A 55,321-nucleotide genomic window follows, 5' to 3' on the forward strand; every position below is an offset into this window, starting at 1 on the left:
GGGCAATGCCCGGCGGCTTCGGATCGATGAGAAGAGGGACCTCGAAACTATGCGGCGAGATCTTCGGCTTCGTTGCCCTTGAACATCTTGGCGAGATTCAGGAAGCAGATCATGCCGGCTTCGCTGGCGATGACCCCCTCGCAGAAGGACTTGTCGAAAGATGCGGAGATTTCCGGAACCGGCTGAACTTGGCTGGAGGGGATCGTCAGGATATCGGAGACGCGATCCACCAGCATGCCGATCACCATGTTGTGGACCTCCGCCACCACGATGGCGCTGCGCTCGTTGGCAACGGTGCTATGCATTCCGAGCTTGTAGGCGAGATCGATGATCGGAATAACCGAGCCGCGCAGGTTCATGACGCCGATCACATCGGCGGGCGCGTGTGGGATCGGCGTCGAAGGCGCCCAACCGCGAATTTCCCGGATCGTCGTCGTCTTTACGCAGAACTCCTGATCGTGAAGCCGGAAAGCGATGATCTCCAGCATCTCGTTGCCGTAATTCGTGGAGTTGGCGGTCGCCATCGATATTTCTCCCAATGATCCAAGGCTGGACGGGAGCACCGCGCTGGCGCGACCGTTGCCGTAAAGTTCGCGTGCCATATGCCTCTCGAGCCCCGGTCGCGCTTGGGGTGATCCTATGGGAAGAGTGTTGCACAAAGCTGAATGGGCAAAGGCATTGTGCAGCATTGCGGCTTGGCTTGCCGCGGGAGATCAAGCCGCACGGGTCGGGCGGTCGAGCACGCGTTTGCCGAACAGGCTTGCGGTGAGTTCCACCATGATGCGGGCGCTCTTGCCGCGATCATCCAGGAACGGATTCAGCTCCACCAGATCGAGTGAGCGCACGAGGCCGCTGTCGTGCAGCATTTCCATGATGAGATGCGCTTCACGGAAAGTCGCACCTCCCGGCACGGTGGTGCCGACGCCGGGGGCGATGTCGGGATCGAGAAAGTCCACATCGAGACTGACATGGAGCAATCCGTTCACCTTCTCGACGGCGGCGATGACCTGCCGCATGATCGCGGCCATCCCGTGCTCGTCGATGGCGCGCATGTCGAAGACATTGACGCCGTGCCTGGCGATTAGCGCCCGCTCCTCCTCGTCGACCGAGCGGATGCCGACCTGGAAGACATTCCTCGGGTCCACGAAGGGCCGTTTTGGATCGAGGATCGGCGCGAACTCCGCCTGGCCGGTAAAAAAGGCCACCGGCATGCCGTGGATGTTTCCGGAGGGCGAGGTTTCCGGTGTGTTGAAATCGGCATGGGCATCGAGCCAGAGCACGAAGAGCGGCCGGCCGGCCTCCCATGCGTAACGTGCCATGCCGGAGACGCTGCCCATGGAAAGGCTGTGATCGCCGCCGAGAATAACCGGGACGGCGCCGGCGGCAGCGCTTTCATAGGTTTGTTCGGCGAGCTGCCGGGTGAAGGCGCCGACGATCGGCAGGTTTTTCGCACTGGGCCGGTCATCCAGATCGGCGGCGGGGGAGGGGCGCAGATCGCCATTGTCGACAATGGTATAGCCGAGCCCGGCCAATGTACTGGCAATGCCCGCCAGCCGGAATGCGGACGGCCCCATGGCGCAGCCGCCACGCCCCGAGCCTTCCTCAAGCGGTACGCCGATCAGTGTGATCTCTCTGGATGCCATCGATTTTCCCTGGAGTCGCGGTCAGTATTCGCGTTCGTAGAATATGCCGGCAGTGCCCCCTTCGGTGCCCGCCCCAGCCTTCAGCTTGACGCCGCGGCCGACGTCGAGATTGATGGTGGCTCTTGCCCCGGCGCTACCGCCCTGCTCGACCTGAAGGTAGGTGCGATTGTTGATGTAGCGGCCGACAGAAACGGTCGTCTGGCCGGTATCGTCGGTGTTGATGTCGATATCGTCGACGCCGAGATTGCTTCGCAGCGTTTCCAGCAGCGAGTTAGAGCCGCCACCGGCCAACTGACTGACTGCATCGGCAAGCTGGGCGATCTGCACCGGCGAGAGGCGCGACATGGACTGACCGAAGATCAATCGCGCCAGAACCTCATCCTGCGGAAGGGCAGGAGAAGAGGAGAAGGATATCTGCGGGTCGTTGGCAATGCCCGTCACGTTGACCGTAATCGTCGTCTGGGCGGATGTCGTGCTGGCTTCCATGTTGAGCACGGGAATCAGCCCGCCGCCGAACGTGATGTCGCCTTCGGTGAAATCCAGGCGTTTCGTGAGAATGACGATGCGCCCGCGGCGCATCTCGAAACCGCCGGAAACCTCCGGTGCCACGGCCGTACCGCGCACGGTTAGTTCACCGCCCAATTCGGCATCGATGCCCCGGCCACGCACGAAGATACCGTTCGGCGCGCTGATGATGAGATCGAGGGCGATCGGGCGGGAATTGCCCTGCGCTTCCTTCGGACGTAATTCCTCCATCTGGCGCAGCACGTCGGCAGGGGCGTTGCGGTGGCGTATGTCGATCTCGGTCAGCGAGGTCGGCAGCTTGGCCGGTACGGTGATCGCGGCCTTGGTCAATGTCAGCCGGCCGCCGAGCGCCGGACCTGACACCAGTGGACCGGTCAGGGTCAGCGTGCCGTCCGCGGTCGCGGCGACAAGCGTGCCGTCGGCATAAGTCGCCTGCGCCAGATTGATCCGGAGATCGGCGGGAAAGCCGGAGCCGGGCGTGATGCCGACTGTACCATCCACGGTGACGCGGCCGCCGGTCGAAAGCGCGCCGCCAAGATTCGAGATCGTAGCCCGATTACCGTCGAAGGTGACGTTCGCGGCGAGATTGTTGATCGCGAGATTGCGTCGTACGTCGATGAGCCGCGCGCCGGAAGCGGATGCCGTCCCGGTGATCGCGGGAGCGGCGGCCGTGCCGCGAATTGCAAGGTCGAGATTGGCGTTTCCTTCCAGCACGAAGCCTTGGGCGGCCAATTGGCCCGAGAGAATGGAGAAGGGGAGCTGACCATCGAAGTTCAGGTCGAGCGCTTTTTCCCCCGATAGCGAGACGGAGCCGCCGCCGGAAAGGGAGAGGCCGCCCTGGCCGGTGAGGCGGGTATCGAGCGTGACCCTACCGTTGCCGAAAGTTCCGCCGGCCGTCACCTGCAGCGCGGAAAGTCCCGCATCCACCGTCTGCCGCACGCCGGCATTCGCCCAGGTCAGGTCATAGCGGATAGCCGGGGCGTTCGGTGTTCCGGTCGCGGTTACCTTGCCGCTGATCGTGCCTCGAGTGCCGAGGTCGGGTACGAAGGCGTTGACGAGGCTTGCCGGGACGGATCGCGCGTCGGCGTTGACGTCGAGCGCGGGAGCGCCGTTCTGATCGAGGATCACTCGTCCGGTGGCGGAAAGATCGAGGCCATCCGCGCCGGAGAGGCGGGTGGCATCGAGCGCTACCGTCCCATTCTCGAATTTGCCGCTGGCCCTGAGTTGAAACGGCGCGACGCCGGCATCCCGCGTTTGGCGGAACTGCGCGTCGCTCCATTCCAGATCGTAGCGTATCGACGGTGACGTGGCGGGGCCGGTGGCGTCGACCGTTCCGGAAATCGTCCCGGCGGCGTTGAGGGCTGGGACGAAGGTGTTGATCAGATTGGCCGGCAGAGCGGCGATGCGCGCGTTGAGCGTGAGCGTCGAACCGGCCGTGCCGTTGACCGTGACGCTGCCGTTGCCTGTCGCGATGGTGAGATCGGAGAGCCGCGCGTTGCCATCCACGACGGCGATCCGCGTCGGGTTGGCAAGCCGGACCGGAATGTTGCGCGGGGCGGCGGAGAAGCTGTCGAGGGAGATTACGATCTCCTCGCCCGTGCGAAGATTGCCGGCGGCGGTCAAGGGGGCATTGTCGTAGCCGGCAGTGAGATTGAAGGTGGTAGTGCCCTCGCCGTGAGTAAGTCCGAGATCGACATTCGTCACGCCGAAGGCGCCGCTTCCGATGCGGGCCGCGCGGATCGTGCCTTCCGCGGCAAGCGCCTTGATATCGGGTATTGTAAGGTCGATGGCGGGGCCGGCGATCGTGAGATTGCCGCGCGTGAGCCCCGAGCCGTTGGCGCGGATAACGGCGCCGGCCCGTCCGTCGGCATTGCTCAGCGTTACCGTGCCTTTCAGGTCGCCCTGCGCCTGCTGGGCCGCAAGCGCTGCGAGAAGCGATACATCCGGAAATTCGAAGGAGATCATGCCTTCCGGCAGCATGTCCGGCGAGAAGTTCAGGGAACCGGTCAGCCGGTTGGGGCCGATCTCGGCGCTGATATCGGGAGCGGAGGTCTGTCCATTGGCGGAGGTCACGTCCGCATTCACGCGGATCGGCTGACCGTCCAGCGATCCGGTCGCCGCGACGTGTCCCGTCGGAGCGGACGGGTTGGCGGTTCCGTTCACCGTGAGGCTCAGGTCCTCCAGCAACCGGCCGGCAAGGCGCGCTTCGGCGGAGTTGACGACCGCCTTGACCGCCGGAGCGTTCAGCGGCCCCTCGGCGGAGATGTCGAAGCCTGCCGCTCCCTCGGCATCGGCAAGCCAGCGCTTGAGTTCCGGCACTCGGCCTGCGAGGCGGCCGGATATGGCCTCCTTTTCGATGAGAACATTCCCGTGGGCTTCGACCGCATTCGATTTGAGGACGATGTTCTCGAGGCTCACGCGGCCACCGGATACCGCGTCGACATATCCTTCGGCCGCGACCTTGCCTTCAAACTTCGGCGCTAGCGCCGGGGGCAGCACGGAAGGATCGGCGAAAACGCGGAAGTTGCCGGTCACACCCTGTTTGGAAAGGTCGTAGGCGCCGCTGACCGTGCCGCTGAGCCCGGCGCTTTCAAAAGTTGCCGCATCGAGGCCAACCGCAGGCGGTGCAAGTCGGATCGGGGCATCCAGGGTCACCGGCGCACGGATCACCCGGTTGATCTCTGCATTCTCGAAATGTGTCTGCCCCAAGGTGAGCCGGCTTCTCACGCTGCCGCTCCGCTCGATCAGGTTCAGATCCTCGCTTTCCGCCTGAAGGCGGATCTGCTCGAAACGACCCTGCGGCACCTCCGCGGAGCTGAGGGCTGCGGTCGCGTTGAAGCGGGCTGCGGTCGCAGCACCGTTCAGGGTAAAGTTGATCGTCTCGAAGGAGAAGCGGCTCTCCTGTCCATTGATCGGCCAGACGACATCCACCGGGCCGTTGGTGCCGGCAAGGCTCGCGGTCAGGCTGTTATCGCCGGCCGGATCCCATGCGCCCTTGGCCGTAATGCGCACCGCGCCGGATGTGAGGTCTCCGCGCTCTATGTCGACGCGGCCCGATTTGCCGTATCTGGCGGAAATGTCGATGTCCGTCGTACCGTCGAAAAGCGGCCGGAAGGCAGGTGGGAGCAGGGTCGCGAGCTGGCCGCCACCCGTCACCTCTATGCGATGGGCGTCCCTCTCTTCGAGCACATGCGTGCCGTTGACGGCGATGACCGGAACGCCCCCGACGCTGCCGTCGAGCTTGCCGGCCCAGTTGGAAAGCGGACCTGCGCCGTCCAGCGCCAGATCGACGGCCGGAGCGCCAGGCAGGCGGAGGAGGCGGGCAAGCAGACCGCCTTGCGGCTCCGATATGGAAGCTTTCAACGTGAGCCGGTTTTCGGCCGGAGCGTAGAGGACATCGGCGAGCGCGCGGGCGTTGGGCTCGTCCTTGCGGGTCGCTTCGAGATCAAGCGCGATGTTCGGTCCGGCGGCGTTGATGGAGCCCCGAAGCGACAGGGAGAAATCGCGGCCCGAAAGTGCTGGAGAAAGATTGATGTCCGGCAGATCGATCTCTTTAACCTCTATCCCAACCGGAAGCGAAAAGCCCGATTGAGAAGCCGGTTGCGGCTGGGCAGGTGGGCTGGGGACCGGAGGGCGCAGGAAGTCGATGCTTTCGGCGGAAATGCGATCCGCACGGAAGACGCCGTTGACGAGGGCGGCCGGAGACCAGTCGACCGTGATGCCGTCGATCTCGGCATAGGTGCCCGCTTCGTCGGCAAGGGTCAGGGCGCCGATGCGCAGGTTGCCCGTCAGCAAGCCCTCTGGCGGCGAGATGGTGACGATGCGATCAGGGGTCGAGACGATCGCAGAGATACGGTCTGCCGCGATCCGTCCGCCGACCGGCGTGAATGCGACGAACAGTGCAATGCCCACCGCCATGACGAGCAGGATCGCAGTCGCACCAAGCGCCAGCGCCACAACCCATTTCAGCAGGCGAATCATCAGCATCATGCCCGAGATCATACCTTTCAGCCGGCTCGCAAGCCCCTATTAGAATGCCTGGCCTATACCTGCATAGATACCGTATTGGCTGCCGCCGTCATAGCGCTTCAACGGGACGGCGACGTCCAATCGCAGCGGGCCGAAAGGCGTGGCGTACCGTATGCCGATCCCGGCGCCCGCGCGTATATCAGAGAAATCAGGCACTATTTCGGTGGAAACGGTGCCGACGTCAATAAACGGCACGATACCAATCGAATCGGTCAGCTTCATCCGCACTTCGAAGGAGGCAAGCGTGTAGGAGCGGCCGCCGAGCGCCTCGTCGTCATCATTGTAAGGCGAGATTTCCCGATAGCCGTAACCGCGCACCGAACCGCCGCCCCCGGCAAAGAAGCGCCGCGTCACGGGGATGCTGACGAGATCATCGCCACCGGCGAGAATCCCGCCGGCAATCTTTGCCGCAAGCACGGTCCTGTTTTCCTCGCCGAGCCCGAGATAGCCGGAGAGCGACCCCTCGAAGGAGGAGAAGAAACTGCTGCCGAGAGCTTCATAGCTCGGTTTGGCGGCAAGGGTCGCATAATAGCCCTCGGTCGGCTCCAGCTTGTTGTCGCGCTTATCTCGCTCGAAACCCACCGGCACGCTGAAGGTCAGGTATTCGTTTTCTCCGAAAGCATCGTCCGCTCTGATCCAGGCGATTTCTCCGCCCGCCGTCAGCTTGTCCGTCTCATTGAGTTCATAGGCGAAGCCGGCGGATGCCGTCACGGACTGGGCTTTATAGATATCGTCGGGGTTCTCGCTTTTTGCCTCAAGTCGCGATTCGAAGGTCGCTTCGGGCACGAAGGCGCCCGGCTTGGTAAAGATGATGCCGGCCGAATAGTTGAGACCGTCGAGGTCGGTATTGGTTCCAAGCCCCGAAACCTTGCCTTCGATCCGGAGCGACTCCGCCTGTCCGAACAGGTTTCGATGTCCCCAATAGCCCTGGATGCCCGTGCCGTCGATCGAGGAATATTCCGCTCCGAAACCGAAATAGCGATGCTTGCCTTCCGATATCTCGATGGTCAGCGGCAGCGAACCATCGGGAGCCAGTGCATTCGCCTCGCGGATGTTGACGCTGGAAAACACGCCGAGTTCCCTCAGCCGCTCTGAGGCCTTTTTCAGCTGTTCCGGCGAATAGCGGCCGCCCTTGTCGAGCCGCGAATAGCGACTGATGAAATTGGCGTCGACCGTGCGCGCTCCCTTTACGGCAACCTGGCCGAAAGGAGCGACCGGCCCCGAAACGGCACCCATGACCACGTCCACGGTTTGGGTCGCGTGATCGGCCGTTACCTGGCGTTCGGTCAGCCGTGCGAGCGGGCGGCCCTCTTCCTTCAGATCGGCAAGCATTCTTTCTCCCGCCTTGATGATCAGCAGCGAGCCTGCCTCTCCACCGGGAGTGAGATCGTAGGCGGAAGGATCACGCCCTGCTGCATCGCCTTCGAGACGCACCGTGCCAAGGCGGAAAACCGGGCCGGGATTGACGGTGACTGTAACCGGCACCGGTCCCGAATGATCGAAGGTCGGGTTTGGAGGCAGTTGGTCGATATCGGTGCCGGCGATCGAGATGTCGACCGTGCCGCCGTAGCGCGCCTCCTCGTAAAGGACCGCCACGAGCCGGTCTCGATCCTCGCGGGCTTTGATGACGATGCCGAGGTCGCCGGAAACCGGCTCTTCCTCGTCGGCTACCAGCGATGCAGCGTTTTCCAGCCGTTTCGTTAGATCTTTATCGGCATCGCCTGCTGAAAGCGTCGCGTCATATCGTACCGGGTTGATGACCTCGATGGTCTCTTCGTCCTCGCCGAAAAGCGTGATCCCGAAGATCTTCAGGGCGTAGGCATTGTCGGCGAGCCCGGGCCAAGACAGGAGAGCGAGGGCAAGCGCGACACTACCTGCTCCGCGAAACGTCCTCTCGTTTTTCCACCCGGCGTCTTCGTTTCGCATACTCAACTAACTAATATTGACCCCTCCGGGCCTTACGACCCTCGTCAGGGCTACGTATCTAACCGCAAATGAGTAAACGGGGTACCCCTTTCCGGTTGTCCTTCTTGTTTTTGCGACGAAAAAGCCCCGGAGCGTGCTCCGGGGCCACAATCCTCGGTGTGTTGTCCGAGCAATGTGTCAGTAGCGACGCGGGCAATCGTCGATATACCGGCGACCGTACCGGTCGCGGTAGTAGCATTGGCCGGGCTGTTCGGAAACAGAGCCGATGAGCGCGCCGGAGACCCCGCCGATCGCAGCACCTACGGCGGCGCCTCGTACGTTACCGCTGACCAATCCGCCGATCACGGCGCCGGAAGCGGCACCGATGCCGGCTCCCTTCTCGGTCTGCGTGCAGCTTGCGAGCGTCAAGCTGGCCAAAAGAAGCACCAGGGCTTTCTTCATGAAAATCCTCCAGGATTGAGACTAATGTCGGTGTCCGACCCAAGCCCGCGACCTCGCCCTGATCGCTACTTTTGTAGGCTACCTAACGGGCGGGAACAATAACCGCTGAAATGTGGAAGTCTAGAACCAATCGACAATCAGATTTCGGCCAGGTTTCGGGCGCTGCGCGAGCCGGTTCAGGAAGGGATTTCTGCTTCCCTTGCCTGTGCTGACGTGCGTTCAATGATGCGTCATCGGCCCGGTAAAAGCGCTTTGCGTGGAAACTAGCTGTTGATCCCCTGGGCAAAAAAGCAAATGATACCCGAGTGCTTGAGGAGGCACTGGGAGGAATAAGATGGCGAAAGTGACGCTGGTGGTGAATGGCCGCACGGTGAGCGGCGAATGCGAAGACCGCATGCTTCTCGTGCATTTCATTCGCGAGAAACTCGGGCTGACGGGTACGCATGTCGGCTGCGACACGACACAATGCGGTGCCTGTGTCGTCCATATGGACGGGCGCTCGGTAAAGAGCTGTTCCATCCTGGCGGTCCAGGCCTCGGGCTCGACCGTCACGACCATCGAAGGCCTGGCGCCGCAGGGCGAACTGCATCCCGTACAAGCGGCCTTCAAGGAACATCACGGCCTCCAATGCGGGTTCTGCACGCCGGGCATGGTGATGACCGCCGTCGACATGATCAACCACCATGGTGGAAATCTCGACGAAGCGAGCATTCGAGCCGGGCTCGAAGGCAATATCTGTCGATGCACCGGCTATCATAACATCGTCAAAGCCGTTCTTGCCGCCGATGCCGAAATGGCCGGTGCTGGCAGGAGGCAGGCAGCGGAGTAAGTGAGTAGTGAGCAGTCGTTAGTGATTAGCGGTTCAGGCGGGACCTCGTAGTCTAGCTTCTACACTACTCACTACCGACTAGTTCCTACTCACTATTCACTCGTTTCTGGAGGAGATCGAAAATGGGTGTTGAAGGAATCGGTGCCCGCGTTGCTCGCAAGGAAGACAAGCGTTTCCTGACCGGCAAAGGCCGCTATACGGACGACATGGTCGTTCCCGGCATGAAGCATGCCTGCTTCGTGCGAAGCCCGCATGCACACGCGAAAATCAGGGGCATCGACGCTTCCGCCGCCAAGGCCATGCCCGGCGTCATCGATGTGCTGGACGGCAAGCAGCTCCAGGCGGATGGCATCGGCAATCTGATCTGCGGCTGGATGATCCATTCGAAAGACGGCTCGCCGATGAAGATGGGCGCCTGGCGTCCGCTCGCGGTCGATACCGTCCGCTATGTGGGAGACGCGGTGGCGATCGTCGTTGCCGATTCGGCTGTGGAGGCGCGGGATGCGGCCGAAGCCGTCGAGGTGGACTACGAGGAGTTGCCGGCCGTGACGGAGGTGCTTGCGACGCTGGAGCCGGGCGCCCCGCAGCTCCATCCGGAAGCACCCGGAAACCTGATTTTCGATTGGCAGCTAGGCGATCCCGAAGCAACCGATCGGGCGATTGCGTCGGCCGCGCATGTGACCGAGGTCGATATCGTCAACAACCGCCTTTCCCCGAACGCGATGGAGCCGAGAGCGACGCTCGGCATCTATGATGCGGCCGAGGATCACTATACGTGCTACACGACGAGCCAGAACCCGCATGTCGCGCGTCTCGTTATGAGCGCCTTCTACAATGTCGCGCCCGAAAACAAGTTGCGCGTCATCGCGCCGGATGTCGGCGGCGGGTTCGGCTCCAAGATCTTCATTTATCCGGAAGAAATCGTCTGTCTCTGGGCTTCCAAGAAGACCGGTGTCCCGGTCAAATGGACGAGCGACCGCACGGAGGCTTTCCTCACGGATGCGCATGGGCGCGATCATGTCTCCAAGGTGAAGATGGCTTTTGACGCCGATCATCGCATTATCGGTCTCAAGGTGGATACGATCGCCAATCTCGGCGCATACATGTCGCTCTTCTCATCCTGCGTGCCGACCTATCTCTATGCCACGCTGCTTTCGGGCCAGTACGATATCCCGGCGATCCACGCGAATGTCCGCACCGTCTATACCAACACGGCGCCGGTGGATGCCTACCGCGGCGCCGGGCGTCCGGAAGCGACCTACCTGCTGGAGCGGACGATGGAAATCGCCGCGCGGGAACTCGGCATGTCGCCGGCGGAGCTTCGGCGAAAGAATTTCATCCGGTCCTTCCCGCACCAGACGCCAGTCATCATGAATTATGACGCGGGCGATTACGAAGCCTCGCTGAATGCAGCGATGCAGGCCGCCGATTGGAGCGGATTTGCTGAACGGCGGGCGCAATCGGAAGCGCGCGGCAGAAAACGCGGCATCGGCATGAGCTGCTATATTGAAGCCTGCGGCCTTGCTCCCTCTTCGGCGGTCGGCTCGCTCGGTGCCGGTGTCGGCCTTTGGGAATCGGCGGAAGTGCGGGTGAACGCCGTCGGCACCATCGAGGTCTTCACCGGTTCGCACAGCCACGGCCAGGGGCACGAAACCACGTTCGCCCAAGTCGTCGCTGATCGTCTCGGCGTGCCGATCGACAGCATCAACATCGTGCATGGCGATACCGACAAGGTGCAGATGGGAATGGGTACCTACGGGTCCCGGTCGGGCGCGGTCGGCATGTCGGCAGTCGTCAAGGCGCTCGACAAGGTCGAGGCCAAGGCGAAGAAGATCGCCGCGCATCTGATGGAAGCCGACGAGAGCGACATCGTCGTCGAAAACGGCGAGCTGAAGGTTGCCGGCACGGATAAGACCCTGCCCTGGCCTCAGGTGGCGCTGGCCGCCTATACCGCTCACAACCTGCCGTCCGGCATGGAGCCCGGTTTGAAGGAAAGCGCCTTCTACGACCCCTCCAACTTCACCTTCCCGGCCGGCTGTTACATCGCCGAAGTCGAGGTGGACCCGGAAACTGGCGAGACCGACATCGTCCAGTTCGTCGCGGCAGACGACTTCGGAAACATCATCAATCCCATGATCGTCGAGGGCCAGGTGCATGGCGGCCTTGCGCAAGGCATCGGTCAGGCGCTGCTCGAAGGGGTTCACTACGATCCCGAGACAGGCCAGCTTCTGACGGCGAGCTACATGGATTATACCATGCCGCGCGCCGACGACCTGCCCTCGTTCAAGCTGTCGCATCAGAACACGCCGTGCCCCAACAATCCGCTCGGCGTCAAAGGTTGCGGCGAAGCCGGCGCTATCGGCTCGCCTCCGGCGCTGATCAACGCCATCACGGACGCGATCGGCCACGACCGGCTCGCCATGCCGGCGACACCGATGAAGGTCTGGCACGCACTGCACGCTGCCCATTGAGGAGGAAGGGACATGTACGCAACCGACTATCATCGCGCTTCCTCCGTCCAGGAAGCGGTCAATCTTCTCTCCTCGCGGCCCGTAGGAAAGTATCTTGCCGGCGGAATGACGTTGATCGCCACCATGAAACAGCGGCTTGCCGCCCCGAGCGATCTCGTCGATCTTCGTCATATTCCCGATCTCAAGGGAATTGCGGTCGAGGGCCGTAAGGTCAGGATCGGCGCGGCAACCCCGCATTCGGATGTGGCAGGCTCGGCGGCGCTGCAGGCGGTCTGTCCGGCGATCTGCCATCTGGCCGGCCGGATCGGCGATCCCCACGTTCGGCACATGGGCACGATCGGGGGCTCCATCGCCAACAACGATCCCGCCGCGGACTATCCGGCCGTGGTCCTTGGTCTTGGTGCAACCGTCGTTACCGATCGTCGCTCGATCCCGGCGGACGACTTCTTTACCGGCCTCTTCGAGACTGCGCTGGAAGAAGGGGAGATGATAACCGCGGTGACTTTCGAGGCGCCGGAAAAGGCGGGTTATGCCAAGTTCGACAACCCAGCCTCCCGGTTCGCGATGGCTGGTGTCTTCGTTTCTCGCGGTGCCGATGGGGTGCGTGTTGCCGTGACCGGGGCAGGCGCCGATGGCGTTTTCCGCCATAACGGCATGGAGGCGGCACTCGCTTCATCCTGGTCGTCCGACGCTCTGGCAAACATAGCGGTCGATTCAGCCGGCATGTTGTCTGACTTGCACGCCGATGCCGAATACCGGGCCAATCTCGTGAAGGTAATGGCGAAGCGAGCTATGGCCGCGGCGGGATGAGCCTTGGTTCACGCCGCATTCTGAACAGGGCGGCTTTAGGGCCGCCTTTTTCGTGCCGGCTTGACGCAAATCAAATAATCAGTTTCAGATTTTCGCTAGCTGTTCATTGGAATAATTCAAAAAAGTCGGGCCAAATGCCGCAGGCGGCTTTTATTCTCTCGCAGCAGGGTTGACGAAAAGCGGCCTACAAACCAAAACCAAGCAAGGTTCTGGAGTGTGACATGGATTTCGAGGCGTTTTTCAAGAGCGAGCTGGACGGGCTTCATCAGGAAGGCCGTTATCGGGTGTTCGCCGATCTTGAGCGGCATCGCGGCAATTTTCCGCGTGCCACGCGTCACACCCCCGATGGTCCGAAGGAAGTGACCGTCTGGTGTTCCAACGACTATCTCGGCATGGGCCAGCATCCGGCTGTGATCGCGGCCATGAAGGAAGCCATAGATCACTGTGGCGCGGGTGCGGGAGGCACCCGGAATATCTCTGGCACCACCCACCACCATGTTCTGCTCGAGCGCGAGCTTGCCGATCTGCACGGCAAGGAAGCCGCGCTCGTCTTCACCTCCGGGTACATCTCCAACTGGGCGACGCTCGGCACGCTGGGCGCCAAGATCCCCGGCCTGATCATCTTCTCCGATGCGCTGAACCACGCCTCGATGATCGAAGGCATCCGCTATGCCAAGTGCGAGCGGGTGATCTGGAAGCACAACGATCTGGCCGATCTCGAAGCCAGGCTCGCGGCGGCCGATCTGAACGCGCCGAAGCTGATCGCCTTCGAATCCGTCTATTCCATGGATGGTGATATTGCGCCGATCAAGGAGATCTGCGATCTCGCCGACAAATACGGCGCCATGACCTATCTCGACGAAGTCCACGCGGTCGGTATGTACGGCCCGCGCGGCGGTGGTATTGCCGAACGGGAAGGCCTGATGGACCGCCTGACGGTCATCGAAGGCACGCTCGGCAAGGCATTCGGCGTCATGGGTGGCTATATCGCCGCCTCGGCCGCGCTCTGCGACTTCATTCGCTCCTTCGCTTCCGGCTTCATCTTCACCACGGCGCTGCCGCCGGCGCTTGCCGCGGGCGCGGTCGCCTCGATCCAGCATCTGAAGGCAAGCCCCTTCGAGCGCGTCCGCCATCAGGACCGGGTGCGCAAGCTGCGCGCCATGCTCGACCAGCGCGGCATTCCGCACATGAACAATCCGAGCCATATCGTTCCGGTCTTGGTCGGTGATGCTGCGAAGTGCAAGTGGATCTCGGATATCCTGCTCGATACCTGCAATATCTATGTGCAGCCGATCAACTACCCGACCGTGCCGCGCAAGACGGAACGCCTGCGCATCACACCGACGCCGCTGCATTCGGATGCCGATCTCGAGCATCTCGTCGGCTCGCTGCATCAGCTCTGGTCGCGCTGCGCGCTGGCGCGCCACGTGGCGTGATTAGTCTGAAGGCTCGCCGCCGCCTTCGTCATCCTCGGGCTTGTCCCGAGGATCTAAGCCATTTCAGCACCATCGACGTGGATAGATGCTCCGGACAAGCCCGAGCATGACGGCGGAGTGTTGAATGACGCTCGCAGTTGGAATAGCCGCTTAAGCCACCATCTCTCCCCGCGCGATAACCTCTCTGGCCCGCCGGCGTGCTTCGGCATCGGCGGCAAAGACCTCCTCCATGGTCGAGGCGGCGCTGAACTGCACCATGTCTTCCATCACCCGTTCGACGACATCAGCCATCGAGAGAAAACCGATGCGTCCATCGCAGAAGGCATGGAAAGCGGTTTCTTCCGCTCCGTTCATCACCGCGCCCTGCACGCCCCCGCGCTCGAGTGCCGTCCGCGCAAGTCTGAGCGCCGGAAAGCGGATTTCATCGGGTGCCTCGAAGTCCAGTCGGGCGAGCTTGGCGAAATCGAGCCGTTCCACGTCAAGCTTCGGCCGGTTCGGATAGGTCAGCGCATAGCCGATCGCGGTGCGCATGTCGGGACAGCCGAGTTGGGCCAGCACCGAGCCGTCCGTGTAGCCGACCATGGAATGGATGATCGATTGGGGATGGACGATCACCTCGATCTGTTCGGGACGGAGATCGAAGAGATGTTTCGCCTCGATCATCTCCAGCGCCTTGTTGAACATGGAGGCGCTGCCGATCGAAATCTTCAACCCCATCGACCAATTGGGGTGCGCCCGAGCAATATCGGCCGTCACGCCCGCCATCCGTTCCCGCGTCCAGGTGCGGAACGGCCCGCCGGAAGCGGTCAATACGATACGCTCCACCGCGTGGTGCTGGTCATCCTCGAGCGACTGGAAGATCGCGCTATGCTCGCTGTCGACCGGGATCAGCCGCCCGCCGCCTTCGGCCACCGCCTTCACGAAGAGTTCGCCTGCCGAGACAAGGCATTCCTTGTTGGCAAGCGCGATATCCGCACCGCGTCTTGCTGCGGCCAGCGTGGGAGCAAGGCCGGCGGTGCCGACGATCGCCGCCATCACCCAGTCAGCCTCCATGGAGGCTGCCTCGATCAGCGCTTCGCGCCCCGCCGCAACCTCCGTTCCGCTGCCGGCGAGCGCCTCCTTCAATTCGGCGTAGCGGCTCTCGTCCGCCGTCACCGCCAGCCGGGCGCCTGAGCTGCGAGCCTGCTCGGCAAGCAGCGTGATATTGCTGCTGCCGGTGATCGCGACGACGTCGTAGGCATCGCGCCCGCCGAGCTGGTTGACGACGTCGAGGGTGTTGACGCCGATCGAGCCGGTGGAGCCGAGAATGCTGATGCGACGTTTGTCAGCGGCCATGAAATTCCTCGTTCATGAAACTGCCGCTGGTCTACAAGCGAAAGCGGCGGCTCACAAGAGCAGCCTTGAATTCGATCCGGCTGCGACCATGTGCTGCTTGATCGGCGATCGGGATCGAAGCCAAATAGAGCCATGAGCGAAAAAACGGAAATCAGCGCTACTTGCGCCATTGCTGGAGCCGGGCCGGCTGGGCTGATGCTCGGCTTATTGCTGGCGCGCGCTGGCGTGGATGTCGTCGTGGTGGAAAAGCACGGCGATTTCCTGAGGGATTTTCGTGGCGATACGATCCATCCTTCCACCTTGGAGGTGATGCGCGAACTGGGCCTGATCGAGGAATTCCTGAAGTTGCCGCATACTCGCGCGCCGAAACTCTCGGCCGAAATGGGTGGCCGGACGGTGACGATCGCCGATTTCTCCCGCCTGCCGGTCGGCAATCGTTTCATCGCCTTCATGCCGCAATGGGATTTCCTGAGCTTCCTTGCCGGACAGGCGAAGCTTTATCCGAATTTTCGGCTGGTGATGCAGGCAAGGGTGGATGGGCTCTTGGAGGAAGAGGGGAGAGTTGCCGGCCTTGTCGCCGAGACGCCGGATGGGCCGCTTTCCATCCGCTCCAAGCTGCTCATCGGTGCCGATGGCCGCAATTCCGTCGTGCGCGAAAAGGCCGGGCTTGAAGTTGAAAGCTTCGGAGCTCCGAGCGAAGTCGTCTGGATGCGGCTGTCGAAACAATCGGGTGATCCGCAGGAAGCGATGGGCCATGCCGGCCCGCGCCAGGGTTTCGTGCTGATCGATCGCGGCGATTACTGGCAATGCGGCTATGTCATTCGCCGAAGCACCTTCGCCGAAATCCGCGGGAAGGGGATCGAAGCGTTTCGGCAAATGGTGATCGAGGTTTCGCCCTTGCCGGCGGATCGCGTACAGGAAATCCGCAGCTTCGACGATACGAGCCTTCTGACGGTGCGCATCGATCGATTGAAGCAATGGTGGCGGCCAGGCCTGATCTGCATAGGCGATGCTGCGCATGCCATGTCGCCGATCGGCGGCGTCGGCGTGAATCTCGCGATCCAGGATGCAGTCGCGGCCGCCAATATCCTGTCACGGCCGCTTCGTGAGGGGAGGCTTTCCGATGCGGACCTTGCCGCCGTGGAGAAGCGCCGCGGTTTTCCCACCAGAGCCACGCAGAAGCTGCAATTGATGATGCGGAGCAGCCGTCGCGCCGATCAGGTGGATGAGCGGAAACGCCAAGGGCCGCCGGCTTTCGTCCGCGGCATCGCCCGCTGGCCGTTGCTCGCCCATCTCGCCGGCCGCCTGATCGGCCTCGGCTTTCGCATGGAGCACGTCAGGCCGCGCTGACCATTTTTTTTGCCCAAGCGACCGGTGGCTTTACTGCAGCGTATTGGTCCCGGAGCGAAGTGGCCCCGTGCCGGTATTTACCGCTGCAACTTCCGCGGCCGACGCGCCGGGCAGTTCAGGCCGTCGGATTGGAACTGGAACTATCGACGGCAGGATAGGATCCTCAACCGAAATCGATGTCTCCGCAGGAGATGCAGCAGCCGCAATTGCAGATGTATCGGCCTGTACGGGAGATGATGCCACATCCGTTGCCGGTGAAGCGGTTGGCGCGGTTGCCTGCGCCAGGTCGGTAATCTCCGTCAGGCCCTGGGAGGCCGGTGAGGGCTGAGCAAAGCTCAGAACGTATTCGCCGGATTGTCTTGGGGCGGGGGTTTGCAGATCGCCGTCCCGGCCACGCTTTTCGTAGAAGGCGTTGCCGCCGGCAACGGTCACGTAGTGCATGTTCCGATAGGGAAACTTCAATCCGCTCTGATGAAAGAACATGGCATTCTTCACCTGCGGGTGCCGCTCGCCCCGAAGGATGGCGTCGGCGGCTAGTTCGAGTTCAGGGGCCGTTTCCTCTTCCATTTTCCGCGTCATCACGCCCGGGGCGAATTGTTTCTCCTGGGAAACCACGCCGCAAATCGTGCCGGGATAGGCGCCGGAGGTCAGCCTGTTCATCACCACGCTGCCGACGGCCATGAAGCCGTTCTTGCTCGATCGCTCGGATTCGAAATACATTGCCCTTTTCAGGCATTCGCGGTCGGCGGACGTGTAGTTGTAGACCCGTTTCTTCGAAGCTCCTGCCGGAACGGCGCTTGCCTTGATCGCGTCGGCGTCGATGGAGGAAGTTGTCTGGGATGACGTGCAGCCTGCCAGAAGCAGCAGGCCAGTCAGCAAAGTCAGCCCGCGAATCCGGGCGCAGCGAATCGCCGTCATGAGAATCGTCCCCGCGATAAAATTCCACAAATCACTTCGGCGGGGAAATAATTACTCCACGGTGGAACTTAGATCAAGCCCGCATCCAGTAAGTCGGCGGGGAGGGTGAATTGCGGCGAAAAATCGTTTCTGGAGTGGTGGAAAAGCGGAAGTGCTGCTGTGCTGCGAAGTAGTCACGGGCAAGAGCAGAGGGGCTTTGCAGGTCAGTGATTCACAGGTATTCTGACGGCCTAGGACGTGATTGAGGACCATTCATTTAGGCTGAAGATTTCTCGTGACTCCGTGAGCCGATCCCCGCGATTCGGTGGGAGCCCTCTAGAGACAGCTTGCATCCTGGTCGAAATCAAGGAGCTCATCATGAGCAAATCGGTCCTTTTCTGGCGAGGCGCGGATACCGAAGGCTTGGAGCGCCTGGAGCTTGTTGTGGAGCCCGAGGGAATAAAGGCCACGTCAACCGTCATTTGCCTTCAATCCGGCGGTTGCCGGGTGGATCATCGTTGGCGGCTCGACCCCGATTGGCATGCGCAGTCCGTCGTTGTCGAACGCTGGAACGCGGAGGGCCACGGGATGCTGAGGCTGGAGCGAGCTGGAGCCGGCTGGCAGGTAGACGGCAAGCCGCGGGCCGATCTCGAAGGCGCTGCAGAGCCGGATCTGTCGATCACCCCTTTCTGCAACACTTTACCTATCCGTGAGATGGCGAAGACCGGAAGTGAGAGCTTCACGCTTGACGTCGCCTTCATCGATGGGCCGGCGCTGACTGTTGCGCGTTCAAGGCAGCGCTACGACCGGCAAGGTCCCGGGAAGCTCCGCTATGTCGACCTGGGGCTGTCTTCGGGTTTTGAGGCGGATCTGGTGGTCGACGAAGAGGGATTGATACTGCGATACGAGCATCTCTTCGAGCGGGTGTCGGCATCTGCCTGACATTGCCCGAAGGTTCGCTCGTCAAGGTGAGATAAGATAGCGCCGCAATCGACCAGGGCTTGATGGTGATCCCGGCGCGATTCGAACGCGCGACCCCCAGATTAGGAATCTGGTGCTCTATCCTGCTGAGCTACGGGACCACTTGGCACATCCATACAAAAGGCGTCTGCCGAAGCCAAGTCTTTTCCTCGGCGGATGCCGGGATCACTCGCTCAGCCGCTGTTCGGCCAACCTCACCCAGTAGGAAATGCCAAAGGCGATCGCTTCGTCGTTGAAGTCGTAGCCGGGATTGTGGAGAGGGGCGCTATCGCCGTTGCCGATGAAGATGAAGGCGCCCGGCCGGGCTTTCAGCATATAGGCGAAGTCCTCGCCCGCCATGCTCGGGTCGACGTCGGTGTCGACGTTTGCCGTTCCGGCCACTTCCTGCGCGATACCGGCTGCATGGAGCGTTTCCCGATCGTGGTTCACGGTCACGGGGCAGTTCCGCTCGTATTCGATCGCGGCTTCCGCGCCATGAGCGCCGGCGATACCCGCGACGATCTGGCGGATACGGTTCTCGGCAAGATCACGGATCTCTTCGCTGAGCGTGCGCACCGTGCCGCCGAGCATCGCCTCGTCCGGAATGATGTTGTGGGTGGTGCCGGCATCGAAACGCGTAACCGAGATAACGACAGAGCGCAGCGGATCGGCATTGCGGGCGGCGATCGCCTGCAGGCTGCCGACGATCTGCGACCCGATGAAGATGGGGTCGATCGTCCGGTGCGGCTGAGCGGCATGGCCGCCGCGTCCCTTGACGGTAATGGTGAAGCGGTCGGGGGCGGCCATGATGCCGCCCTTGCGGATCGCGAAACGGCCGACGGGAATTCCGGGCATGTTGTGCATGCCGTAGACTTCCTCGATGCCGAAGCGTTCCATCATGCCGTCCTCGATCATCGCGAGCGCGCCGGCCCCGCCTTCTTCGGCGGGCTGGAAGATCAGCGCCACGGCGCCGTTGAACCGGCGGGTTTCGGAAAGATATCTGGCCGCACCCAGGAGCATGGCCGTGTGCCCGTCATGGCCGCAGGCATGCATCCTGCCGGCCGTATTGGAAGTCCAGGGTTTGCCGGTGATCTCGGTCAGCGGCAAGGCATCCATGTCGGCACGCAGGCCGATGGTGCGGCCGGCCCCTTGTCCGCGGATGATGCCCACGACGCCGGTGCGGCCGATGCCCGTCACGATTTCGTCGATACCGAATTCCTTCAGTTTCGCTGCCACGAAGGCGGCGGTATTTTCGACGTCATAAAGAATTTCAGGGTTTTCATGAAGATATCGTCGCCAGCCGCTGACTTCGTCCTGCAGTTCGGCGGCCCGGTTCAAAATCGGCATATTGTTCCCTTATTTTTCGCTCACGCGGTTATGACTCGTCCTCCCCAGACGATACTGCCCCTCACGATTGACGCAATCAATCTTCTTTGCCATTGCTTGGCCACATAGGCCAACTATCCGCCCTACTCGTTAATCCAGGAACAACGAGGAACTATCTTGCCTCTATCGAAGCCCCGTCTGCCGTCCGCCACTCGGCTGATCTCAGCCTTGACGGCTCTGGCACTCCTTGGCTCCGCCGGCCATGCAGCCGCCAATCCGAAGATCGTGATCGATGTCAGGACAGGCCGTGTTCTTGAACACGAGGATGCCTTCCGGAAATGGTATCCGGCCTCGCTCACCAAGCTGATGACGGCTTATGTGACCTTCAAGGCGCTGAAGAGCGGCCGGCTTTCGCTCGATAGCGAGGTAGTGATGAGCAAGAGGGCGGCCGATCAGCCGCCGAGCAAGATGTATTTCAAGCCCGGCTCCAGGCTCACCATGGACAGCGCGCTGAAGATCCTCCTCGTCAAATCGGCGAATGACGTCGCGGTCGCCGTCGGCGAAACCGTGGGCGGCTCGCTCGACCAGTTCGTGGCGATGATGAATTCTGAGGCTCAGCGCCTCGGCATGACGTCCACGCATTTCATCAATCCGCATGGCTTGCCGGGGCAGGGGCAGTATACGACGGCGCGCGATCTTGCCATCCTGGCGCTGCAGTTGAAGCGCGAATTTCCTGAATTCGCGGGTTATTTCTCGCTCGAAGGCATCAATACCGGCAAGAAGAACTATCCTAATTTCAACATGCTGATCGGCCGTTTCGAGGGTGCGGACGGAATGAAGACCGGCTTCATCTGCGCAGCCGGCTTCAATCAGGTTTCTTCGGCGACCCGCAACGGACGAACAGTGATTTCAGTCGTGCTCGGCTCCGACAGCCTTGCCGGCCGCGCCGACGATTCCGCCGATTTGCTTCAGAAGGGGCTGACGATCGCGGCAAACCGCGGCGTGCCACTTGCCTCGCTTGCTCCCTATGGCGATACCGCCACGATCAACGATCTCAGCGACCAAATCTGCAATCGGGAAGCTGCCAAGGTCCGCAGCGAAGGGCGGGACGATGCCGGTCGCATGGTCGTGCATTCGCCCTATATCAAGGAAATGGCCCGCCCGCCGGTCTATAGCTTCGCCGGGCTCATCCCGGGTCCCGAGACTGTTGCAGGCAACAAGGGCGGGGAAGAGATCGCTAACGTGCCGATCCCCTTGCCACGTCCCACTTTTTGAACGGGAAAGTCCCATGTCTCACCCGCGCGGTCGCATTCCGGTCTCCATTCTCACCGGTTTTCTCGGTGCGGGGAAATCGACCCTGCTCAACCGCATTCTCAGGGACCCGGATACGAGCGACACGGCCGTCATCATCAACGAGTTCGGCGAGGTCGGCATCGACAATTTCCTGGTCGAGACCTCGGGCGACACGCTGGTCGAGCTTTCGAACGGCTGCCTTTGCTGCACCGTGCGCGGCGAATTGGTGGAAACGCTCGCGGGGCTTATGGATAGCATCCAGACCGGCCGGCTGAAGCCGATCCGCCGCGTGGTGATCGAGACGACCGGCCTTGCCGATCCCGCGCCTGTCATGCAGTCGGTCATGGGCAATCCGGTCGTCGCACAGAATTTCGAGCTGGACGGCGTCGTCACCCTCGTGGATGCGGTCAATGGACTTGCCACGCTCGACCGGCACCAGGAAGCCGTGAAGCAGGTCGCGGTTGCCGACCGGCTGGTGATCTCGAAGCAGGCGATGGCGGAAGCCGCGGAAGTTGCCGCCCTGAAATCACGCCTTGCCGCGCTCAATCCCCGCGCACCAATGGTGGATGGCGACCGCGCGGAAGCAGGCACTGCCGCGATCCTCGAAAACGGCCTCTATGATCCGGCCACGAAGATCGCCGATGTCGATCGCTGGCTGCGCGATGAAATCGCGCACGATCACGAGCATCATCATGATGAGGTGCATCACCATGACCACCATCATGAGCATGCTCACGGCCATCACCATCATCACCACGCTCACCATCACCATGACATCAGCCGTCATGGCGAGAACATCCGTTCCTTCTCGATCATCCACGACGAACCGATCGATCCGATGGCGCTGGAAATGTTCGTGGATCTGCTGCGCTCGGCCCATGGAGAGAAGCTGCTGCGCATGAAGGCGGTGGTGGCGCTTGCCGATAATCCCGAGCGGCCGCTCATCCTGCACGGGGTCCAGAGCATCTTTCATCCGCCACAGCGCCTGCCGAAGTGGCCGGAGGGTTCCGACCGGCGCACGCGCATGGTGCTCATCACGCAGGACCTGCCGGAAAGCTTCGTTGCGGATCTCTTCGCCGCCTTTACCGGCCAGCCGCAGGTGGATCGCCCTGACCGGGCGGCGCTGGAGGATAATCCGCTCGCCGTGCCCGGCATGAAGATGTAACTGGATCAGCCTTTCCGGATCAGGAAAAGGTGGCCGGTTTCGGTCTTTTCAGAACGCAAGAGCTCGTGCCCTTCCTGCCGGCAGAAATGCGGGATGTCGATCGCTGCCATCGGATCGCTGGTTTCGATCGCGAGTTCCGTCCCGCTCGGCAGAGTCGTCAGCCGCTTGCGGGTTTTCAAAACCGGCAGCGGGCACTTCAAGCCTCTGAGGTCATAGAGGCTGTCGGCGGGAAAAGTCATTCCTTGGCCCAGAACTTCCAGAAAGGCTTCTTCCTGTCGTCTGGAATCTGCGGCGCGGCATAGGCGAGCGGATTTTGCGCCGGGATCGGTACCGTGGTGGCCGTTCCTTCCGTGTTCGCCACCTGCGTTTCGGCGGGAGCCGGAGCCTGTGCCGGCGCCGGGCTGCCTGCAGCCTGAGGCAGGCGATCCTGCTTCATGCGTTCGGCGGCGGTGCCTGGACGTGAGGATACGGCGGCGACGGCGGTTTGAGCGGATTTGTTGGGAGTTGCCGTGCGCTTCTGCATCAGGGCGGCGAACTCTTCTTCCTTCATCAGCTTACCGGCGGCGAGCGAGGTGCCGGTCGGCGCATAGGCAAGGTCGCGGCCCTTGCGCTTGTCGGCGACGATCGCCTTGCGTTCGGCTTCGCTCGGCTCGTACCAGACCATGCCGTCGAGTTTCTTCACAGCCTTTTCGTAGGCGACGTCGTAGGTTTTTTCATAGGAGGCAAGGGCCATTGCCAGCGCCGGCGGGGTCGACATCGGCGGGCAGGCTTCGGCCGATCCCAGCTTGCCGCTGGCGTCCGTCTGCTGGTTGAAGACATATTTCTTCTCGCAGACATTCACCTCCGGCGGCCGCTTGGTGACCTCGAAGTTATCGTAGCCGACCTTCAGCATCTTCCAGAAGTCATGGTGCTCGCTGTTGCGGTGGCGGGCCATGTTTTCCGCCGTCATGCGGAATGGGAAGGCCTGCAGCTGCACCGATGTCTGGCCGCCTTTGAAGGCGTCTCGCGCAAAGGCATAGATTTCCAGAACCTGCTCGTCGGTCATCGAATAGCAGCCGGAGGAAGAGCAAGCGCCGTGAATCATCAGGTTCGAGCCGGTGCGGCCCATCGCCTGATCGAAGCGGTTCGGAAAACCGGTATTGATGGCGAGATAATATTTTGAATTCGGGTTGAGATGTGCGGGCGTGAGGTTGTAGAAGCCCTCGGGCGCCTGGCGGTCGCCTTCTTTCACCTTGGGGCCAAGCTTGCCGGACCAGGCGCAGATCTGATAGCTCGCGATCACGTCGAATCGATTATCGGCCTTCGCCTTCCAGACCTCGAGAACGCCCTCTTCCTTGAATATGCGGATCATGATCGGCGAGGTGCGCGGCATGTTCTTCTTCTGCATTTCCGCAATCCGGCGGGCAGGCAGAGGATGCTCGACCTTGTTCTTGACGGTGGAGATATCGACCGAATCCAAGGTGTCGTTGCAGCCCGCAAGAGTCGTGGCCAAGAGCAGGATGAAAGCGATATTTTTCAAGCGCATCGGTACAAACCAGTTGGGCTGCGAATAGGTCGGCACGAAACTCGATAATAAAGCGGTAATCTTTATATCGTCTTAACCGCTTGTCCCCGTCTGTCCAGCAAATCGCGACCGCGACTCACTCTTATCAGCAATGTGGCCAAAATTGGCTATTTTTCAGGCGCAGCCTGTTCGAATCAGAGATTCCGGCCGATATCGAGGAATTTCTGCCGCCGCGCGGCGCGCACCTGGTCTCCCGAAAGTTTCCCGAGATCCTGCAGCGCGGAGGTGATTACCTTGCCGGTGGCGGCGATCACGGTCTGCGGATCGCGATGAGCTCCGCCGAGCGGTTCGGGGATGATGTCGTCGATAATGCCGAGAGCCTTCAGATCATCGGAGGTGATCTTCATGTTGGTGGCGGCCTCGCGGGCGCGGGTCGAATCACGCCAGAGAATGGAGGCGGCGCCTTCCGGCGAAATGACGGAATAGATCGCGTGCTCGAGCATGTAGACGCGGTTGCCGGTAGCAATCGCGATCGCCCCGCCCGAGCCGCCTTCGCCGATCACGACGGAAACCATCGGGACCCGCACCGCAAGGCAGGTCTCGGTCGAGCGGGCAATCGCTTCCGCCTGTCCGCGTTCTTCCGCTCCGACGCCGGGATAGGCGCCCGCGGTATCGATCAGCGAGATGATAGGCAGGCCAAAACGGTCAGCCATTTCCATGATGCGGATCGCCTTGCGGTATCCTTCGGGGCGCGGGCTGCCGAAATTGTGCTTCAGCCGCGATTTGGTGTCATGGCCTTTTTCCTGGCCGATCACGGCGACGGCGGTGCCGTTGAAGCGCGCGAGACCTGCCTGGATCGCCGCGTCCTCGCCGAAATTGCGGTCGCCGGCGAGCGGCGTGAAATCGGTGAAGAGCTGTGCGGCGTAATGGACGAAATGCGGGCGCTGCGGATGGCGCGCGACCTGCGTCTTTTCCCAGGCGCCGAGCTTGGCGTAGATTTCCTTCGTCGCCTCGCGAACGCGCGTTTCGAGCCGGTTGATCTCGTCGGAGGTGTCGATGCTCTCGTCCTCGGCCGCGAGTTTCTTCAACTCGTGGATCTTGCCTTCGAGGTCAGAAATTGGCTTTTCGAAATCAAGATAAGTCTGCATGAGATCCGGCTTCCGATCTTTATTATCTCAGGGACGCGGTGTTCCCATTCTTTGTTTGCGGCCTCTAATCCCGGTTTTTGGCCTGTTTTGCAAGAGGGTGGTGCGTTTGCACCAGCTCATGAAGCCTTTCTTCCTGCACATGCGTATAGATCTGGGTTGTGGAAATGTCCGAATGGCCGAGCAGTTCCTGAACCACGCGAAGGTCCGCTCCATTGTGCAGAAGATGGCTTGCGAATGCATGGCGCATCACATGCGGGGAGATTGCGGCGGCTCTAAGTCCGGCTCGCGCGGCAAGTCCCTTCAGGTCTCGGGCAAAGACCTGTCGGGGCAGATAGCCCTCCTTGCCGGAAGAGGGGAAGAGCCAGGGACTATCGGCGATATGCTCCGAGGTCTTCTCTCTTGCCGCGCCATAGTTCCGCATCGCCTCGATTGCCGAGCGGGAGAGCGGCACAAGCCGATCCTTGTTGCCCTTGCCCCGGATCATCAGGAAACGGCCTTCCTGGTCGAGTACTTTCGCCGGCAGGGAGACGAGTTCGCTGACACGCATTCCCGTGGCATACAGCAATTCGAGGAGCGCGAGCATCCTGAGGCGCGAAAGCTGGTCAGGCCCCGGCTCGGCCGCTTCTCGCGCCGCCTGTTCAAGAAGGCGGGTCACGTCGGCTTCGCTCATGATCTTCGGCAGCGCCCTGCCTTTCTTCGGTGCATCGAGAATAGCGGTCGGATCGTCCGTACGCAGCCCCTCGGCATAGAGGAACTTGTAGAATTGTCGCATCGCCGAAAGCCGCCGCGCCTGGGATGATGCGGCAAATCCCTGCCTTCCCAGATGAGCGAGATAGGCGGAGAGATCGGCGCTCTCGGCATTGAGCGGCGAGGTCTTGCGATTGACGAGAAAGGAATGCAGGTCTTCCAGGTCGTGCTCGTAGGAGGCAAGCGTATTGCCCGCCGCACCGCGCTCGGCGCTCATCATCTCCAGAAAAGCTTCGATATGGGCGCGGGAAAGATCGGCCATGAGCCACTCACTCCTTTGCCGGCGGGTTGAGCCGCTCCGAGGGCACCCGCACGGTTACGTCCCGCTCGCGCGGCTCGACGAGCATCACCAGGGCCTGCATGCTTCCATAGATCAGGCCGGCGATCGCCGCGAGCACGAACAGGAAGCGAAAGAGGGTGGGCATGCGCGGGCTTTCTTCGGCGTTTCCGGAACGTTGACCGCCGACTATATGCGGAAAGCCTCGCAAGTGCGCAAGAAGCTACCCTTGACGCTGCCGGTGCATTTGTCGATACCGTTTTTTGAAACGGAACCGGACAATGAACGAAGCTGCAACATCCGTCGCCCAAAACCTGAGCGAACAGGCGCGCGCTGCGCTCGGCAAGCGCAACCTCGTCTTCGTCGGTCTCATGGGTGCCGGCAAATCGGTGATCGGCAGGCTCGTCGCCCAGGCGCTTTCGATACCGTTCATCGATACGGATGCCGAAATCGAGCGGGTTTCGCGCATGACGATCAGCGAGCTGTTCGCCGCCTATGGGGAGCAGGAGTTCAGGGCGCTGGAGACCCGGGTGATCGAACGGCTGCTGAAGGGCGGACCGCGGGTCGTCTCCACCGGCGGGGGCGCTTTCATCAACGAGAACACAAGGCGGCAGATCAAGCTCGGCGGTGTCTCGATCTGGCTGAAGGCCGATCTCGACATTCTCTGGGAGAGGGTGAGCAGGCGCGACCACCGGCCGCTTCTGAAAACCGAGAACCCGAAGCAGACGCTCGAGAACCTGATGATCCAGCGCTATCCGATCTATGCGGAGGCGGATCTCACGGTCGAGTCGGAAGACGTCCGCAAGGACGTCATGGTCAAGAATGTGTTGGCGGCCGTCGTAGGCCTTGCCGGCGAAGGTGAGAGACGATGAACATTTCCTCCCGGCATCCGGAACGTCTGGTGCATGTGCCGCTCGGCGAGCGCGCCTATGATATCCTCATCGGCCCTGGGCTGATTTCGCGGGCCGGCGGAGAGATCACCACGCGGCTGAAAGGCCGCCGCGCAGCCATCGTCACCGACGAACATGTGGCGCCGCTTTATCTCGAAGCTCTCATGGACAGCCTGCAAACGGACGGTATCGAAGCGGTTTCGCTGACGCTGCCGGCGGGCGAGAAGACCAAGAGCCTGGAGCATCTGGCGACCGTGACCGACATGGTGCTGTCGGCCCGCATAGAGCGCAACGATGCGGTGATCGCGCTCGGCGGCGGCGTGATCGGCGATCTCGCTGGGTTTGCGGCCGGCATCGTGCGCCGCGGCGTCCGTTTCGTGCAGATTCCGACCTCGCTCCTGGCGCAGGTCGATTCCTCCGTCGGCGGTAAGACCGGCATCAACAGCCGCCATGGCAAGAACCTGCTCGGCGTCTTCCATCAGCCGGATCTCGTGCTTGCCGATACGGCTGCGCTCGACAGTCTCTCCGAGCGCGAATTCCGTGCCGGCTATGCCGAGGTGGCGAAATACGGGCTGATCGACAAGCCGGATTTCTTCGCCTGGCTCGAGAAGAACTGGGGCCAGGTCTTTGCCGGCGGGCCGGAGCGGATCGAGGCGATCGCGGTAAGCTGCCAGGCCAAGGCGGACGTGGTAGTGGAGGACGAGCGGGAGACCGGAAGGCGCGCACTCCTCAATCTCGGCCATACCTTTGGGCATGCGCTGGAAGCGGCGACGGAATATGACAGCCGCCGTCTGGTACATGGGGAAGGGGTCGCGATCGGCATGGTGCTCGCTCACCAGTTCTCCGCGCGGCTGAACCTCGCAAGCCCGGACGATGCCGAGAGAGTCGCAGCTCACTTGAAAGCCGTCGGCCTTCCGACTTTGATGAGCGACATTCCCGGCAAGCTGCCGCCGACCGAAAAATTGCTCGACGCGATCGCGCAGGACAAGAAGGTCAAGGGCGGTAAGCTCACCTTCATTCTCACCCGCGGCATCGGCCAGTCCTTCGTTGCCGACGACGTTCCTGCTTCGGAAGTTCTGAGTTTCCTGGAGGAAAAGCGGCCGAAATGACATCTGCAGGAGGTTTCCTTTCACGCTTCGTCAACGCGCTGATCCGCGGTCTCCTGCGCTCGTCGGGCACGCGCCTTTCTCCGGAAACCCTGGCGCGTTCAAGCCACGACGATTTGCACGAGGCGCTCGATCTCATTCATCGCGAGGGTAATTTCGACAAGTCCGCCGACCGCGACCGCCTAAGCGGCCTTTTCGATCTGGAGGAGCTGGAAGTCTCCGACGTCATGCGTCACCGCACCGCCATGCGGGCGGTCAATGCAGACGATCCGCCCGAAGTGGCTGTCCGCACCATCCTTGAAAGCCCCTATACCCGCATGCCGCTCTGGCGGAACTCGACCGAAAACATCATCGGCGTGATCCATGCCAAGGACCTTCTGCGCGCGCTTGCGGAGCCGGGAGTCGAGCCCCAGACATTGGACATCGTGAAGCTGGCGCAGAAGCCCTGGTTCGTGCCCGACAGCACCAGCCTCAAGGATCAGCTCAACGCCTTCCTCCGGCGCAAGGTGCATTTCGCCGTCGTTGTGGACGAGTATGGCGAGGTGCAGGGCATCCTCACGCTGGAGGATATCCTGGAGGAGATCGTGGGCGACATCGCCGACGAGCACGACATCGACATCCAAGGCGTTCGCCAGGAGGCCGATGGCTCGATCGTGGTCGATGGCTCGGTGCCGATCCGCGACCTCAACCGCGCTCTGGACTGGTCGTTGCCGGACGAGGAGGCGACCACGATCGCCGGCCTCGTCATCCACGAATCGAAGCTCATTCCGGAAGAGCGCCAGGCCTTCACCTTCTACGGCAAGCGCTTCATCGTCATGAAGCGGGAGAAGAACCGCATCACCCGATTGCGCATCCGGCCGGCGGAAGAGGCCACGCTGCCTGGGGAGTAGCCGTTTTTTCTTCCTCGGCAGCACTCGCGAGACTTGGCTGCCGAGAGAGGAATCCCATATATGTCCTCGTGCTACCACCGCGTCGCTTCGCCGGGTGCCGCCGCCTCGACCGCGAGAGCATGAAGGCCGGCGTCGAATTCTTCCTTCAGGAGCGCATTCACCGTCCGGTGCCGTTCAAGGCGGCTCAGGCCTTCGAACTTCTTCGAAACGATGCGCACCCGCATATGCGTCTCGCCGTCTCCCGTCATGCTCGGCTGATGGCCGGCATGCTGGCTGCTCTCGTTGATGACGATCAGGCGCTCGGGTTCGAGTTCTTCGGCCAGCCGGGCTTCGATGCGTGCTTTGACGGACATTTCGGTCTCCGTTGCGTCGCGAAAGGGGCAACCCAAAAACCAGTAAGAAAGCACTTTGTCAATTCTTGTCGTGCCCATGCCGGCAACCCATAATGAGGGCCTTATGAAGCTCGACTCCAAATATTTCGACCGCATCCGGACCCGCCGGAAAAGGGAGCAGGAAACCGTGGCCCAGGCCCCCACCTGCCAGTGGGACGGCTGCGACAAGCCCGGTGCTCATCGCGCCCCCGTCGGGCGCAATGCGGAGGGCCAGTTCTTCCTGTTCTGCTTCGAGCACGTCAAGGAATACAACAAGGGCTACAATTACTTTTCCGGCCTTTCAGACAACGAGATCGCCCGCTACCAGAAGGAAGCAATCACCGGTCATCGGCCCACCTGGACCGTCGGCGTCAACAAGGCCGCCAAGGATGCGCCGCTCCATTCCACGGCACGCTCCGGGTCTGCCTATACGCAGCAGCGCTACAAGGATCCGTTCGGCTTCGTGTCGCAGGCGCGAGCAGGTGGCGGCGGACGCTTCCAGACGCAGGGCCGCAAGCTGAAGGCGCTGGAGGCAAAGGCCTTCGATACGATGGGGCTTGCCGCCAGCGCGACATCGTCCGAAATCAAGAGCCGCTACAAGGAACTGGTCAAGAAACACCACCCGGATGCCAATGGCGGGGATCGTGGATCGGAGGAACGTTTTCGCGCTGTGATCCAAGCATATCAGTTGTTGAAGCAAGCCGGTTTCTGCTAAGCGATAGAATGAAAGCGGAATGGAATTGCGGCCGGGCGGCGGTCCGTGCCTTGGAGAGATGATGAGTAAGATTGATCTTGATATTTCCAACCTTCCCGACACCACCGTTTCAGTACGGGAAGTCTTCGGCATCGATACCGACCTCAGGGTCCCGGCCTACAGCAGCGGCGACCCCTATGTGCCCGATCTCGATCCCGATTACCTTTTCGACCGCGATACCACGCTTGCGATCCTGGCGGGCTTCGCCCATAACCGCCGCGTCATGGTGTCGGGCTTTCACGGCACCGGCAAATCCACGCATATCGAGCAGGTCGCCGCGCGGCTCAACTGGCCTTGCGTGCGCGTCAATCTCGACAGCCATGTCAGCCGTATCGATCTCGTCGGCAAGGATGCGATCGTTCTGAAGGACGGCAAGCAGGTCACCGAGTTCAAGGACGGCATCCTGCCCTGGGCCTACCAGCACAATGTCGCGCTCGTGTTCGACGAATACGATGCCGGCCGCCCTGACGTGATGTTCGTCATACAGCGGGTGCTGGAATCCTCCGGCCGCCTGACGCTTCTTGACCAGAGCCGCGTCATCCGCCCGCATCCGGCATTCCGGTTGTTCGCGACCGCCAATACCGTCGGCCTCGGCGATACGACGGGTCTCTATCACGGCACGCAGCAGATCAACCAGGCGCAGATGGACCGCTGGTCGATCGTGACCACGCTGAATTATCTGCCGCACGAGAAGGAAGTCGATATCGTCGCCGCCAAGGTGAAGAGCTTCGGCGCGACGGCGGAAGGCCGCGAAACGGTTTCCAAGATGGTGCGCGTTGCCGATCTGACCCGTTCGGCCTTCATCAACGGCGATCTCTCGACCGTCATGAGCCCGCGTACCGTCATCACCTGGGCCGAGAATGCGGAGATCTTCGGTGATCTCGCCTTTGCCTTCCGCATCACCTTCCTCAACAAGTGCGACGAACTGGAGCGCACGCTGGTTGCCGAACAGTATCAGCGCGCCTTCGGTGTCGAACTGAAGGAAAGCGCCGCCAGTATCGTACTGAGCGCATAAGGAATACGGCATCGCAAATGGCAGGCCGCGGAGACAATTCGAGAACTAAGGCCGGCGGACCGGTCGATACCGAGCCGTTGCGTCAGGCGATAACCGGCTGTGTCCGGTCGATTGCCGGCAGTGGCGAGGTGGAGGTCACTTTCGCTAACGAGCGGCCGGGGCTTGCGGGCGAACGCGTCCGCCTGCCGGAAATCTCCAAGAGGCCGACGGCCCATGAGCTCGCGGTAACGCGCGGCCTCGGCGATTCGATGGCGCTGCGCCTTGCCTGCCACGACACCAACCTGCATGCCAGCCTCTCGCCTCAAGGGACCGACGCCCGCGTCATCTTCGACGCCGTGGAGCAGGCGCGCGTGGAGTCGATCGGCGCCAACCGGATGGCCGGCGTTGCTGCCAACCTCAACTCCATGCATACGGAGAAATACGCCAAGGCGAATTTCTCCGGCATCGAGCGCCAGGAGGATGCGCCGGTCGGCGAGGCCGTTGCCATGCTGGTGCGCGAAAAGCTGACCGGCGTCAGTCCACCGGAAAGTGCCGGCAAGGTGCTCGATCTGTGGCGCCCCTTCATCGAGGAAAAGGCCGCCGGCGATCTCGACAACCTGAAGAACGTCATCGACGACCAGCAGGCCTTTGCCCGTCTGGTCCGGCACATGCTTTCCTCGATGCAGATGGCCGAGGACCTCGACGGCGAGGATACCGAGCCCGAGGAGATGGAAAATCCGAGCGAGGAGGATCAGCCTAGCAGCGGCGAGACCGAAAACGAGGAAGTCGAGGAAGAGGCGGGGTCCGACGCCGCGCCGGCCGAGCAGAGCGAAGCCGCCGACGAGGAACTCGACGAAGGCGAGATGGATGGCGCCGAAATGTCGGACGACGACATGTCGGACGACGACGCCGATCACTCCGAAACGCCGGGTGAGACCCGCCGTCCGAACAGCCCCTTCGACGATTTCAACGAGAAGGTCGACTACAAGATTTTCACGCAGGAATTCGACGAGGAGGTCCTCGCCGAGGAGCTTTGCGACGAGACCGAACTCGACCGGTTGCGGGCCTTCCTCGACAAGCAGCTCGCCCACCTGCAAGGAGCGGTGGGACGTCTTGCGAACCGCTTGCAGCGCCGCCTGATGGCGCAACAGAACCGTTCCTGGGACTTCGATCTGGAAGAAGGCTACCTCGATCCGGCGCGGCTTTCCCGCCTCATCATCGATCCCATGCAGCCGCTCTCCTTCAAGAAGGAGCGCGACACGCAGTTCCGCGACACTGTGGTTTCGCTCGTCATCGACAATTCGGGCTCGATGCGCGGGCGGCCGATCACGGTCGCGGCCACCTGCGCGGACATTCTTGCCCGCACGCTGGAACGCTGCGGCGTCAAGGTCGAAATCCTCGGCTTCACCACCAAGGCGTGGAAGGGCGGGCAATCGCGCGAGAAGTGGCTCGCCGGCGGCAAGCCCGGCACGCCCGGCCGTCTCAACGACCTGCGCCACATCGTCTACAAGTCGGCCGATGCGCCCTGGCGGCGCTCGCGGCGCAATCTCGGCCTGATGATGCGCGAGGGGCTGCTCAAGGAAAACATCGACGGCGAAGCTTTGATGTGGGCGCATCAGCGCCTCATTCACCGGCGCGAGCAGCGCAAGATCCTCATGATGATCTCGGATGGCGCGCCGGTGGACGACTCGACGCTGTCGGTCAATCCCGGCAACTATCTGGAGCGGCACCTGCGTGCGGTGATCGAGCAGATCGAGACGCGGTCTCCTGTCGAGCTGCTGGCGATCGGCATCGGGCACGACGTGACCCGTTACTATCGCAAGGCGGTGACGATCGTCGATGCGGATGAGCTTGCCGGCGCCATGACCGAGCAGTTGGCCGCTCTTTTCGAGGAAAATGCCGCCCGGCAGGGCCGCGCGCGCCGGGCAGGATAATGGCCGCATCCAGGGCCGTTCCCTTGCGGTTTGCGGTCTGCGCCGCGCTCTTGTTCTGTGGCACGGCATCGCCCCTGGCTCCCGCGATGGAGTTTTCGCCCGTCACGGCGAGGCCTATCACGACCTTCAAATCCGGTTCCGAGCAGCGGGAGTTCGGCAAGCTCGAATTCCTGGGAGGGATTGATTTCCGCTCGTCTGACCCGAGGGTCGGCGGTATATCCAGCGTCCGGTTTCGCGCCGATGCCCGATCCTTCGTCGCCATCTCGGACAATGGCGATTGGATCACCGGTTCGATCGTCAGAAACGCCGAGGGCAGGCTTACAGGTCTCAGCGAGGTTCGCGTGGCCCCGATGATCGACGCACGAGGCTACAGGAAGATCTCCAAGTCCGAAATGGATGCGGAAGGGCTTGCCCTCCGGCAAGGTGAGGCGATCGTGAGCTACGAGGGCCGTCACCGGATCGACATCTACCCCGACCCGGGCTTCCAGATCTCAAGGCCATCGAAGTCCATGGATTTCGTCATTCCCCGGGAGGAGCTCAGGGGGAATGGAGGCTTGGAGACGGTGGCGGTCTCGCCTGTCGACGGCCCGCTTGTAGGAGCGGTGGTGACGATTGCGGAGAGAAGCATCGATACCGACGGCAATCTGTTTGCTGCCGTTCTCGAAGGGCCGCTCAAGGGCATTTTCAAGGTGGCGAGGCACGATCCCTTCGACGTGACGGATGGCGTATTCCTGCCGAATGGAGACCTTCTCCTCTTAGAGCGGAGCTTCAGCTTCACGAGCGGCGTCGGCATGCGGCTGCGCAGGATCAAGGGCGACAGCATCCGCCCCGGCGCGCTGGTGGATGGCGAGGTGCTTCTCCAGGCGGACATGGGTTACGCAATCGACAATATGGAAGGGCTGGATATCATCGAAGGCCCGGACGGATCGACGCGCATCATCCTTGTCTCGGACGACAACACATCCTTCCTGCAGCGCAATCTGATGCTGGAATTCCGCCTGACGGAATGATCAGCCGGCAGGCGGAGGGGATCAGGCCGCCTTTGTCGGCGGCATCGGCTTCAGCACGCTCATCAGCGCGCCATAGGGCATCAACAGCACGACACCCGCCAGAATCTTCACGCCGAGATCGCCCAGCGCCCAGGAAATCCAGCGCGGCGCTTCCGTGGCGAATATGCCGAGGACCGGCGCCCATTCGATCGCGAACTCGTCATTCGGACCGATGAAGACGAAGAAGGATGCGAAGGCAAGCGAGAAGAACAGCGCCGTGTCCATGATGGAGCCGAGGACGGAACCCGCGAGCGGCGCGTGCCACCAGGTCTGCCGGCGCAGCCTGTTGAAAACCGAGATGTCGAGCAGCTGGCCGATCAGGAATGCGGTTCCGGAGGCGACCGCGATACGCGGCATGGCCGTCCAGAACGAAAGAATCACGCCGGCCACGAAACCCGCGAATACCACGCGGCGGGCAATTGCAGGCCCGAACTGGCGATTGGTGAGATCGGTGACGAGGAAGGCGACCGGGTAGGTGAAGGCACCCCAGGTCAGAAGGTCGCCGAGCTGGATGCCGAGGAACGAGCCCGAAAGCGGGAACTGCACCAGGAAGTTCGAGGCGACGACGACGGCCGTCATCAGGGCTGCGTAGATTGCGGTATAGCGGGCGTATCGCATTTTTTTATCCTGGGAGATGCCACCAGTTGGAGTTCTATGAAGCCTCAAGAGAAAAGGCTTGCCCGGAATATCCGTTCAAGCCTTCTTCAAGAGCCGGATGTGAGACGTGAAGCTCAGGCGGCTTCAGCGGTCTTCTTGACGATCTGGCGGCGCAGCAGGCGAGCGCGCATCGACAGTTCGTTTTCATGGGCCTTCAGCAGGAAAGCGTCGAGACCGCCGCGATGCTCCACCGAGCGCAGGGCATGGGCGGATACGCGCAGGCGGTAGCGCTGGCCGAGGACGTCGGAAATCAGGGTAACCTGGCACAGGTTCGGCAGGAACCGGCGGCGGGTCTTGTTGTTGGCGTGGCTTACATTGTTGCCGGTCTGAACGCCCTTGCCGGTCAGTTCGCACACACGGGACATGGATACACCTTTGTTCTTATTCAATCGAATGGTACTTCCGGACAATGTCCGGTGCGCCGATCCAATTGGTCCTGATTGGAAAGTTGGGCTCCCTATAGTCAGTGAGGTTCCCCTCGTCAAGCCAAAATCCGTCTTCGGGTCTGGCAAGCCTTCCCTTCATCCCCGGATAAGCCGCTATTTTCTTGCCATAGTGCAGGCTCTATATGGTTGTAAAGGGCGGTTCCTCCGCTTGAAGTCAGGCAGGTGGCCATCATGGTTCTTCGCGCTCGTTCCGTTCTCGCCCTCGTCGTGGCCGTGGCTCTCGCGCCCGTTTCGGCCGGCACGGCCGAAATCCGCCATGTGAGCGAATACGATATCTCTCTTGGCGTCCTGCCGATTGCGAAGGCCTCCTTCGCCAGCGAATTCGGCAGCAGCGACTATAAGATTTCCGGCACCTTCAGGTCATCCGGTCTTGTCGATATCATCACGAGGATCTCGGCCCAGACGACCGTGAGCGGCAGAAAGCGCGGGGATCGGCTGGAGGCGCAGCGTTACAATCTCGTCTACCGCAACGGCAAGCGCACCCGCATCTACGATGTCACCTACCGCAACGGCAATGTTACGGAGACGACGGTAAAGCCCGAGCCGAGGCGACCGGAGAATTGGGTTCCGGTGACGGAAAAGGACCTGCAGGCGGTGCTCGATCCTCTGAGCGGCCTCGTCTTCCCGGCGGATGCGAAGGTCTGCCCGAACCGGCTGCCGATCTATGACGGCGAATCGCGCATGGATCTCGTCCTCACGCCGAAGGGAACCAGGCAGTTCTCCACCAAAGGCTTCAAGGGAGAAGCCATCGTCTGCGATATTCGCTATGTGCCGAAGTCGGGTTACCGGCAAGGCCGGAGCGATATCGAGTTTCTGCGCAAGACGTCGATGGAAATCTGGTTTGCCAAGGCCCAATCGGTGAATGTATATGCTCCTGTCTATGCCCGCATCCCAACGAGGATGGGGCAGGTTTACGTGACGGCCGTCAAATACGGGGACTGACGCCCGTCACGATGTCGAGGGGGGCAAAGTTGAAAATCCGAGGCACCTTGATCGGCTTCACGGCGATCCTCATGTGGTCGCTGCTGGCATTGATGACGGCTGCCTCCGGCAAGATGCCGCCATTCCAGCTTTCGGCCGTCACCTTTGCGATCGGCAGTCTTCCCGGCATCATCCTGTTTCTCTTGAAGCCGCAGCGCATCGCGCTCCTTCGCCAGTCGCCGAAGGTCTGGCTCACCGGTATCGGCGGATTGTTCGGCTATCATTTTCTCTATTTCACCGCGCTCAGGAATGCGCCGGCTGTCGAAGCCGGGCTCATCGCCTATCTCTGGCCGCTCTTGATCGTCGTCGGCTCGGCGCTGCTGCCGGGCGAGAGGCTGCGCTGGTATCACGTCGCCGGCGCGCTGGCGGGCCTTGCCGGCACGGTGACGATCGTCTCGCGAAACGGCCTGTCCTTCGACGATGCCTATGCGGTCGGATACGGCGCAGCCTTCCTCTGCGCCTTCACCTGGTCAGGCTATTCGCTGCTGACGCGCCGGTTCGAGCGCGTTTCGACGGATGTCGTGACGGGTTTCTGCCTGGCGACCTCGGTTCTCTCGCTCGCCTGCCATCTGGCTCTGGAAACCACCGTCTGGCCGGAGAATGGCGGTGAGTGGCTGGCGGTCGTGGGGCTCGGCCTCCTGCCGGTCGGAGCGGCCTTCTATGCATGGGACTACGGCGTGAAGAACGGTGATATCCAGATCATCGGCGCGGCAAGCTATGCGGCGCCGCTTCTCTCGACGCTCATCCTTGTCGCTTCCGGCTTTGCGGAGGCCGATTGGCGCATCCTGGTCGCATGCCTGCTGATCACCGGCGGCGCGGTGCTGGCGGCGCGGGACATGCTGCGGCCGAGGCGGGCGGAGACAGTCTTGGTGGAATAGGGCGCATCCGGGGGGCGGATGTGTTTGGGGGGACATCGTGGATTTTCTGGCTCTGGCGGTGCTTGCCGCCTCAATCGTGCTTGCGCTCGGTTATTTCCGTTGGCTGGAAAGGCCGGCGAGCCATTACCGCGCGATATTCAAGACGCTTCCGGTCCTCCTGCTCGCAGGCTATGCCGCCCTTTCGGGTGCGCCCGCATTGTTGCTCGCCGCCCTGCTGCTCGGTGCCATTGGGGATGCCTTTCTCGCCTATGACGGTAAGCCCGCCTTCATCCGCGGCCTTGCGGCATTTCTTCTTGCCCATCTCGCTTATGTCGGGCTCTTCTGGCCGGCGCTCGAACCCGAAATCATCATCACCGAGGCCTGGCGCTATGCCGCCGCCTGGACGCTCGTCATCGTATTTTCCATGATGCTCTTCGTACTGTGGAAGCCGGCGGGCGCGCTTGCTCCGCCGGTCGCAGCATACGCGCTGGCGATCATCGCCATGGCGCTCTCTGCGCTTGCGGTGGGCGGGGTCTCGCTTTTTGCCGGAGCGGCGCTTTTTACCGTTTCGGATATGGCGCTGGCGATCCAGACCTTCCTTGTCGGCCCAAAGTCACCTGCGGCGGGAAAGCTGAGGCCGTTGATCTGGGGCAGCTATTACGCCGCCCAATTGATCCTGACGCTCGCGATCGCCGGCCTTCCTCTACTCGCCGGCTGACGGCTCCCAGCCGGGAGGGGCCATTTCGAAACTCGAGAATTCGAAGCCGGGCGCCACCGTGCAGCCGACCAGCGTGAAACTGCCCGCCGGTTCCGCCGATTGCCATGCGTCTGCCGGAACGACCGCCTGCGGGCGCTCGCCCTTCGTCAGATCAATGCCGAGCGTCACCGTTTCGATATTCCGCCCGTCCCTGGAGATGCGCAGGAGCAAGGGATCGCCCGCATAAAAATGCCAGACCTCCGCCGCGTCCCAGACGCGATGCCAGTGGGATCGTTCGCCGGCCTGCAGCAGATAGTAGATTGCGGTCGAAGGGCCTCGGTCGGTGCCATTCCCGTCGCGAAACGTCTGCACATACCAGCCTCCTTCCGGATGAGGCTGCAAGCCAAGCGTGCGGATGATCTCCTCGGCCTTCGAATTCGAAAGAGACATGGTGTTTTCCTGTGATGAGCAGACGACCTAGAAATTGTCCTTGCGCTTGCGGATTTCGGCGAAGACTTCTTCATTGGTCTTCGATTCCATCACAAGGTTGCGGCGGATGGCCGGGTCGTTGGCCCGCAGGAAGGGATTGGTTTCCTTCTCCAGCCCCATCATCGTCGGGATGGTGAACTTGCCTTCGGCGCGCTGAGCCTCGATCTCCGCCGCCCGCGCCTTCAGGCGTTCGTTGCCGGGATCGACGGTGAGCGCGAACCTGGCATTGGAAAGCGTATATTCGTGGCCGAAATAGATCGCCGTCTCGTCCGGCAGCACGGCGAGCTTCTGCAGCGAATGCCACATGTCAGCGGCGGGGCGCTCGAACAGCCGCCCGCAGCCAAGCGCAAAGAGTGTGTCGGCAGCAAACAGGAGCTTGTCGTCGGGAAAATGGTAGCAGATATGGCCGGCGGTATGCCCGGGCGTCTCGATGACCCTCACCAGATGCTCGCCGAACTGGAACTCGTCTCCATCGGCCATGGTCTTGTCGAGGCCGGGGATGGCGACTGCCTCGTTGAACGGCCCGATGATTTCGAGATGGAACCTTTCCTTCAGCGCGAGATTGGCCTCGACATGATCGGTGTGGTGATGGGTGGTGAAAATGTGGGTGATCTTCCAGCCGCGCCGGTCCGCGGCCTCCACAATGGGTTTTTCCTCGGGAGCGTCGATGGAGGCCGTCAGCCCGCTTTCGGGGTCATGCACCAGGACGCCATAGTTATCGCTTCGACATGAAAAGACTTCGATTTCCAAAGGTTTCATCAGAGGCCTCGTATTTTCCGAAAATGTGTTTGGAAACAATGTAGGGGGTTGCGCTTTGAAGTCCAACCACTCTCTGATAGCATTGAAAACAGAGACCCTATCAATGCACACCGATATCGTTGATCTCCGTGAATTCTACCACTCGCAGCTCGGACGCTTTGCCGAGCAGTCGATCCTGATGGCGCTTTCCTCCCTCTGGGCGCGGTTGCCGGAGGAGCGGCTGGTGGGGCTCGGCTATGCGGTTCCCTATCTCGAACGGTTCCGTGCGGATACGGAGCGCAGCTTCGCCTTCATGCCGGCAGGCCAGGGGGCGGTGAACTGGCCTGTCGGCGAGCTTTCCTCAACAGCCCTCGTCTTCGATGAGGAGCTGCCGTTGCCGGACTCGTCCATCGACCGCGTGCTGATGGTGCATTCGCTGGAATTTGCCGAAAATCCTCGTGAGACGCTGAAGGAAGTTTGGCGGGTGCTAGCGCCCGGCGGACGCCTCGTCATCGTCGTGCCGAACCGCCGCGGTGTATGGGCCCGCATGGAGCACACGCCCTTCGGTTCCGGCCGGCCCTATTCGCGCGGGCAGCTCACCTCCCTGCTCAGGGAGGCGAACTTCACGCCCGGCGCCAGCGCCGAGGCGCTGTTCTTCCCTCCCTCGAAGATCCGCGCGGTGTTGAAGCTCCGGCACGGTTTCGAGAGGATGGGGCGCAGGTTTTGGCCGGTCTTTTCCGGTGTGATCGTGGTGGAAGCCCAGAAGCGGCTTTATCAAGGCCTGCCCGTTGCCTCCCGCGCTTCGCGCCGGGTCTTCGTGCCGGTACTTGCGCCGCAGGGCGTGCCGACCACTCGCAGCCGCTGATCACGGCTCGAGATCGAAGATCCCGAGCGGCTGACCGTGCATGGCGAAGGGCACCGATTCGTGCGTATGGACGATCAGCCAGCGGCCGTTCTCTCGGGCAAAGGTGACCGTCAGGCGAAACCAGAAGCTCTGCTTGCCCTGGTCGATTTTTTGGCCGCCGAGCTTGGCGAGAGCGCTGCACCAGCCGATGTCGCCCCCGACGCGCAGGTCGGTATTCGTGATCTCGAAATCGAGGTCGCCCTCCCAGGTATCGAGCCAGGCCTGCAGGCCGGCCCTGTCGTTTCCGCTTTCCTCCAGGGGAGGGGCAAGGGTGAATTGCCGGATCGTCGCGGACTGGCATCCGATGATCGCATCGGCATTTTTCGTGCGTAGGGCCTCCGCCCAATTTCCCAACAGCGCTTTGACATCCTCGTAGTCGCCAATGCTCATTGCTCTGCTCCCTTGACGTTTTGAACAAGTTGAAGACGTTTGGCGCGATTGCGTTCCGACAATTTCGCTTCAAACAATCTGATCGCATCCATAAACGGGCTACCCTCGACAAAGGGTTCTTTCGGCTTTAATGCCACTGGATCAACTGCCGTCCTGGTATTCCAAAAGGTCGATCGATGAGCATCGTCATGAATGAGCCCGCTCCGCGTCCGGGTGTCCTGGATATCGCCGCCTATGTTCCGGGTAAGGACCACGCGCCGGGCGTGGCGCGCGTCTTCAAGCTCTCCGCCAACGAAACGCCGCTCGGGCCGAGCCCGAAGGCGCGTGAGGCCTTCCGGCATGCGGCCGACCATCTGGAGCTTTATCCGGACGGACAGGCCAGCGAACTGCGCGAGGCGATCGCCGCCGTTCACGGGCTCAACCCCGCCAATATCATGTGCGGCAACGGATCGGATGAATTGCTCGGTCTGCTTTGCCATGTCTATCTCGGTGCCGGTGACGAGGCGATCATCACCGAACATGGCTTTCTGGTCTACAAGATCCAGATCATGGCCGCCGGCGCCGCTCCGGTCACGGTGAAGGAGAAGGATTGCACGGTCGATATCGATGCGATCCTTGCCGCGGTCACGCCCAGGACCAAGATGGTCTTCATCGCCAATCCGGGCAACCCAACGGGCACCTATGTGCCGGTTTCGGAAATCCGCCGCCTGCATGCCGGCCTGCCGAAGCACGTCATCCTCGTGCTGGATGCGGCCTATGCGGAATATGTCCGCCGCAATGATTATGAGGCGGGGCTGGAGCTCGTTTCGGGCAACCGCAACGTCGTCATGACCCGCACCTTTTCCAAGGTCTATGGGCTTGCCGCACTCCGCATCGGCTGGATGTACGGCCCCGCCGGCATACTCGACGCGCTGAACCGCGTGCGCGGCCCCTTCAACATGAACGCGCCCGCGATCGCTGCAGGTGCTGCCGCGATCCAGGACCAGGCCTTCATCGAAAAGGCGGTCGAATATAACAATCTCTGGATCGGCAAGCTGACGCAGGCCTTCGAGGCGATCGGTCTTGCGGTTACGCCGTCGGTCACCAATTTCGTGCTGATCCACTTTCCCGAGGTCGAAGGCAAGCGCGCGGCGGATGCGGATGCCTTCCTCACCAGCCGCGGCTATATCCTGCGCGCCGTGAAAGGCTACGGCTTTGCCAATTCGCTGCGCATGTCGGTCGGTCCGGAAGAGGCCAATCGCGGCGTCATCGAAGCGCTCGGCGAATTCATGGGAAAAACGGCATGAGTGAACCGCATTTCGAGCGGATCGCGCTGATCGGGATCGGCCTTATCGGCTCTTCCATCGCCCGCGACGTCAAGGAACTCAAGCTGGCGCGCGATGTGGTGGTTTCCACCCGCAGCGCCGAGACCCTGAAGCGCGCGGAGGAGCTTGCGCTCGGCACGCATTACGTCGCGTCTGCTGAGGACGCGGTGAGGGATGCCGATCTCGTCATCGTCTCCGTGCCGGTCGGCGCTTCCGAGGAGGTCGCCAGGCAGATTGCTCCGGCGCTCAAAGCCGGCGCCATCGTCACCGACGTTGGTTCCACCAAGGCCTCGGTCATCGCGCAGATGGCGCCGCATATGCCGAAAGGCGTGCATTTCATTCCCGGCCATCCGTTGGCGGGAACGGAAAAGTCGGGACCCGATGCGGGATTTGCAGGGCTTTTCCGCGATCGTTGGTGCATCTTCACGCCCTTGCCCGGCACGGATGCGGACGCTCTCCAGCGGCTGAAGGATTTCTGGACCGCGCTCGGTTCTAGGATCGACGAGATGGATGCCGAGCATCATGACAAGGTGCTGGCGATCGTCTCCCACCTGCCGCACATTATCGCCTACAATATCGTCGGCACAGCCGACGACCTTGAGACGGTGACGGAATCGGAAGTCATCAAATATTCCGCATCGGGCTTCCGCGATTTCACCCGTCTTGCGGCATCCGATCCCACCATGTGGCGCGACGTCTGCCTGCATAACAAGGATGCGATCCTGGAAATGCTGGCGCGCTTCTCGGAGGATCTCGCCTATCTGCAGCGGGCGATCCGCTGGGGGGAGGGCGACAAGCTGTTCGAGCTCTTCACCCGCACCCGTGCGATCCGCCGCTCGATCGTCCAGGCGGGCCAGGATGTGGATGCGCCCGACTTCGGCCGCCACGCGCTGGACGCCAAGAAATAGTACGCCGCTATGGTGGAGGTAGCGAAGGCGAGCCCGGAGGATTTCGACTGGCTGCTTCGACACGACCCGCATGTGGATGCGCAATGGGTGCTCCGTTGCATTGAGCTTGGAGAGTATCTGCTTGCGCGTCGCGAGGGCGAAGTCGTCGGGTTTCTCCGTTTCTCGCTTTTCTGGGGTCGCATCCCCTACATGGACATGATCAAGGTGGAGCCTGGATGCCGTCGATTGGGTGCGGGCACGGCACTTTTCCGCGCCTGGGAAGATCAGATGCGCGCCCGCGGCGTCCGCTTGCTGATGACCTCAAGCGAGTTGGACGAGTTCGAGCCGCAGGAGTGGCATCGCCGCAATGGATTCGTCGAAGCCGGGTCCCTGACGTTTCCTGGCATCCAGTCCGCTCGGGAAATCTTCTTTGTAAAGCAGATCGGTTAGTCTCAGATCGGCGGAATCTCGCCGATCGGAATGAAGCCGCCTGCCAGAACCTTGCCGCGATTGATCGTCAGGTCGAGCGAGGCGTTTTCTCCACCGCTGAGAGCCGAGAGCATTTTCGTCGCGGTTTCGATCGTGCGAGCCATGTCGGGAAAGGCCTGAGACAGGCCGTCGCGCCAGGCATCGATCTTTTCGACCTGGAGCTTCAGCCGGCCGGAAAGATATCCCTCGCCATCAAAGGAGAAGGGCCCGGTGACGGTGATCAGCCGCCCCTCGCCGAGATCGGCCGTCAATCTCCGCATCTCGCCTTGCGTCCCGTAGAGCGCCATGCCGTTCGGATCGCTCCCGTCGATCATGCCGGCGCGGCCGACGAGCGTCAGGTCGAGCGTCGCGGAAAGCCTCGGCAGCAGCGCGGGTATACCCTTGGCCGTCGTATCGGTGTCGCGGATGGAAAGGGCGGCGTCCAGATCCTGCCCGTTCTGGCGCATATGGATTTCGGTATGCGCGGCGTTGATGTCGAAAGACTGGCCGGTGGCCGCCGAGACGATGCTGGTTTTCAGATTGTCGAGAACGGCAGAGGTCCGCTCGACACCTTTGAGCTTGGTGACCAGGCTCGACTGGAAGTTTTCCCAGGTGCTGGATACGGTCAGCCCATGGCCAGTACGGAACACCGCCGGTGAATCGAGTTCCCAGACAATATGGCCTGGATTGTATATCTGGGCTGCGGAACGCAATTGCCCGAAGGTGGCGGAAATGCCGTTGTTGCGATCGTCGACCGCAACCTGGGAGCAGAAGAGGCCGATACGGAAGGGATAGCCGCGATATTCGGCGTCCGCGCAGGCGGCGCTCACGCCTTTCGTCTCCTGGCTGCCGAGCAGGGCCAGCGTCTTTTCTTTGAGCACCGATGCGGCATAGAACCATCCGGCGGTATATAGCGCGATGACGACCAGCACCGCGCTGGCCAGGAACCAAAGTTTTCGGCTGACACCGGACCGGCTTGACGCTGCCATGATGTTCTCCAATGGTGACTGCGAATCTCGAATACGGCTTGGCTTGGGATATGGACGAATTTTGGGTATTTGGCTACGGCTCGCTCATGTGGAACCCCGGCTTCCCGCATGAGGAGACGCAAGCCGCGCGCGCCTTCGGCTATCGCCGCTCGCTTTGCATCCGATCCTACGTGCATCGCGGCACGCCTGAAAATCCCGGTCTCGTGCTTGGGCTCGACCGCGGCGGCTCGTGCCGCGGCATGGCGTTCCGGGTGAGCCTTGAAGACCGCGGCGAGGTTCTCGAATACCTGCGCAAGCGGGAACTGGTCACCAATGTCTACAAGGAAAGAATGCTTGCCGTCATGCTCAGCGATGGCCGCTACGTGAAGGCGGTGGGCTACGTCGTCGACCGGTCGCATGTGCAATATGCAGGGGCGCTCGGCATCGAGGAAGCTGCCGAAATCGTGCGCCGCTCCTCCGGTCAATCCGGGCCAAACGATGCCTATCTTTTCAATACGCTCGCCCATTTGCGGGAAATGGGCATACGCGATCTCTGGCTTGAGGGGGTCGGGGCCGGGGTGGCCGCGTCGGCTCGCGGAGTTCAGGCGGCGTTCTGAGCCCGCAGCTCCGCCAGCCGCTTCACCGCCGTCGGCGGCAACGGCAGATGCGGATTGGCTTCCACGGTCTCGATCAGAAGCTCGTCGCTCGCCTTCTCCATCCGGTCTTTCAGCGTCTGGAAAAAGATGTCGGGATCGAGGCCCGGCTCGATCGGCGGCAGGATGCGTACCTTGAAATGGCCGGGATATTTGATCAGCTTGCGGCGGCCCCAGAACAGTCCCCAGTGCCCGACGATGGGTACCACCGGCACCTGCACGTCACGATAGATGCGGGCAATTCCGTAGCGGTATTCGGGCTCGGCGCCGGGCGGATGGCGGGTGCCCTCGGGATAGATGATGAGCTGGCGGCCCTTGGCCATCTCCTCCTTGGTGCGGATCATGACATCCACCATGACCTTGCCGCGGGCGCCGCGATTGACGGGTATCATCCGCTGCTTCATCGCGTACCAGCCGAAGAGCGGAATCCACGTCAGTTCACGCTTGAGGATATAGACCGGGTCCTTCTGAAAGGGCAGGAGGGCGATCGTATCCCAGGCGGATTGATGCTTGGGCGCGAAGATACAGCCGCCTTCCGGCACGTTCTCCATCCCCTCGATCTCGAATGTGGCGCCGACGATCTTCGCCATCAGCCAGTTGGAGGAGGCGGCCCATGCCTTGGGAATCCGATAGGCGGCCCTGCGCGGCATCAGGAAATAGATCGGGCTCAGCACGATCATCCGGACGATGAGATTCGTATAGAAGGCGATGTTGAAAAGGATCGAGCGCGCCAGCAGCATGAAGAAACAGTTCCCAGTGGACAGGCGTTGCCTACACGAGATCGCGGCATGAAAAAAGCTCTTCTTCCGCGCCAGGCGCTCCGTCAATCTTCCGGAGAGGTCCTGCTTGCCGTCCGCTGCGAAGTGTCGCCGGTGCGCAGCCCGCTGCCGTGGTGGAACCCGATCCAGTCGCGGAGAGTTGCGAGGACCACCTTGCCGTATTCGCTGAGCATGGTGCGCAGCACGTCCGGCTCGGTGAACCAGGCTTTTCTGCTGAGGTCGGAATTGATCACCGGATAGCCAATGAATTCCGTTTCGGGGTCGGCGCGGCGCAGCTCATGAAGGCTGCGGATCATGTGGTAGTTGTTGGTGACGACCAGCACCGACTTGTAGCCGTGATCGTGTATCCAGCGGGCGGTCTCATTGGCATTGCCGATGGTGTCGATCGCATCGTACCCGATATCGACGCAGCAATCGAAGAGATCTGCCGAGCCCTGGGTCACCTTGCGGATCTGCGCCGGCGTGGTGGAAGGATGGGCGCCGGAGATCAGGAGCCGGTGTCCGGCGCCGTCCCGCAGAAGGCCGAGCGCCTGCTCGATGCGCTGGTAGCCCCCGGTCAGGACGACGATGGCGTCCGCCTTGACTCCATCCGGCGCCTTGAGCGAGGTCACGGTATCGGCATACCAGAGAAAGCCGCCGAACAGGCCGGCGATTATCAGCACGCATGCCATGATGAGCCGCCTCGCCGACCAGCGCAACCAGCCGTCCCGCGAAAGCCAGCCCCCCTGGGGCGGGCGCGGCGTCGGTGTCCTGCGCATGGTCGGGCCCGAATTCATATCAAAGTCCATAGCCGGAGATTCGTGGCGAGAACAGGGCTTCCTCGCAGCAAAACGATGGACGGGTTCAGGAAGGCGGTGCTCCTTCCGAGCGTGCGGGATCGGAGCGGATGAAATCGATCTCGTCGATCGTGCGCATGACGGTGAAACGCGCCGTGAGTGTCGTCAGCAGGGCGATCACGATCATGGTGGCAAAGATGCCGAGATAGCCCCCGAACCCTATGGTGAATGTGCCGAACAGGGCGGTCGCCTGATCGCTCTCGGGGGTCGCCAGCGAGCGCGATTGCCAGAGGTTTGCCGTGGCAAACAAGAGGGCGGCAAGCGCGCTTCCCGCGGCCGAGCCCTTGAGGCTGATCTTCAGGAAATGCTTCTGAAACTCGGTCGCCACGAATGAGCGTTCGGCTCCGACGAAATGCAGCACTTCCACGATGTGGCGGTTGCCGGAGAGCGCCCCGCGCGTGGCGAAGATCACGGTCAGGATCATCGCCGTGAAGACCAGCACGAGAACGCCGATGCCGATCAGCACTGTGGTATGCGCCATGGAGACCAGCCGGTCCACCCAGGTGCGATGGTCGTCGAGAAAGGCTTGCGGAACCTCGCTCGCCAGTAGGTCGCGCATTGCTGCGAAATCCGGTGGGTTCTGCTCATCGATGGTGATGATGACGAGGCGGGGAACCGGCAGCTCGCTCAGGTCCAGGCCGGTGCCGAGCCAGGGTTCGAGCAGGCGCGCAGTGGCGTCGTCGTCCATGATCGTGCCGGAACGCGTGCCGACGAAGGTCAGCGCCAGCTCGCGCGCCTTTTGGAGCGTCGCATCCATGTCCAGCCCTTCCTCGGGTTTGATCTGTATGGTGATCTCGCGGGAAATCTGGCTCTGCCAGCTCGCGGCGGTTGCGCGCACCATGCTGACGGCGCCGAGCGTCAGGCAGGCGAGGAAGGCCATGATGGCGATCACCACCATCAGCGCATTGCCCTGGATGTTGGAGGCCGGCAGGATGGGCGCGGTCGGCCGCACATGCATCTCCGTCCGCCGCGGCTGCTGCTCCGTGGCTGATGGCTTCCCGACCTTGCGGGCTCTGAGGCGGCTCAGCTCATTCATATATATCGAGGCGTCCTTCGGTCAGGATCATCCGCCGGGCATTGACCTGATCCATGAGGCCAAGGTCATGCGTGGCGATGACGACGGCGGTCCCGAGCCGGTTGAGTTCGAGGAAGAGATTGAGCAGGCGTCTTGCCATGGGAGGATCGACATTGCCCGTTGGCTCGTCCGCCAGCAGGATTTCCGGCCGGTCGATCAGCGCGCGGGCGATCGCGGCGCGCTGCTTTTCCCCGCCCGATAGCACCGGCGGCAGCACGTTGATGCGCTCGCCGAGCCCCACCCATTTCAGAAGCTCGATCACATCGTTTCGGTAGGCACCCTCGTCCTTGCCGCGGACCCTCAGCGGCAGAGCGACATTCTCGTAGGTCGTGAGGTGGTCGAGCAGGCGGAAATCCTGGAAGACGATGCCGACCCGGCGGCGTAGCATCGGCAGTTCGGTGCGGGGGATTTGCGAAAGGTCGCGCCCGAACATGTGGATCAGGCCGCGGGTCGGATGCAGCGACATCAGCATCAGGCGCAACAGCGTCGTCTTGCCGGCGCCGGAAGGGCCGGTGAGGAACTGAAACGATCGCTTCGGTATGTCGAAGGTCATGTCCCGGAGGATTTCCGGGCCCATCCCGTACCGCAGGCCGACATTTTCGAAATGGATCAACGGAGAACCCAGTCTCTGGTTTTTCAAGTCCCGCCATCTGTTAACGACGCGGGTAAACGAATTGCAAATCGCGCGCGGAAAAGGGCGATTTTCGGGCCATTTTTGCGAAGCATTAACCATTCGAATTTACGACTGGGAGGGGTTCGTTTCAATGCCCCGTTTTCCCTGAAACCCGGGAAAACGGCAGAAGGAGGCCTCCATGAGCACATCCGGCGCACGGCAGGAGAAAGTCGTGAGGATCGTGGACATCCTGCCGCCGGAACGTCAGGCAAGCCGTTCCGCCCGTAGGCCTGCTCCGCGCCGGGATGCGGACGATGCCGAGTTCGTGACGCTTGGCGCGGGCCAGCGCGGTCGCCACGGCTTCCAGAACGACAATAGCAAGGCAATGCCCCGCCGCAAGATCGCCCGAAATCCGATCCGGGATGGCATCGTTAGCGCCGTCAATCGGATCGAGACGGCGCTGATGCGGCTTTCGGCCGATATGTTTTCGGCCGTGCTGGCCGCGATCTTCGTCGCGGTCTTCGGGCTTGCCGGCGGTTTCTCGCTGTTCAGCGGGGCGGCCGAAGCCGATGCCGGCCCCGCCCTCGACATAACGCATGTGAGCCTGACGCCGCAGGATGCCGATGGCATGCGCGTGCTCCTGATCAACGGTATCGTGGAAAACCGCGGGGAAGGAAGGCTTGCAATGCCCTCCATCCGGGCGGAATTGATGGTCGATGAAAAGGTGCTGACGAGCACTCTCATCGGCGCACCCGTTGTCGCCATCGAAGGCGGACGCAGCCACGGTTTTTCGGCCCGCGTGCCTCACCCCGGTGGAAAACTGCCTGATCTTCGCCTTTCCTTTGCGGCGCAGGGTGCCTAAAGCTGCGCGGTTGTGCTAAGCGCGCATCTTTAGGACACGCAGGAGAACGTCATGCCCGTCGTGCGCGGCAAGATCATCGAGCCGCTTTTCACCGCCGAACAGATCGCCGAGCGCAATCGCACCATAGCGGCCGAAATCGCCAATGGGCCGACCAAGGACCTCCTGGTCATCGCCATCCTCAAGGGCTCCTTCATCTTCGCAGCCGATCTTCTTCGTGCTTTGCACGAAACGGGGCTCGCTCCGGAAGTCGAGTTCATCACGCTGTCGAGCTACGGCAGCGGCACGGTCTCGCAAGGGGTGCGCATCGTCAAGGACATCGACAGCGATGTGAAGGATCGCGACGTACTCCTGATCGACGACATCCTCGAATCCGGCCGCACGCTCAAATTCGCCAAGGAAATTCTCTACGAGCGCGGCGCGCGCAACGTCTCGGTCGCCGTCCTGTTGGACAAGAGTGTCAAGCGCAAGGAGGCGCTGGAGGCGGATTATGTCGGGTTCGAGTGTCCGGACTATTTCGTCGTGGGCTACGGCATGGACGTTGCCTATGCCTTTCGCGAGCTTCCCTTCGTCGGCGTCGTCACCGGCGACGTGGATGAGGAAGCGCAAAAGTCGTAAGGTGTTAACCATGCCGGTCCTGAGGGCCCCGGCGTTTACTCCTCGACAAGAAAACTCTGGTGAGTTGCTCCCGATTTGACACATACAGGGAGCGATGATCGCTATGGCCAAGATCTTGATTACCGAGGATGAGGATACGCTGCGCAGCTTCGTTGCCCGGGCGCTTCGCCTCGATGGTCATGAGACTTATGAGGCCGGCGATGGCGCCGAAGGGCTGGAGAGGCTCGGCGAAACGGATTTCGATCTTCTGCTCTCCGATATCCGCATGCCGGTGATGGACGGCATCGAACTGGCGCATCAGGCCGCGGAGCGGTTTCCCGGCCTCAAGATCCTGCTGATGACCGGCTATGCCGAGCAGCGCGAACGCGCCGACGATCTCCAGTCGAAGATCGTGGATGTGGTTCAAAAGCCCTTCGCGCTGCCTGATATCCGCAAGGCGGTCGCCATGGCGCTTGCTGCCTGAGGCCATAGTCTTGCCGGCCGCAGCGGCTGGCGTCAGCGGATCTCCAGGAGACGCTCCAGATACTGCCGCTCGGTTTCGCTTGCCGAGGGGTTCATAAGTCTTTCCTGTATGGCCGTGCCCAGCTTCTCACGGATGGCGTCGAGAATTCGCCGCGCTTGCTGTACGTCGATCTCGTCGGGTACTTTCGGTCCTCCGCCGTCAATCCCGGGGTCTGTTGCACGCGGACGGCCAAGAGGGTCGCGGTCGTCCTGTCCGCCTTGGCCCGCCATGCCCTGCTCGGGGCCTTGGCCCTCGCCGCTCTGCTGCATGGCCTGCATCATCTGCTGCATCATGTTCTGGGCGCCCTGGCGTAGCGCGTTGAGCGCATTGCCCTGACCCTGCACGGCCTGCTCGCCCTGGCCCTGGCCGAGAGCGCGGCCGGCATTGCCCATTTCCCGCTCCGCCTGGCCGAAGCCTTCACTGGGCTGCATGCCGAGCCCTTCAAGGGCTTTCTGGAGCTCCTGCAGCTTCTGGCCGAGGCCTTCCTGCTGGGCGCGCAGGTTCCGCAGCGCCTCGCGCAACTGTTCGGCGGTCATCTGATCGGTGGGCTGCTGCCCTTGCTGCCCCTGTTGCTGCCCCTGTTGCTGCCCTTGCTGCTGGCCCTGTTGGCCCTGCTGTGGCTGTCCGGGCTGCCCCTGTTCATAGGGTTGATCGGGATTGCCGCGCTGCATGCGGTCGCGCAGAGCCTGGTCCAGCCCGAACGTCTGATCCATGAGCCGCTGCTGTTCCTGCATGATGTCGCCGAGCCGGTCGATCTGTTCGCGCATCGGGCTGTTCTGCTGCTGGCCCTGTTGGCCTCGCTGCATGCGGCCTGCCTGAAGGTTGTTCATCATCCGCTGCAGTTCGGAGAGGAGTTGCTGGGCGGCATCGCGGTTGCCCGAACGGGCCAGATTCTCGATCTGGTCCATCATGTTCTGCAGGTCCTGTTGGCGAAGCATGTTCTGGGCCTGCATGTTCTGCGAGGCTTGCGGATTGTTCTGCAGCCGCTGGGCAAGCTCGGTCATGAACTGCTGCATGGCATCGCGCAGCTCCTTCATCAGCCGCGCGATCTCCTGATCGGAGGCACCGTTTTTCAGCGCCTCGTTGAGTGCGTTCTGCGCGTCGCGCAACCGTTGCTCCGCCGCCGAAAGATCGCCATCCTCGATGCCCCGCGCGATCTGCCAGAGATATTCGGCAGTCTCCTTCAATTGTTCTTCGCCACGAGCCTGCTGCATGCGGCCGAGTGCCGAGCGGATCAGCAGAAAATGCTTCAGGTTGGGGATCGTCTCGTCGGGGCGCAGCGCAAGCGCTTCATTGAGCTCGATGGCGCGGGGCATTTGACGCGTGTCGAGCGCGAAGACCTGGCGCTCTTCGGCGACTGCCGCAGCCAGGGGTTCGGAGAATGGCCGCGACGGTAGGACTATCTCCTGAGGCGGGCTTTGACCCGTCTGTCCCGCGCCGTCCTTCGCCACCAGCGTTACACGGACCCTCTGTCCCGCCAGCGGATGATCGGTCAAGTCGCGTCCGGTCAGTCCCTTGACCTCGGAACCGCTCCGACGGGGAAGCTCCAAAGGAAAGGTCGGGGGCGGATAAAGCGGCGTTGCCGTCGGATCGTTGACGTCCATCGGTTCGATGACGGCGTGAGCTTCACGGATCCCGTAGTCGTCCTTGCCGATGAAGCCAATTTCAAGCGCCCCATTGATTGCCCTGCGCGGGGGCTTGTCGAAGCTGATCTCAGGTGGACGATCCGGGATGGCTTCAAACGTCCAAAGCTGGCCGTTGACCGTCAGCTCTCCGTTCTCTTCCAGTTTCATGGAGTAGGTGCGGCGGGGTAACGGCTTGCCGTCGTCCTCCCCTTTTGCCGGGGCGGCGTCGACATTCTCGGCGCCTTCCTGCTGGGCCTTCTTCTGCAAGGCAAGAGCTTCCTGGCTTACCAGCGCGACCGGGCCTTCGCCCGCGCTTGGCGCAAATTCCACTGCCTCGAGCCCATCACCTCCGGTCAATCTCACCGTCAGGTCCGAGTGTTGCGGAAGCGAGAAGGTTTTGTTCTGGGCGACGTCGTTCCCCGTGAGAAACACCGGTGCGCGGCCGGTATAGGAGGGCGGCGTCAGCCAGGCGTCGATGCGCAGGTCCGGATTGGTGCTGGCAGCCGGCGCTGAGGCGCGGAAGATGTCGCTGAGCGAGCCGCCGCCGTTCGAGAAGGAATAGCCGAGCGCCACCACGAACACGAGGGCGGGAATGGCGCGCAGCGCGAAACGGTCATGCCGGGCTATATCCGGCTGCGGCAGGCCGGCATCGAGCGCGGCGATGCGCTCCGCCATGCGGATCTGGTGTTCCTTCCAGAGCGCCCGCGAGAAGGGCGTTTCGAAGGCTGGCTCGTCTTCCTGCACCGCCACCGGCTGGTGCGGCAGGTCGTTACGCTCCTCCAGAAGTCGGTCCGCCTCATGGGGCTCCGGCCAGCGCAGCCGGGTCAGCGGAAGAAGCGTGTAGAGGAAGGCAATACCGAAGCCGGCTGCCAGAAGCCAACGAAGCCAATCCGGCGAGAAGCGGAAAATGCCGAACCAGGCGACGGAAAGAAAGAGTGCGGCAATGCCGAGCGGCGGCAGGAGGCGCGGCAAAAGCCGCTCGAAGAACAGCACGACCCGCGCAAAGGAGCGCTTCAGCGCCACGCGGCGCGCAAGCAAGGGATGCGTTTCGAATGCACCTTTGCGGGTTAAGCTCATGCGGTCCGTCTCCGATCGTGGCGGCGCAAATCCAGCTTAAGGATAGCGATCTTTATGGCGAAGACGAGGGCAGGGAGCTTTCCGTTCCCATTATTTGCGCCGTTTCCCGCAAAAGTGAACGCGGCGTCAGCCGGTCAGTCGAGCCATGCGGGCAGGGAATCGAGGCCGATAAGCTGCTCATAGGTGCCGCGCGGGCGCACCACATGGAAGTCGCCGCCCTTCACCAGAACCTCCGGCACCAGCAGGCGCGAGTTGTAGGTTCCGGCCTGAACCGCGCCATAGGCGCCCGCCGAAGCGATGGCGATCAGGTCGCCGGGCTGCGGTTCGGCCATCTCCCGGTCCAGCGCCAGGTAATCGCCGGTTTCGCAGACGGGGCCGACCACGTCGCCCCTGATGCGCGGCGTGTCCGTCGACGGTGTAACGACAGGGCGAATCATGTGGTAGGCGTCATAAAGCGTCGGGCGAATGAGGTCGTTCATGGCGCCGTCAACGATCACGAAGTGCTTCTCGCCGGCATCCTTCACATAGATGACTTCGGTGACGAGAATTCCGGCATTGCCGACGATCAGCCGGCCAGGCTCGGTGACGATCTTGCAATTCAGCGAGCGGAGCTGGCGCTTGACCGTATCCGCATAGGCATCCGGCAGCGGAGGCGGCGTATTGTCGTCCTTGTAGGGAATGCCCAGCCCGCCGCCGATATCCACATGGTCGATGCGGTGGCCATCGCCGCGTAGCGTGTCCACGAGTTCCCTGAGCAGCCGGAAGGCATCCTCGAAGGGCTGCAGCTCGGTGATCTGGCTGCCGATATGCATGTCGATGCCGGTCACCTCGATCCCGGGCAGGGTCGCGGCATGGGCATACACGTCACGTGCGCGCTCGTAGGAGATGCCGAACTTGTTTTCCTTCTTGCCCGTCGAAATCTTCGCATGGGTTCCGGCATCGACATCCGGATTGATGCGGAAGGAGACATGCGCCTTCTTTCCCGCCTTTACCGCGCGGGCGTTCAGCACTTCCAGTTCCGGCTCGGATTCCACGTTGAAGCAGTAGATGCCGGCTTCGAGAGCGAGGTCCATCTCACCGGCCGTCTTGCCGACGCCGGAGAACATGATGCGGCTTGCCGGAATGCCGGCCGAAAGCGCGCGGCGGAGTTCGCCGCCCGAAACCACGTCGACACCGGCGCCCAGCCGCCCGAGCGTCTTCAGCACCGCCTGGTTGGAATTCGCCTTCATGGCATAGCAGACCATGGTGTCCACATCGGCGAAGGCCTTGGCGAAGACCTTGTAGTGTCGCTCCAGCGTCGCGGTCGAATAGACGTAGAACGGCGTCCCGACCGCCTTGGCGATCTCCGGGATAGGTACGTTCTCGGCGTGCAGCACGCCGTCGATATAATGAAAATGGTTCACGGCGATGCTCTAGAGAAGCGGGTCGAGAAGGAAGGGCTGGTCTTGCGCAGGCTGCGCCTTCGCAGGTCCACCGCGTTTGTTCTGCTGCTCCACAGGCGTGCTCGGCCGGTCGAGGTCGCCCTTGCGGCCACAGCCGACGGCTACGAAGCCGGTGAGGCTCAGCACCAGAGCAAAGCGGGCAAGGTTTACCAGGGATTTCGACATTCTTTCCTTCTCCGGCATGGGCGGCGGCTCTGTCATAGCGAAGTTCCGGCCGCTTGTGCAGTCACTATTCCGGAATCAATCGCGCCATCAGTTCCTGGCGCGCCACCAGGCGATCTGTTTTCTCACTTCAGTGGGCGCGGTGCCGCCGAAGCTCGTGCGGCTGGCGACCGAGGCGTCGACGGAAAGCACGTCGAACACGCTCTCGGTGATGGCGGAATTGATCGCCTGCAATTCCGTGAGCGAAAGCTCCGCAAGGTCGCAGCCCTTCTGTTCGGCAAGCGCCACGGCACGGCCGGTGACGTGATGGGCATCGCGGAAGGGAAGGCCCGCCTCGCGCACCAGCCAATCGGCCAGATCGGTCGCGGTGGAGTATCCGGAGCCGGCCGCGGCGCGCATCCTGTCCTTGTTGATGGTCATGTCGCGCATCATGCCGGTCATGGCCGCGATGGCGAGTTCCAGATTTTCCGCCGCGTCGAAGACCTGTTCCTTGTCTTCCTGCATGTCCTTGGAATAGGCGAGCGGCAGGCCCTTCATGACGGTCAGCAGCGCGACCAGCGAACCGTTGATGCGGCCGGTCTTGGCGCGAACCAGTTCGGCCGCATCCGGATTCTTCTTCTGCGGCATGATGGAGGAGCCGGTCGAGAAGGCGTCGGACAAGCGCACGAAGCCGAATTGCGGCGTCGACCAGATGACGATCTCTTCGGCCAGGCGCGACAGATGCACGGCGCAGATCGCTGCCACGGACAGGAATTCCAGCGCAAAATCGCGGTCGGAGACGGTATCGATCGAATTGCGGGTCGGCTCGCGGAAACCGAGCGCCTTGGCTGTCATGTGGCGGTCGATCGGAAAGCCCGTGCCCGCAAGGGCGGCGGCGCCGATCGGGCTTTCGTCGAGGTGGTCGATAGCGTGGCGCACGCGGGCCCGGTCGCGTCCGAACATTTCCACATAGGCCATGCAGTGATGGCCGAAGGTCACCGGCTGAGCGGTCTGGAGATGCGTGAAGCCCGGCATCACCGTATCGGCGTGTTCTTCCGCGCGGTCGAGGAAGGCCGCGATCAGGCCCGTCAGCATCGCTTCCGTCTTGGCGAGCTCCTCCTTGACCCAGAGGCGGAAATCGAGCGCCACCTGGTCGTTGCGCGAACGGGCGGTATGAAGCCGGCCGGCGGCCGGGCCGATCAGCGCGGCAAGGCG

Annotated in this window: 53 protein-coding genes, 1 tRNA gene and 1 pseudogene (1 of these 55 cut by a window edge); 26 read left to right on the forward strand and 29 right to left on the reverse strand. The window is 62.2% G+C overall.

All coding sequences use genetic code 11. The annotated features are described in order from the left end of the window. Positions 1–47: 47 nt before the first annotated feature. From ACE04I_RS01305 to ACE04I_RS01325, 5 genes are all read right to left on the reverse strand, one after another. On the reverse strand, positions 48–524 hold the full coding sequence (locus ACE04I_RS01305) for a chemotaxis protein CheW (protein WP_046796314.1): 477 nt from the start codon (positions 522–524) through the stop codon (positions 48–50). A gap of 189 nt (positions 525–713) precedes the next feature. After that, a complete protein-coding gene (rocF, locus tag ACE04I_RS01310) occupies positions 714–1,643 on the reverse strand; it encodes an arginase (RefSeq protein ID WP_046796315.1) in 930 nt (309 codons plus the stop codon). 21 nt (positions 1,644–1,664) lie between these two features. Continuing rightward, positions 1,665–6,158, reverse strand: a complete 4,494-nt coding sequence (locus ACE04I_RS01315; RefSeq protein ID WP_170986322.1) for a translocation/assembly module TamB domain-containing protein — start codon at positions 6,156–6,158, stop codon at positions 1,665–1,667. 39 nt (positions 6,159–6,197) lie between these two features. Next, positions 6,198–8,123: an autotransporter assembly complex protein TamA gene (locus tag ACE04I_RS01320; RefSeq protein WP_046796316.1), complete on the reverse strand. Its 1,926-nt coding sequence runs from the start codon at positions 8,121–8,123 to the stop codon at positions 6,198–6,200. A gap of 177 nt (positions 8,124–8,300) precedes the next feature. Continuing rightward, positions 8,301–8,564 carry a YMGG-like glycine zipper-containing protein gene (locus tag ACE04I_RS01325; protein WP_046796317.1) on the reverse strand — a complete coding sequence of 88 codons (264 nt, stop codon included), beginning with the start codon at positions 8,562–8,564 and terminating at the stop codon, positions 8,301–8,303. 334 nt (positions 8,565–8,898) lie between these two features. Between ACE04I_RS01325 and ACE04I_RS01330 the strand changes: the two genes are divergently transcribed. The 4 genes from ACE04I_RS01330 to hemA all read left to right on the forward strand — a co-directional run bounded on the left by ACE04I_RS01330 (position 8,899) and on the right by hemA (position 14,110). Further along, complete coding sequence (locus ACE04I_RS01330; RefSeq protein WP_046796318.1) at positions 8,899–9,393, forward strand: (2Fe-2S)-binding protein; 495 nt, start codon at positions 8,899–8,901, stop codon at positions 9,391–9,393. Between the two features lie 122 nt (positions 9,394–9,515). Continuing rightward, positions 9,516–11,864 carry a xanthine dehydrogenase family protein molybdopterin-binding subunit gene (locus ACE04I_RS01335; RefSeq protein WP_046796319.1) on the forward strand — a complete coding sequence of 783 codons (2,349 nt, stop codon included), beginning with the start codon at positions 9,516–9,518 and terminating at the stop codon, positions 11,862–11,864. 12 nt (positions 11,865–11,876) lie between these two features. Continuing rightward, positions 11,877–12,674, forward strand: coding sequence for an FAD binding domain-containing protein (locus tag ACE04I_RS01340; RefSeq protein ID WP_046796320.1), 798 nt, complete (start codon positions 11,877–11,879; stop codon positions 12,672–12,674). Positions 12,675–12,895: 221 nt separating this feature from the next. Then, positions 12,896–14,110: a 5-aminolevulinate synthase gene (gene hemA / locus ACE04I_RS01345; RefSeq protein WP_046796321.1), complete on the forward strand. Its 1,215-nt coding sequence runs from the start codon at positions 12,896–12,898 to the stop codon at positions 14,108–14,110. Between the two features lie 150 nt (positions 14,111–14,260). Here hemA and dxr read toward each other — a convergent pair whose 3' ends face one another. Then, on the reverse strand, positions 14,261–15,445 hold the full coding sequence (gene dxr / locus ACE04I_RS01350; RefSeq protein WP_046796322.1) for a 1-deoxy-D-xylulose-5-phosphate reductoisomerase: 1,185 nt from the start codon (positions 15,443–15,445) through the stop codon (positions 14,261–14,263). A gap of 132 nt (positions 15,446–15,577) precedes the next feature. Here dxr and ACE04I_RS01355 point away from each other — a divergent pair, with 132 nt between their 5' ends. Then, positions 15,578–16,795, forward strand: a complete 1,218-nt coding sequence (locus ACE04I_RS01355) for an FAD-dependent oxidoreductase (protein WP_046796323.1) — start codon at positions 15,578–15,580, stop codon at positions 16,793–16,795. A 30-nt stretch (positions 16,796–16,825) separates the two neighbouring features. Here the strand turns inward: ACE04I_RS01355 and ACE04I_RS01360 are convergent, their stop codons facing one another. Beyond that, positions 16,826–17,713, reverse strand: a complete 888-nt coding sequence (locus ACE04I_RS01360; RefSeq protein ID WP_082118445.1) for a cell wall hydrolase — start codon at positions 17,711–17,713, stop codon at positions 16,826–16,828. 357 nt (positions 17,714–18,070) lie between these two features. On the opposite strand from ACE04I_RS01360, the gene ACE04I_RS01365 reads away from it, so the two are divergent. Continuing rightward, positions 18,071–18,634, forward strand: a complete 564-nt coding sequence (locus ACE04I_RS01365) for a putative glycolipid-binding domain-containing protein (RefSeq protein ID WP_046796324.1) — start codon at positions 18,071–18,073, stop codon at positions 18,632–18,634. 63 nt (positions 18,635–18,697) lie between these two features. On the opposite strand, the gene ACE04I_RS01370 is transcribed toward ACE04I_RS01365, so the two are convergent. Both ACE04I_RS01370 and ACE04I_RS01375 read right to left on the reverse strand, forming a co-directional pair. Further along, positions 18,698–18,774: transfer RNA gene (locus ACE04I_RS01370), tRNA-Arg, on the reverse strand. A 64-nt stretch (positions 18,775–18,838) separates the two neighbouring features. Further along, positions 18,839–19,999, reverse strand: coding sequence for a M20 aminoacylase family protein (locus tag ACE04I_RS01375; protein WP_046796325.1), 1,161 nt, complete (start codon positions 19,997–19,999; stop codon positions 18,839–18,841). 156 nt (positions 20,000–20,155) lie between these two features. Here ACE04I_RS01375 and ACE04I_RS01380 point away from each other — a divergent pair, with 156 nt between their 5' ends. Together ACE04I_RS01380 and ACE04I_RS01385 are read left to right on the forward strand one after the other, a co-directional pair. Continuing rightward, on the forward strand, positions 20,156–21,253 hold the full coding sequence (locus ACE04I_RS01380; RefSeq protein ID WP_245282146.1) for a D-alanyl-D-alanine carboxypeptidase family protein: 1,098 nt from the start codon (positions 20,156–20,158) through the stop codon (positions 21,251–21,253). Between the two features lie 13 nt (positions 21,254–21,266). After that, positions 21,267–22,436: a CobW family GTP-binding protein gene (locus tag ACE04I_RS01385; protein WP_046796327.1), complete on the forward strand. Its 1,170-nt coding sequence runs from the start codon at positions 21,267–21,269 to the stop codon at positions 22,434–22,436. A 5-nt stretch (positions 22,437–22,441) separates the two neighbouring features. Here the strand turns inward: ACE04I_RS01385 and ACE04I_RS01390 are convergent, their stop codons facing one another. The 5 genes from ACE04I_RS01390 to ACE04I_RS01410 form a co-directional block, all read right to left on the reverse strand. Then, complete coding sequence (locus ACE04I_RS01390) at positions 22,442–22,675, reverse strand: sulfurtransferase TusA family protein (RefSeq protein ID WP_046796328.1); 234 nt, start codon at positions 22,673–22,675, stop codon at positions 22,442–22,444. After that, positions 22,672–23,961, reverse strand: a complete 1,290-nt coding sequence (locus ACE04I_RS01395; RefSeq protein ID WP_137326708.1) for a L,D-transpeptidase family protein — start codon at positions 23,959–23,961, stop codon at positions 22,672–22,674. Before ACE04I_RS01395 ends, ACE04I_RS01390 begins: the two co-directional genes overlap by 4 nt. A 173-nt stretch (positions 23,962–24,134) precedes the next feature. After that, positions 24,135–25,088 (reverse strand): acetyl-CoA carboxylase carboxyltransferase subunit alpha, encoded by a 954-nt coding sequence (locus tag ACE04I_RS01400; RefSeq protein ID WP_046796329.1) that lies wholly within the window; start codon positions 25,086–25,088, stop codon positions 24,135–24,137. 64 nt (positions 25,089–25,152) lie between these two features. Next, positions 25,153–26,097, reverse strand: a complete 945-nt coding sequence (gene xerD / locus ACE04I_RS01405; RefSeq protein ID WP_046796330.1) for a site-specific tyrosine recombinase XerD — start codon at positions 26,095–26,097, stop codon at positions 25,153–25,155. Between the two features lie 7 nt (positions 26,098–26,104). Further along, the gene (locus ACE04I_RS01410) at positions 26,105–26,260 is read right to left on the reverse strand and encodes a hypothetical protein (protein ID WP_170986323.1); all 156 of its coding nucleotides are present in this window, start codon (positions 26,258–26,260) and stop codon (positions 26,105–26,107) included. Positions 26,261–26,393: 133 nt separating this feature from the next. Between ACE04I_RS01410 and ACE04I_RS01415 the strand changes: the two genes are divergently transcribed. The 3 genes and pseudogenes from ACE04I_RS01415 to ACE04I_RS01425 form a co-directional block, all read left to right on the forward strand. Then, positions 26,394–26,984 (forward strand): shikimate kinase, encoded by a 591-nt coding sequence (locus ACE04I_RS01415; RefSeq protein ID WP_046796331.1) that lies wholly within the window; start codon positions 26,394–26,396, stop codon positions 26,982–26,984. Beyond that, on the forward strand, positions 26,981–28,111 hold the full coding sequence (gene aroB, locus ACE04I_RS01420) for a 3-dehydroquinate synthase (protein ID WP_046796332.1): 1,131 nt from the start codon (positions 26,981–26,983) through the stop codon (positions 28,109–28,111). The genes ACE04I_RS01415 and aroB overlap by 4 nt, the downstream gene beginning before the upstream one ends. Positions 28,112–28,122: 11 nt before the next feature. Next, positions 28,123–28,998, forward strand: a pseudogene (locus ACE04I_RS01425) (HlyC/CorC family transporter); the annotation flags it as partial. Between the two features lie 71 nt (positions 28,999–29,069). Here ACE04I_RS01425 and ACE04I_RS01430 read toward each other — a convergent pair. Beyond that, on the reverse strand, positions 29,070–29,351 hold the full coding sequence (locus ACE04I_RS01430; RefSeq protein ID WP_046796334.1) for a BolA family protein: 282 nt from the start codon (positions 29,349–29,351) through the stop codon (positions 29,070–29,072). Between the two features lie 103 nt (positions 29,352–29,454). On the opposite strand from ACE04I_RS01430, the gene ACE04I_RS01435 reads away from it, so the two are divergent. The 4 genes from ACE04I_RS01435 to ACE04I_RS01450 all read left to right on the forward strand — a co-directional run bounded on the left by ACE04I_RS01435 (position 29,455) and on the right by ACE04I_RS01450 (position 34,061). After that, on the forward strand, positions 29,455–30,084 hold the full coding sequence (locus ACE04I_RS01435; protein WP_487206417.1) for a J domain-containing protein: 630 nt from the start codon (positions 29,455–29,457) through the stop codon (positions 30,082–30,084). A gap of 61 nt (positions 30,085–30,145) precedes the next feature. Beyond that, positions 30,146–31,138: a cobaltochelatase subunit CobS gene (cobS, locus tag ACE04I_RS01440; RefSeq protein ID WP_046796428.1), complete on the forward strand. Its 993-nt coding sequence runs from the start codon at positions 30,146–30,148 to the stop codon at positions 31,136–31,138. 17 nt (positions 31,139–31,155) lie between these two features. Further along, positions 31,156–33,051, forward strand: a complete 1,896-nt coding sequence (cobT, locus tag ACE04I_RS01445) for a cobaltochelatase subunit CobT (protein WP_046796336.1) — start codon at positions 31,156–31,158, stop codon at positions 33,049–33,051. Further along, positions 33,051–34,061, forward strand: coding sequence for an esterase-like activity of phytase family protein (locus ACE04I_RS01450; protein WP_052760476.1), 1,011 nt, complete (start codon positions 33,051–33,053; stop codon positions 34,059–34,061). The genes cobT and ACE04I_RS01450 overlap by 1 nt, the downstream gene beginning before the upstream one ends. Before the next feature lie 21 nt (positions 34,062–34,082). Here ACE04I_RS01450 and ACE04I_RS01455 read toward each other — a convergent pair whose 3' ends face one another. Beyond that, positions 34,083–34,718, reverse strand: coding sequence for a queuosine precursor transporter (locus ACE04I_RS01455; RefSeq protein WP_046796337.1), 636 nt, complete (start codon positions 34,716–34,718; stop codon positions 34,083–34,085). A 113-nt stretch (positions 34,719–34,831) separates the two neighbouring features. Further along, complete coding sequence (rpmB, locus tag ACE04I_RS01460; RefSeq protein ID WP_046796338.1) at positions 34,832–35,122, reverse strand: 50S ribosomal protein L28; 291 nt, start codon at positions 35,120–35,122, stop codon at positions 34,832–34,834. 252 nt (positions 35,123–35,374) lie between these two features. Between rpmB and ACE04I_RS01465 the strand changes: the two genes are divergently transcribed. From ACE04I_RS01465 to ACE04I_RS01475, 3 genes are read left to right on the forward strand one after another with little or no spacing between them, the layout of a single operon-like run. Continuing rightward, positions 35,375–36,145: a DUF3108 domain-containing protein gene (locus tag ACE04I_RS01465; RefSeq protein ID WP_046796430.1), complete on the forward strand. Its 771-nt coding sequence runs from the start codon at positions 35,375–35,377 to the stop codon at positions 36,143–36,145. A gap of 29 nt (positions 36,146–36,174) precedes the next feature. Further along, on the forward strand, positions 36,175–37,062 hold the full coding sequence (gene yddG, locus ACE04I_RS01470; RefSeq protein ID WP_046796339.1) for an aromatic amino acid exporter YddG: 888 nt from the start codon (positions 36,175–36,177) through the stop codon (positions 37,060–37,062). A 37-nt stretch (positions 37,063–37,099) separates the two neighbouring features. Then, positions 37,100–37,759: a lysoplasmalogenase family protein gene (locus tag ACE04I_RS01475; protein WP_052760477.1), complete on the forward strand. Its 660-nt coding sequence runs from the start codon at positions 37,100–37,102 to the stop codon at positions 37,757–37,759. Here the strand turns inward: ACE04I_RS01475 and ACE04I_RS01480 are convergent. Both ACE04I_RS01480 and gloB read right to left on the reverse strand, forming a co-directional pair. After that, complete coding sequence (locus ACE04I_RS01480) at positions 37,745–38,188, reverse strand: cupin domain-containing protein (RefSeq protein ID WP_046796341.1); 444 nt, start codon at positions 38,186–38,188, stop codon at positions 37,745–37,747. The two genes, ACE04I_RS01475 and ACE04I_RS01480, sit on opposite strands and share 15 nt — an antisense overlap. Before the next feature lie 27 nt (positions 38,189–38,215). Beyond that, positions 38,216–38,986, reverse strand: a complete 771-nt coding sequence (gene gloB, locus ACE04I_RS01485; protein ID WP_046796342.1) for a hydroxyacylglutathione hydrolase — start codon at positions 38,984–38,986, stop codon at positions 38,216–38,218. 55 nt (positions 38,987–39,041) lie between these two features. Between gloB and ACE04I_RS01490 the strand changes: the two genes are divergently transcribed. Next, entirely contained in the window at positions 39,042–39,830 is a 789-nt protein-coding gene (locus tag ACE04I_RS01490; protein WP_487206418.1) for a class I SAM-dependent methyltransferase, read from the forward strand. Here ACE04I_RS01490 and ACE04I_RS01495 read toward each other — a convergent pair whose 3' ends face one another. After that, complete coding sequence (locus ACE04I_RS01495; protein ID WP_046796344.1) at positions 39,831–40,259, reverse strand: nuclear transport factor 2 family protein; 429 nt, start codon at positions 40,257–40,259, stop codon at positions 39,831–39,833. Positions 40,260–40,435: 176 nt separating this feature from the next. Here ACE04I_RS01495 and hisC point away from each other — a divergent pair, with 176 nt between their 5' ends. The 3 genes from hisC to ACE04I_RS01510 are packed head-to-tail and all read left to right on the forward strand — an operon-like array spanning position 40,436 to position 42,900. Next, a complete protein-coding gene (gene hisC, locus ACE04I_RS01500; protein ID WP_046796345.1) occupies positions 40,436–41,545 on the forward strand; it encodes a histidinol-phosphate transaminase in 1,110 nt (369 codons plus the stop codon). Further along, a complete protein-coding gene (locus tag ACE04I_RS01505) occupies positions 41,542–42,471 on the forward strand; it encodes a prephenate/arogenate dehydrogenase family protein (RefSeq protein ID WP_046796346.1) in 930 nt (309 codons plus the stop codon). The genes hisC and ACE04I_RS01505 overlap by 4 nt, the downstream gene beginning before the upstream one ends. 9 nt (positions 42,472–42,480) lie before the next feature. Then, positions 42,481–42,900, forward strand: a complete 420-nt coding sequence (locus ACE04I_RS01510; protein ID WP_046796347.1) for a GNAT family N-acetyltransferase — start codon at positions 42,481–42,483, stop codon at positions 42,898–42,900. A gap of 2 nt (positions 42,901–42,902) precedes the next feature. On the opposite strand, the gene ACE04I_RS01515 is transcribed toward ACE04I_RS01510, so the two are convergent. Next, a complete protein-coding gene (locus ACE04I_RS01515; RefSeq protein ID WP_046796348.1) occupies positions 42,903–43,907 on the reverse strand; it encodes a DUF2125 domain-containing protein in 1,005 nt (334 codons plus the stop codon). 11 nt (positions 43,908–43,918) lie between these two features. Here ACE04I_RS01515 and ACE04I_RS01520 point away from each other — a divergent pair, with 11 nt between their 5' ends. Continuing rightward, positions 43,919–44,503: a gamma-glutamylcyclotransferase gene (locus ACE04I_RS01520; RefSeq protein WP_046796349.1), complete on the forward strand. Its 585-nt coding sequence runs from the start codon at positions 43,919–43,921 to the stop codon at positions 44,501–44,503. Here ACE04I_RS01520 and ACE04I_RS01525 read toward each other — a convergent pair. The 4 genes from ACE04I_RS01525 to ftsE form a co-directional block, all read right to left on the reverse strand. Beyond that, positions 44,488–45,279 (reverse strand): lysophospholipid acyltransferase family protein, encoded by a 792-nt coding sequence (locus ACE04I_RS01525; RefSeq protein ID WP_046796350.1) that lies wholly within the window; start codon positions 45,277–45,279, stop codon positions 44,488–44,490. The genes ACE04I_RS01520 and ACE04I_RS01525 overlap by 16 nt on opposite strands. An 83-nt stretch (positions 45,280–45,362) precedes the next feature. Next, positions 45,363–46,094, reverse strand: a complete 732-nt coding sequence (locus ACE04I_RS01530; protein ID WP_082118454.1) for a YdcF family protein — start codon at positions 46,092–46,094, stop codon at positions 45,363–45,365. Positions 46,095–46,161: 67 nt separating this feature from the next. Continuing rightward, complete coding sequence (locus ACE04I_RS01535) at positions 46,162–47,112, reverse strand: cell division protein FtsX (protein WP_487206437.1); 951 nt, start codon at positions 47,110–47,112, stop codon at positions 46,162–46,164. A 70-nt stretch (positions 47,113–47,182) separates the two neighbouring features. After that, on the reverse strand, positions 47,183–47,842 hold the full coding sequence (ftsE, locus tag ACE04I_RS01540) for a cell division ATP-binding protein FtsE (RefSeq protein WP_046796352.1): 660 nt from the start codon (positions 47,840–47,842) through the stop codon (positions 47,183–47,185). Between the two features lie 199 nt (positions 47,843–48,041). Here ftsE and ACE04I_RS01545 point away from each other — a divergent pair, with 199 nt between their 5' ends. The 3 genes from ACE04I_RS01545 to ACE04I_RS01555 all read left to right on the forward strand — a co-directional run bounded on the left by ACE04I_RS01545 (position 48,042) and on the right by ACE04I_RS01555 (position 49,782). Next, positions 48,042–48,704: a hypothetical protein gene (locus tag ACE04I_RS01545; RefSeq protein ID WP_046796353.1), complete on the forward strand. Its 663-nt coding sequence runs from the start codon at positions 48,042–48,044 to the stop codon at positions 48,702–48,704. Positions 48,705–48,755: 51 nt separating this feature from the next. After that, positions 48,756–49,319: a hypoxanthine phosphoribosyltransferase gene (gene hpt, locus ACE04I_RS01550; protein WP_046796354.1), complete on the forward strand. Its 564-nt coding sequence runs from the start codon at positions 48,756–48,758 to the stop codon at positions 49,317–49,319. A gap of 103 nt (positions 49,320–49,422) precedes the next feature. Next, entirely contained in the window at positions 49,423–49,782 is a 360-nt protein-coding gene (locus ACE04I_RS01555; RefSeq protein ID WP_046796355.1) for a response regulator, read from the forward strand. Positions 49,783–49,814: 32 nt separating this feature from the next. On the opposite strand, the gene ACE04I_RS01560 is transcribed toward ACE04I_RS01555, so the two are convergent. The 4 genes from ACE04I_RS01560 to argH form a co-directional block, all read right to left on the reverse strand. After that, the gene (locus ACE04I_RS01560) at positions 49,815–52,523 is read right to left on the reverse strand and encodes a TIGR02302 family protein (protein ID WP_046796356.1); all 2,709 of its coding nucleotides are present in this window, start codon (positions 52,521–52,523) and stop codon (positions 49,815–49,817) included. Between the two features lie 134 nt (positions 52,524–52,657). Beyond that, positions 52,658–53,926, reverse strand: coding sequence for a diaminopimelate decarboxylase (gene lysA, locus ACE04I_RS01565; RefSeq protein ID WP_046796357.1), 1,269 nt, complete (start codon positions 53,924–53,926; stop codon positions 52,658–52,660). A gap of 9 nt (positions 53,927–53,935) precedes the next feature. Beyond that, positions 53,936–54,130 (reverse strand): LPS translocon maturation chaperone LptM, encoded by a 195-nt coding sequence (gene lptM / locus ACE04I_RS01570; protein WP_046796358.1) that lies wholly within the window; start codon positions 54,128–54,130, stop codon positions 53,936–53,938. A gap of 87 nt (positions 54,131–54,217) precedes the next feature. Further along, a protein-coding gene (gene argH, locus ACE04I_RS01575; protein ID WP_046796432.1) for an argininosuccinate lyase crosses the window boundary here: on the reverse strand, positions 54,218–55,321 show its 3' portion. The gene runs 300 nt beyond the window's last position; the window shows 1,104 of its 1,404 coding nt (coding positions 301–1,404); its start codon lies beyond the right edge, outside the window; it ends in the stop codon at positions 54,218–54,220.

This window comes from Rhizobium moroccans, from assembly GCF_057559155.1.

Bases quoted from the DNA above. Each gene is read 5' to 3' on its own strand.
- ACE04I_RS01305 (WP_046796314.1), bottom strand. From the start codon at position 524: ATGGCGACCGCCAACTCCACGAATTACGGCAACGAGATGCTGGAGATC.
- rocF (WP_046796315.1), bottom strand. From the start codon at position 1,643: ATGGCATCCAGAGAGATCACACTGATCGGCGTACCGCTTGAGGAAGGC.
- ACE04I_RS01315 (WP_170986322.1), bottom strand. From the start codon at position 6,158: ATGATGCTGATGATTCGCCTGCTGAAATGGGTTGTGGCGCTGGCGCTT.
- ACE04I_RS01320 (WP_046796316.1), bottom strand. From the start codon at position 8,123: ATGCGAAACGAAGACGCCGGGTGGAAAAACGAGAGGACGTTTCGCGGA.
- ACE04I_RS01325 (WP_046796317.1), bottom strand. From the start codon at position 8,564: ATGAAGAAAGCCCTGGTGCTTCTTTTGGCCAGCTTGACGCTCGCAAGC.
- ACE04I_RS01330 (WP_046796318.1), top strand. From the start codon at position 8,899: ATGGCGAAAGTGACGCTGGTGGTGAATGGCCGCACGGTGAGCGGCGAA.
- ACE04I_RS01335 (WP_046796319.1), top strand. From the start codon at position 9,516: ATGGGTGTTGAAGGAATCGGTGCCCGCGTTGCTCGCAAGGAAGACAAG.
- ACE04I_RS01340 (WP_046796320.1), top strand. From the start codon at position 11,877: ATGTACGCAACCGACTATCATCGCGCTTCCTCCGTCCAGGAAGCGGTC.
- hemA (WP_046796321.1), top strand. From the start codon at position 12,896: ATGGATTTCGAGGCGTTTTTCAAGAGCGAGCTGGACGGGCTTCATCAG.
- dxr (WP_046796322.1), bottom strand. From the start codon at position 15,445: ATGGCCGCTGACAAACGTCGCATCAGCATTCTCGGCTCCACCGGCTCG.
- ACE04I_RS01355 (WP_046796323.1), top strand. From the start codon at position 15,578: ATGAGCGAAAAAACGGAAATCAGCGCTACTTGCGCCATTGCTGGAGCC.
- ACE04I_RS01360 (WP_082118445.1), bottom strand. From the start codon at position 17,713: ATGACGGCGATTCGCTGCGCCCGGATTCGCGGGCTGACTTTGCTGACT.
- ACE04I_RS01365 (WP_046796324.1), top strand. From the start codon at position 18,071: ATGAGCAAATCGGTCCTTTTCTGGCGAGGCGCGGATACCGAAGGCTTG.
- ACE04I_RS01375 (WP_046796325.1), bottom strand. From the start codon at position 19,999: ATGCCGATTTTGAACCGGGCCGCCGAACTGCAGGACGAAGTCAGCGGC.
- ACE04I_RS01385 (WP_046796327.1), top strand. From the start codon at position 21,267: ATGTCTCACCCGCGCGGTCGCATTCCGGTCTCCATTCTCACCGGTTTT.
- ACE04I_RS01390 (WP_046796328.1), bottom strand. From the start codon at position 22,675: ATGACTTTTCCCGCCGACAGCCTCTATGACCTCAGAGGCTTGAAGTGC.
- ACE04I_RS01395 (WP_137326708.1), bottom strand. From the start codon at position 23,961: ATGCGCTTGAAAAATATCGCTTTCATCCTGCTCTTGGCCACGACTCTT.
- ACE04I_RS01400 (WP_046796329.1), bottom strand. From the start codon at position 25,088: ATGCAGACTTATCTTGATTTCGAAAAGCCAATTTCTGACCTCGAAGGC.
- xerD (WP_046796330.1), bottom strand. From the start codon at position 26,097: ATGGCCGATCTTTCCCGCGCCCATATCGAAGCTTTTCTGGAGATGATG.
- ACE04I_RS01410 (WP_170986323.1), bottom strand. From the start codon at position 26,260: ATGCCCACCCTCTTTCGCTTCCTGTTCGTGCTCGCGGCGATCGCCGGC.
- ACE04I_RS01415 (WP_046796331.1), top strand. From the start codon at position 26,394: ATGAACGAAGCTGCAACATCCGTCGCCCAAAACCTGAGCGAACAGGCG.
- aroB (WP_046796332.1), top strand. From the start codon at position 26,981: ATGAACATTTCCTCCCGGCATCCGGAACGTCTGGTGCATGTGCCGCTC.
- ACE04I_RS01430 (WP_046796334.1), bottom strand. From the start codon at position 29,351: ATGTCCGTCAAAGCACGCATCGAAGCCCGGCTGGCCGAAGAACTCGAA.
- ACE04I_RS01435 (WP_487206417.1), top strand. From the start codon at position 29,455: ATGAAGCTCGACTCCAAATATTTCGACCGCATCCGGACCCGCCGGAAA.
- cobS (WP_046796428.1), top strand. From the start codon at position 30,146: ATGAGTAAGATTGATCTTGATATTTCCAACCTTCCCGACACCACCGTT.
- cobT (WP_046796336.1), top strand. From the start codon at position 31,156: ATGGCAGGCCGCGGAGACAATTCGAGAACTAAGGCCGGCGGACCGGTC.
- ACE04I_RS01450 (WP_052760476.1), top strand. From the start codon at position 33,051: ATGGCCGCATCCAGGGCCGTTCCCTTGCGGTTTGCGGTCTGCGCCGCG.
- ACE04I_RS01455 (WP_046796337.1), bottom strand. From the start codon at position 34,718: ATGCGATACGCCCGCTATACCGCAATCTACGCAGCCCTGATGACGGCC.
- rpmB (WP_046796338.1), bottom strand. From the start codon at position 35,122: ATGTCCCGTGTGTGCGAACTGACCGGCAAGGGCGTTCAGACCGGCAAC.
- ACE04I_RS01465 (WP_046796430.1), top strand. From the start codon at position 35,375: ATGGTTCTTCGCGCTCGTTCCGTTCTCGCCCTCGTCGTGGCCGTGGCT.
- ACE04I_RS01480 (WP_046796341.1), bottom strand. From the start codon at position 38,188: ATGTCTCTTTCGAATTCGAAGGCCGAGGAGATCATCCGCACGCTTGGC.
- gloB (WP_046796342.1), bottom strand. From the start codon at position 38,986: ATGAAACCTTTGGAAATCGAAGTCTTTTCATGTCGAAGCGATAACTAT.
- ACE04I_RS01495 (WP_046796344.1), bottom strand. From the start codon at position 40,259: ATGAGCATTGGCGACTACGAGGATGTCAAAGCGCTGTTGGGAAATTGG.
- hisC (WP_046796345.1), top strand. From the start codon at position 40,436: ATGAGCATCGTCATGAATGAGCCCGCTCCGCGTCCGGGTGTCCTGGAT.
- ACE04I_RS01505 (WP_046796346.1), top strand. From the start codon at position 41,542: ATGAGTGAACCGCATTTCGAGCGGATCGCGCTGATCGGGATCGGCCTT.
- ACE04I_RS01510 (WP_046796347.1), top strand. From the start codon at position 42,481: ATGGTGGAGGTAGCGAAGGCGAGCCCGGAGGATTTCGACTGGCTGCTT.
- ACE04I_RS01515 (WP_046796348.1), bottom strand. From the start codon at position 43,907: ATGGCAGCGTCAAGCCGGTCCGGTGTCAGCCGAAAACTTTGGTTCCTG.
- ACE04I_RS01520 (WP_046796349.1), top strand. From the start codon at position 43,919: ATGGTGACTGCGAATCTCGAATACGGCTTGGCTTGGGATATGGACGAA.
- ACE04I_RS01525 (WP_046796350.1), bottom strand. From the start codon at position 45,279: ATGCTGCTGGCGCGCTCGATCCTTTTCAACATCGCCTTCTATACGAAT.
- ACE04I_RS01530 (WP_082118454.1), bottom strand. From the start codon at position 46,094: ATGAATTCGGGCCCGACCATGCGCAGGACACCGACGCCGCGCCCGCCC.
- ACE04I_RS01535 (WP_487206437.1), bottom strand. From the start codon at position 47,112: ATGCATGTGCGGCCGACCGCGCCCATCCTGCCGGCCTCCAACATCCAG.
- ACE04I_RS01545 (WP_046796353.1), top strand. From the start codon at position 48,042: ATGAGCACATCCGGCGCACGGCAGGAGAAAGTCGTGAGGATCGTGGAC.
- hpt (WP_046796354.1), top strand. From the start codon at position 48,756: ATGCCCGTCGTGCGCGGCAAGATCATCGAGCCGCTTTTCACCGCCGAA.
- ACE04I_RS01555 (WP_046796355.1), top strand. From the start codon at position 49,423: ATGGCCAAGATCTTGATTACCGAGGATGAGGATACGCTGCGCAGCTTC.
- ACE04I_RS01560 (WP_046796356.1), bottom strand. From the start codon at position 52,523: ATGAGCTTAACCCGCAAAGGTGCATTCGAAACGCATCCCTTGCTTGCG.
- lptM (WP_046796358.1), bottom strand. From the start codon at position 54,130: ATGTCGAAATCCCTGGTAAACCTTGCCCGCTTTGCTCTGGTGCTGAGC.